This is a genomic window from Caulobacter sp. AP07 (assembly GCF_000281955.1).
Classification (GTDB): domain Bacteria; phylum Pseudomonadota; class Alphaproteobacteria; order Caulobacterales; family Caulobacteraceae; genus Caulobacter.
Window position 1 is genome coordinate 1 of the sequence record NZ_AKKF01000182.1, and the last position, 43089, is coordinate 43089.

Consider the following 43089-nt stretch of genomic DNA (forward strand, 5'->3'; position numbering starts at 1 on the left):
GCCTGGCTGCATCGCCTGGCGCCGCATCCGGTGGCCTGGCCGGCGGCGGTGATCGAGGGGCTGGAGCGGCGCTGGAACCGTCCGGCGTTCAGCGACGGCCGGCGTCGCCTGCTGGGTGTCGCGGTGGTCGTGGTCCTGGTCGGTTCGGCAGGGCTGCTGGGCGCGATCCTGCATGGACTGCTGGGCGGGAGCTGGCCGGGTCTGGCGGTCATCGCCCTGATCGCGACGGTCGGCCTGGCCCAGCGCAGCCTGCACCAGCACGTCGCCGCCGTCCCGGCGCCGCTGCGGGCCGGCGACCTCCCGACCGCCCGCGCGGCGGTCGGCATGATCGTCGGTCGCGACACCGCCGACCTCGACGCCGAGCAGATCGCCGCCGCCGCCCTGGAGAGCCTGGCCGAGAGCTTCAACGACGGCGTGGTCGCGCCCGCCTTCTGGTTGCTGGTCGGCGGCTTGCCGGGCCTCTTCGCCTACAAGTGCGTCAACACCGCCGACAGCCTGATCGGCCACAGGGAGCCGCGCTGGCGGATGTTCGGCTGGGCCGCCGCGCGCACCGACGACCTGATGAACCTGATCCCCGCCCGCCTCGCCGGCGCCCTGATCGTCCTGGCCGGAGGACGCGGCTGGCGGATCATGCGCCGCGACGCAGGCCTGCATGCTTCGCCCAACGCCGGCTGGCCCGAAGCCGCCATGGCCGGAGCCTTGGGGGTCCAACTGGGCGGCGAGGCGCGCTATGACGGCGTCGCGACCGCGCGGCCGGTCTTCGGCGATGGTTCGCCGCCGGTGACCTCGGACCTCGAACGCGGTCTCACCCTCTATCGCCGAGCCTGCATATTGCTGTGGCTGATTCCCCTGATGATCGGCCTCGTCGTCGGGCTCGCCCGATGATCCCTTCTTCGTCTATCCAGGACCTCGTCATGACCGCCCTGCCGAACATCACGCCCGTCAGCGCCGCGCTCGAGCCGCTTCTGCGCGCCCGCCTCGACGGCAAGGCCAAGCCGCCCGGCTCGCTGGGCGTGATCGAGGACCTGGCGGTGCGGATCGGCCTGATCCAGAACCGCCTCGACCCGCGCATCGCCCGGACCGACCTCTATGTCTTCGCCGGCGACCACGGCCTGACCAGCGAAGGCGTCTCGGCCTATCCGTCCAGCGTCACCGCCGCCATGGTCGGCCTGTACCTCTCGGGCCGGTCCAGCGTCAGCGCCTTCGCCAAGGCCACCGGCGTCCAGGTGCACGTGGTCGACGCCGGGGTCGACGCCGACCTGCCGGCCCATCCCGACCTGATCGCCGCCAAGATCCGCCGCGGAACCCGCAACGCCGCCCGCGAGCCGGCCCTGACCCAGGACGAGGTCCTGCGGGCCATCGCCAAGGGCGTCGAGATCGCCATGTCGGCCGCCGCCGACGGGGCCGACGTCATCGCCCTGGGCGAAATGGGCATCGGCAACAGCTCGTCGGCCGCGCTGATCATGCACCGCCTGGCGCCCGCGCCGCTGGACGATTGCGTGGGCCAGGGCACCGGTCACGGAGCCGACGGCATGGCCCGCAAGCGCGCCGGCGTCGCCCGCGCCGCCCAGCGCTCCGACGCCACCGCGCCCCTGGCCGTACTGTGCGAATTCGGCGGCTGCGAGATCGCCATGATGGCCGGCGCCGTGCTGGGCGCGGCGTCGATGCGGCGGGTGGTGCTGATCGACGGCTTCATCAGCACGGCGGCGGCCCTGGCGGCCGTGCGCCTGGCGCCGGACGCCCTCGACTACTGCGTCTTCGCCCACGGTTCGGCCGAGCGCGGCCATCCGCTGATGCTCCAGGCTCTGGGCGTCCGCCCCCTGCTGGACCTCGACCTGCGGCTGGGCGAAGGCACCGGCGCGGCCCTGGCCGCTCCGCTGCTGGTCGCCGCCGCCAATCTGCTGACCGACGTGGCCGACCTGGCCGAGGTCCTGGCCGGGCCCGGTTGATGCCGCGCCAGCTCAAGCTGCTTCTTTGCGCCGTGCAGTTCCTGACCCGTCTGCCGGTCCCGTCCTTCGCCGATTTCGAACCGGCCTGGATCACCCGCGCCGCGCGTTATTTTCCGCTGGTCGGGACCTTGGTCGGCGGCGTCTGCGCCTTAGCGCTGCTGGCGGCGGGCCAGCTGTGGAGCGGCCCGCTGCCGGCCTTGCTGGCCGTCGCCGCGGGCGTGCTGATCACCGGCGGCTTTCACGAGGATGGCCTGGCCGACACGGCCGATGGCCTCGGCGGCGGCCAGACCGTGCAGCGTCGCCTGGAGATCATGAAGGACAGCCGGATCGGGACCTATGGCGTCCTGGCGCTGGGCCTGGTCCTGGCGATCAAGGTCGCCGCCTTGGCCCAACTGCCCCTGGCGACGGCCGCCCTCGCCCTGGTCGCCGCGCACGGCGCCGGGCGGAGCGCCGCGGTCGCGGTGATGATGTGGGGACCGCATGTCAGCGACCCGACCAGCGCCAAATACAAGCCGACGCCGGACGGCGTGCGGCCGCGCGAACTGCTGGTCGCCGCCGTGCTGGGCCTGTGGCCCCTGGCCTTGCTCGGCTGGCCGGGCCTGATCGGCGCCCTGGTCGGCGCCGTGCTGGCCATCCTGCTGGCCGCGGCGGCCCGGCGGTTGATCGGCGGCTATACCGGTGACGTCCTGGGCGGGATCGAACAGGTCTGCGAGCTCGGCGTGCTGCTGGGCGTGGCGGCCATGCTGGCGGCCCGATGACCCTGCTGGTCTGTCCGCTCAGCCAGGTGAAAGCGGCGCGCGCCCTGCACCGGCCTTCGCACCTGATCAGCCTGCTGTCCCCGGCCTCGCCGGTCGAGACCTGGCCGGCCTCCGGACCCGGAGAGGCCTGCCTGCGCCTGGCCTTTCACGACATCGCCGAGCCTCGGCCTGGACTGACCGCGCCCGACGCCGCCCTGGTCGACAGGCTGCTGACCTTCGCCGAGGCCTGGGACGGCGCCCGGCCGATGCTGATCCACTGCTGGGCCGGGGTCAGCCGCTCGACGGCGGCGGCCTTCATCATCGCCTGCCAGCGCGCGCCGGGACGCGCCGAGCAGGAGATCGCCCAGGCCCTGCGCGCCGCCGCGCCCTATGCGACGCCCAACCCGCTGCTGGTCAGCCTGGCCGACACAGCGCTGGGCCGCGATGGCCGGATGTCGACGGCGATCGCCGACATCGGCCGGGGCGCGGATGCGTTCGAGGGCGCGCTGTTCGCGCTGTCGCCGCGCTAGAATTCGGCGGCAAGGCCCCCTCCGGCCCTCCGGGCCACCTCCCCCAGAGGGGGAGGATCTAGGCCGCGCTCGCCCAGATGCTCCCCCTCTGGGGGAGCTGTCGCGGAGCGACTGAGGGGGTCTTCGCCAGCGGCCTATCGCCCATACCGCGCCGCCACCGGCGCATAGCTGTCCCACACCTGGCCGTCGCTGACCGAGCGCAGCAGCTTGACGTACTCGGCGTGCGACCAGGCCAGCGGCGTGGCGGAGTCCGTGCCCTCGCCACGCGCGTAGCCGTGCGGGTTGGGGCCGATGCCGTCCCAGACCTGTTCGGGGATCAGCAGGCCGTCGTTGGCGAACAGTTCCATGGCCTTGACGTAGCGCTCGCGGATCGCCTTGACCGCCGCCGGGTCGGGCTTGCCCTTCACCCCGGCCAGGGCCAGTTCGTAATGGCCGCGCTCGCCGGTGAAGATCGGCCACACGCGGCCGCGCTGGCCGGGGGTCATCTTGCCACCGACGCCATAGTTGGCGCCGGTCTGGGCGTCTTCGCCATAGCCGTCGACGTCATAGCGCCGCCAGCCCGGGAACTCGCCCTCGACGCCCGGGAACTTGAAGTCGTAGCGCACGCGGTAGAGGTCGGGCCGGATGGTGTCGTCCATCTCGGGCAGGCTGGCGACGATGCGCGGATCGTCGGCCCGGCGCACGCCGTAGCGCACCAGCTCCAGGAAGCCGCCATCGACCACCTGGTCCTCCGGCGGCGCGATCTGGCCGTTGGCGGCGTCGATCAGGCCGTGGTCGTTGGGGTCCTCGTTCTTGTTGAGGCGCACGAAGTACTGGCCGTCGCCGAACGCCCCCTTGGTGGTGAACATCCGCGCCTCGACCTTGGCCGAATAGGCGTCGGCGGTCTGGCGATAGCGGGCCGCGCCGGCCGCGTCGCCGGCCAGCTGCGCGATGTCGCCGGCCACGACCAGGCCGGCGATGGTCGCCGCCGTGGTCGACGGCGAATAGCCGCCCTGCTCTTCCCAGCGTTCCTGCTGGGTGTAGGGCGGCCTGATGGTCTCATGGTTCCAGCCCACCCCGACCTTGCCGCCGTCGACCAGGAAGTCGGCCGCCGGCTTGATCATCCTGCCGTAATAGGCCTTCAGGTCGGCCTCGGGCAGCCAGCCCAGCTTCCACAGCTTCCAGCCCAGCATGATCGGCATGGCGGTCTGGTCGAGCTGCACCCCGACCCATTCGGTGGTGCCGTCCACCCAGGTCTTCTGCAGGAACCAGCCGCCGACCCCGGTGTTGCCCGGCGTGGTCGCCTTGACCTGGACCTGCGGCAGGTAGTGGAAGGCGGCCAGCGGGGTGTCCTTGTCGCCCAGGGCCGCCAGGGCCATGGCGCACTGGTAGAAGTCGCGCGGCCAGACGGCCTTGTAGCCAGTCGAGGGCTTGGAGGCGTCGACCGTGTCGCCCCACGGGTTGGACAGCGAAGCGATCAGGGCGCCGGCATAGGTGCGGTCCTCCTGCACCTTCAGCATCAGGGCGCTGGCCTGGACCAGCTTGCCGCCGTCCTCCGACGCTTCGCGCAGGCGGGGCAGCTGCGTCAGCGAGGCCAGATAGTCTTCCCAGCCGACGCGGTCGCCCTCGCCGTTGTAGCGGGCCAGGACCTCGTCATAGCCGGTCTTCAGCGTGGCCGAGGCGACCTGGTCGGCGGCGGTCGCGTCGCCGCCGAAGCCGATGGCCAGGTCGTAGGTCGTCTCGCCGGAGGCCTGCTCGGGCAATTGGGCGGTCAGGACGATGGCGCCGCGCTTGTCGCCGGTGGAGGCCCCGCCGGCCAGCTTGCCGCCCTTCAGCGGGACCAGGGCGTCGTTGTCGACCAGGTCGGACACCGTTGCCGCGACGAACGGCCGGGCGCCCTTCAGGCTGAGGAACGCCTTGCCCTCGTTGGCGGTCAGGGCCGCCGCAGAGGCGCCGCCCGCGTCGCCGCCGCCGGTGTTGGCCATGTGCGGCTCCAGCACCAGGAACGGCGTGATCGGGCCCTTCAGGGCGCGGACGGTGACCCGCACGAACAGGGCGTTGCGATCGGGATCGGTGAAGATCCGCTTCTCGATCTCGAAGCGCCCCAGCTTGTCGGTGGTGGTGACCTTGTAGGCGGGCGACAGCGGACGGCCGGCGGCGTCGACGTGCAGGTATTGGGTCCTGGTGGTGGTGTCGGTCCCCTCGACGGCCAGGCCGGTCGCGGTCTTCACCGCCACGCGCATCTGCTTGATCTGGGCCTCGTGGATCAGGCCGTACATGGTCTCGGTCAGCATGCCGTCGGCGATCGAGAACCACACCTTGGACACCGCGCCCGTCGGGCCGCCATCCTTGTAGGCGCCGTCGACATAGGCCTCGTAGGACGCGCCGACCCCGGTCTTGGCGGCATAGGCCCAGGTGGTCGGGCTCTCGGCGTGGGCGGCGGCTCCCAGGGCGGTCGCGGCCACGGAGGCCAGGGCGAGAATCTTCAGGCAACGCATGGAATTACCTCGTGAAAGGATCGATGTCCTGGCGGACGGATGTCAGGTCTTGGATAGCGCCTTGGGCTCGCCCGGGTCGTCGACGGCGAACACGCAGAGGGCGGCGGCGAACATCGCGGCCGCGCCCACCACCAGGGCCCAGATCGACGCCCCGCCGAAGAAGGTCTTGACCAACAGGCCCAGGATCGTCGCGGCCAGCAGCTGCGGGATGACGATGAAGAAATTGAAGATGCCCATATAGACGCCCATCTTCCGGGCCGGCAGCGCGCCGGACAGGATCGAGTACGGGGCCGACAGGATCGAGGACCAGGCGAAGCCGACGCCGACCATCGGGATCCACAGCAGGACGGGGTCGCGGATGAACGGGAAGCTCAGCAGGCCAAGGCCGCCCAGGCTCAGGCAGATGACGTGGCTCAACCGGCGGCTGGTGGCGCGGGCGATCAGCGGGATCAGCAGGGCGGCGATCGCCGCGACGCCGTTATAGGCGGCGAACAGCACCCCCACCCAGTCGGCGCCGTCGTTATAGGCCCGGGAGGCGGTGTCGGTGGTGTGGTAGTGGTGGGCGGTGACCGCCGAGGTGGTGTAGATCCACATGGCGAACAGGCCAAACCACGAGAAGAACTGCACCACCGCCAGCTGCTTCATGGTGGCGGGCATGCGGAACAGGTCCTCGATGATCTCCGCGAAGCCCCCAGAGAAGCCGCGCCGCGTCGCCCCGTTCCGCTTCAACGCCGCGGCCGCCAGCTGGGCCAGGCCGAAGCCGCCGACCAGGGCGGCCAGAACGTAGAGCTCCTTCTCCAGCTTCAGCGCCGCGATGCCGGCGACCAGGACCAGGCCGATCGCCGTCCACAGCGCGCCGCCCAGGACGTAGGCCCTGGCGGTGCGGCCCGCGCCGGCGTCCGCCGCCGGTTCCGGCTCGCCCTTGCGCGCCCGGTCGGCCGCCTCGAAGGCCGCGAGCTGGTCGGGGCTGTATTCGCGGGTCGTGAACACGGTCCACAGCACCGAAAGCAGCAGGCCCGCGCCGCCGACGTAGAAGGCCATGCGCACCGAAGGCGGCACGCCGCCGGCGGGCGCGACGTTGCTGACCGAGAACCAGTGGGTCAGCATCCACGGCAGGGCCGAGGCCAGGACCGCGCCCAGCCCGATGAAGAAGCTCTGCATGGCGTAGCCGGTGGTGCGCTGCTCGTCAGGCAGGTTGTCGCCGACGAAGGCGCGGAACGGCTCCATGGTGATGTTGATCGAGGCGTCCATGATCCACAGCGCCGAGGCGGCGATCCACAGCGCCGGGGCGTTGGGCATGACCACCAGCGCGGCCGTGGTCGCCAGCGCGCCCCAGAGGAAATAGGGCCGCCGACGGCCGAGCCGCCCCCAGGTGCGGTCGCTGAGATAGCCGATGATCGGCTGGACCAGCAGGCCGGTGGCCGGCGCCGCGATCCACAGGATCGCCAGGTCGTCGACATTGGCGCCGAGGGTCTGGAAGATGCGGCTGGTGTTGGCGTTCTGCAGGCCAAAGCCGATCTGGATCCCGAAGAACCCGAAGCACATGTTCCAGATCTGGAAGAAGTTCAGCCGGGTCCTGGTCATCGCTCCCCCTGGTCGACGCCTCGTTGAACCGAAGCGGTTGCGCAAATTTTTTCAGCGCCTTGTCACGACGCATTTGCGCATGAGGGACGGTGGTTCGCAACGAAGTTTTTCCGTCACAGCAAGGAAATACCGGTCCATTTGGCCCACCTCGCGGACTCCCTAGGTTCCGAAAGATCAAGCCTCATAGGGTTTTGCGCTTCCAGAATTGCCAGTTATTTGCAGTAATTTTCAAGACCTTCACATTCGACCAACGAACGCCAGGGCCCGGTTGACGGCCGCGCGCGCCATTCGACCAACGCCTCCGCCCCGGATGCGAACGCGGTGACTTCCGCAGGCCCCTTCCGAACGGCCAAGCCTGGCACTTGCCAATCACCGCGCGCGATGCGTTAAGAAGCCTCTGAAAAGGTTTGCGACAAAGTTTGCATTCGAGGCGGGGGCAAGGTGAGCAAGGGCGCGACGCGGCTTGAGGATCTGGCCAAACTGGCCGGCGTGTCGATCTCCACGGCGTCGCGGGCGCTCAACGACAGCCCGGCCGTCAACACCCGCACCAAGCAGCTGATCTGGAAGCTGGCGCGGGAGATGGACTATCCGTTCCGCCGCTACATGCCGGCCGGCCCCATCGGCGCCGAGGGCACCATCGCCATCGTCGTGCCGCGCCCGCAGGGCCGCGAGGGACGCCTGTCCGACCCGTTCTTCCTGGAACTGCTGGCCGGCGTCGGCGAGGCGGCGCGCGAGCGCGGCTGCGACCTGGTCATCAGCCACGTGGCCCCCACCAGCTTCGAGGACCTGTCGGTGGCCATGACCACCAGCCGGGCCGACGGGGTGATCTTCCTGGGCCAGAGCTGGCTGCACACCGCCTTCAACCGCCTGGCCGAAACCGAGGGCCGCTTCGTGGTCTGGGGCGCGCAGCTTCCGGACCAGGACTACTGTTCGGTGGGCTCGGACAACCCATTGGGGGCCAAGCGCGCGACGCTGCACCTGGCCCGCCTGGGCCGCAAGCGCATCGTCTTCCTGGGCGACACCGAGGCTCCCGAGGCCATGCAGCGCCACCGCGGCTATCTCGACGCCGTCGAGCAGTTCGGCCTCGGCGTCGATCCCGAACTGATCGTGCCGGCCCATTTCGAGGTGGAGTCCGCCGAGGCCAGCGTCGACTCGCTGATCCAGCGCGGCGTGAAGTTCGACGGCGTGGTCGCCGCCTCCGACCTGATCGCCCTGGGCGCCATCCGCGCCCTGCAGCACGCGGGCCTGTCGGCGCCGCGCGACGTCTCGGTGATCGGCTATGACGACGTGCCGTTCGCGCGCTATTCCAGCCCAGCGCTCAGCACCATCTCGCAGGACACCGCCAAGGCGGGCCGACTGATGGTGTCCAAGCTGCTGGACGCCAGCGGCCAGGGGGCCAGCCGCTCGGAACGGGTGCCGACGGACCTGATCATTCGGGAGTCGTGCGGGGGGTAGGATCGGGGGAGTGGTCGGACGTCGACCACAACCCAGGTCGACTTTCCTAGAACTCCCCCCACCGATCGCTTCGCGATCGCCTCCCCCACTGGGGGAGGCCCTAGCCTTTCACGGCCACCAGCCCCGCCATCGGCGGCAGCGCGCCCTCCCCCGCCAGGTTGACGCTCTCGACGATCCGCCAGCCCGCCGGCAGGGCCCAGGCCGCAGCCTCGAAACCCAGGTTGAAGGCGCACAGCACCTGCTCCGCCCCCTCCCCGCGCTTGAAGACCAGCAACGGCTCGGGCGCCTCGACCAGGGTCATGTCGCCGGTGCGCAGGCCGGGCAAGGCGCGGCGCAGGGCGATGACCCGACGGGCCAGGTTCAGGGTGGAGTCGGGGTCGCGCTCCTGGCGATCGACCGACAGGTCGATGTGCGACGGATCGATCGGCAGCCAGGGCTCGACCTTGGAGAATCCGGTGTGGGCGGCGACGGCCACCCACGGCATCGGCGTGCGGGCCCCGTCGCGACCGAGCGTCTCGGGCCAGTTGGCGATGGCCTCGGGGTCCCGCAGCCGGTCATAGGGCACCTCGGCCTGGGGCAGGCCCAGTTCCTCGCCCTGATAGATGAAGACATTGCCGCGCAGGGCGACCAGCAGCAGCAAGGCCATGTCGGCGAAGGCCCTGGGGTCGCGCCCCTGGGTCCAGCGCGACACGGCGCGGGGCGCGTCGTGGTTGGAGAAGGTCCACGACGGCCAGCCCTGCCCTTCCGCGCCCGGCCACATGGCCGCGCCCTGGCGGAACAGATCCGGGCTCAGCGTGTCGGCGTAGAGATAGAGGAAGCCATAGGCGCTGTGCAGGCGGTCCGGGCCCTGGGTGTAGAGCTTCATCTCGCTCTCGGCCTGCTCGCCCCCGACCTCAGCCACCATGAAGCGGCCACCGTAGGACTCCCCCAGTTGGCGCAGCCGAGTCAGGAAAGCCGGAATGTCGGCGTGCGACTGGTTGTGGAGGTGGTGCTGGAAGTCGAACGGCCGGTTGCGCTTGCCGCCGCCGTCCAGGATCGGCGGATTGTCGGTCAGATTCTGGTCGTGCATCGCGAAATTGATCGCGTCGAAGCGGAAACCGTCGACCCCGCGCTCCAGCCAGAACCGCGAGGTGGCGATCAGCGCGTCCTGGACGTCGCGGTTGTGGACGTTGAGGTCGGGCTGGGCCGACAGGAAGTTGTGCAGGTAGTACTGCCGGCGCCGGGCGTCCCAGGTCCAGGACGGGCCGCCGAACACCGACTGCCAGTTGCTGGGCGGCGAGCCATCCGGCTTGGCGTCGGCCCAGACGTACCAGTCGGCGTGCGGATTGGTGCGATCCTCGCGGCTGGCCTTGAACCAGGGGTGCTCGTCGGAGGTATGCGAGAACACCTGGTCGATGATCACCTTCAGGCCCAGGGCGTGGGCCTTGTCGATCAGGCGATCGAAGTCGGCCAGCGTGCCGAATATGGGATCCACGTCCTCGTAGTTCGAAACGTCGTAGCCGAAATCCTTCATCGGTGAGGTGAAGAAGGGCGACAGCCAGATGGCGTCCACGCCCAGCGACGCGACGTGCTCGAGATGGGCCGTGACGCCCGGCAGGTCGCCCACGCCGTCGCCGTTGGAGTCGGCGAAGCTGCGCGGATAGATCTGGTAGATCACCGCCCCACGCCACCAGTCTCGGTCGAAAGCCGGGTCGATGGCCGGCTTGAAAAGAGTCTCGACCGTCACTGGCCACCCTCCGATACGCAAATGATGTAGTCGAGCGGGCCGATCTCGACCCGATAGCTGCCCGGCGCCGTGGCGGTCGCCGCGCAGGATCCGTGAACCGCGCGCCAGGCCCGCGAGGTCGCGTCGACCTCGACCTGGGCGGCGATCGGCGTCTGGCCGGTGTTGAACACCACCAGGGTCTCGCCCCCGGAACCGGCCGTTCTGGAGATCGCCAACAGGCCCGGCTTGTCGTCGGAAGCCCGGACGACCTGTCGGCCGCCGCGCAGGGCCGGGTCGGCGGCGCGCAGCCGGGCCATGGCCGAGATCGCCTGGTACAGCGCCCCGTCCGTCCTGAAGTGGTCGCCCGCCGCCGACGCCCCGCCGATCAGAATGTCGCCGTCGCCGATCGCCTGGCCGGGGAACATGTCCTGACGGGAGTCCCGGTCCCCGCCCTTGCCGGTGAAACCCTGCTCGTCGCCGTAGTAGATCACCGGCGCGCCGCGCGTGAACATCAGCAGGGCGTGGGCCAGGGTCACGCGCTTGGACAACTCGTCGCTCGAAGCCTCGGGATGGGCGGCGCGCACGAAGTGGCCGATGCGGCCCATGTCGTGATTGCCCAGGAAGGTCGGCAGTTGCAACGCCGCCGCCTCGCCGCCCTGATAGAGCGCGTCCTGGCTGAACAGCTTCGCCAGCCGGTCGGTGCCGACCTTGCCGTTGACCACGTCGGTCGCCGTGGCCTGGAAGGCGAAGTCGAGCACAGCCGGATAGCCGTCCACCCGGGTGAACTTGGCCAGCATGCCCGGTTCGGTCTCGTTGACCTCGCCGAAGACGTGGAAATTGGGGATGCCCCGCGCCTTGGCCCGGGCCAGCATGGCCGGCACGAAGGCCTGCCAGAACTCCGGGTTCACGTGGCGAGCCGTGTCGATCCGATAGCCGTCGATCCCGAAGTCGTCGATCCACTGGCCATAGATGTCGATGAAGCCCCGCACCACGCGCGGGTTTTCGGTGGCCAGGTCGTCCAGGCCGGCGAAATCGCCATAGGTCGAGCTCTCGCCGGCGAAACGGCTGTTGCCGCGGTTGTGGTAGTAGATCGGGTCGTTCAGCCAGGCCGGAGCCTTGACCGTTTCCTCCCCCTTGGGGACGTAGGGTTCGTAGGCAAAGTCGGGCCGCGTCAGGCGCTCGAAGTTCCCGGCCGTCTGCCGGCCCGCCTGGTCGCCCAGGAAGCCGTCGTTGATCGCCGCGCCCCGTGGTCCGCCCTTGCGGACATAGGGATAGTCGGCCTTCGAGCGATAGTCGCAGCCGGCGGCCGGGCAATTGCGATACTGGATCACGTCGGCGGTGTGGTTGGCGACGATGTCCAGATAGACCTTCATCCCGCGCGCATGGGCGGCGTCGACGAAGGTCTTCAACTGGGCCCGCGTGCCGAAGTGCGGATCCACGTCGGTGAAGTCGGTGATCCAGTAGCCGTGATAGCCGGCCGACTCCTGGCCGGACGGCCCCTGCACCGGCTTGTTGCGGAAGATCGGCCCCAGCCAGATCGTGGTCGCGCCCAGGCCCTGGATGTAGTCAAGCCTGGCGGTCAGCCCCTGCAGGTCTCCCCCATGGTAGAACCCCTTGTCGGCCGGGTCGTAGCCGGTCTTCAGCCGATCGCCGGTCAGGCCGCCGCGATCGTTGCGCGGATCGCCGTTGGCGAAGCGGTCGGGCAGGACGAAATAGATCACTTCATCCTGCGGAGCGCGGGCGCGATAGGCGTCGGCGGCGCTCGCCGAAGGCGTCCTGGCCTGCGCCGCGCCGGCGGTGAGCGCCAGGACGAGGATCGCCGCCGCCCCCATCCATCGCTGCCGTCGCGCCTCGCGGATTCGCATGCCCTTGGCCTCCACCCTGGTCGAACACCGATCGATTGCACGTCGGTTCACTTGTTTGCATAGATTTGCAAAATCGACCCCAAACTGTCAATCGCGGTCATCACCCCTAGAACGCCCTGAATTCGACCGATCACACCCCGACGCCGCGACCAGGCAGGCGCACCCAAAAAACCGCGCATGACATTTTGTCCATTTTTGCAGTTGCATTGGTTGCAGCAATTTGCAGTAATTTGCGGAACGAAACCTGGATCATCGCGGCGCAACCGCGAGAGCCTTAGGGAGGGAGGATCTCATGACGTCGAGTTTCACGCCGCGCCGTGCGCGACTGATGGGCGGTGCGGCCACGGGGCTGGTGCTGCTGCTTTCGACCGCCGGCGCGGTCCACGCGCAGGACGCCGCTCAGGCGCCCAGTTCCGACACCGTCGAGGAAATCACCGTCACCGGCATCCGCGCCGGCATCGAGGGCGCGATCTCCCTGAAGAAGTCCTCCAGCTCGATCGTCGAGGCGATCTCGGCCGAAGACATCGGCAAGCTGCCGGACGTCTCGATCGCCGAATCCATCGCCCGCCTGCCCGGGCTGACCGCCCAGCGCCTCGACGGCCGCGGCCAGGTGATCAGCATCCGCGGCCTGGCGCCCGACTTCACCACCGCCCTGCTGAACGGCCGCGAACAGGTCTCGACCGGCGACAACCGCGGCGTCGAGTTCGACCAGTATCCATCGGAACTGCTCAGCGGCGTCGTGGTCTACAAGACCCCGGACGCCGGCCTGATCGGCCAGGGCCTGGCCGGCACGGTCGACATGCGCACCGTGCGCCCGCTGACCTACGGCAAGCGGGCCTTCGCGGTCGGCGCGCGCTACGAATGGAACGACATCGGCGCCCTGAACGCCGGCACCACCGACCACGGCAACCGCGTCAGCATCTCCTATATCGACCAGTTCATGGACGGTAAGCTGGGCCTGGCCATCGGCTACGCCCACATGGAATCGCCCTACCAGGCCGAGCGCTGGAACGCCTGGGGCTATCCGACCACCGGCGCGGGCGCCTTGGTCCTGGGCGGGGCCAAACCCTATGTGATGTCGAGCGAACTGAAGCGCGACGGCGTCATGGGCGTGCTGGAATTCAAGCCCACCGACAACTTCTCCTCGACCCTCGACGTCTTCTACTCGGAGTTCAAGAACCGCCAGATCCTGCGCGGCATCGAACTGCCCCTGGCCTGGGGCGGCGGCGATGGAACGCGCCCCGCGCCGGTTCTGTCGAACACCCAGACCGCGAACGGCTTCGTCACGGCGGGCACGTTCTCCAACGTCAAGGGCGTGGTCCGCAACGACGGCAACGACCGCAAGGCCAAGATCACCTCGCTGGGCTGGAACAACGAGCTGAAGGTCGGCGACGAATGGGTCCTGGACAGCGACCTCAGCTATTCGAAGGTCGAGCGGACCGACCAGATTCTCGAAACCTATTCCGGCACGGGCCGCGGCCCCGCCGGCGCCCTCGACACCCTGGGCTTCACCGTGGACGGCCACGGCGTGGCCCAGTTCAAGTCGCAGCTGAACTACGCCGACCCCAACTTGATCAAGCTGACCAGCCCGCAGGGCTGGGGCGGCGACGTGGTGCCCGGCGGCCAGGACGGCTACCTCAACAAACCGACCATCGAGGACGAGCTGAAGGCCGCCCGCTTCAGCGCCAAGCGCAACCTGGACGACGGCCTCGGCAGCATCGAGTTCGGGGTGAACTACAGCGAGCGCAGCAAGGAACTGGTCAATGACGAGTGGTTCCTGAGCGCCAAGGGCGCGCCGGGTCCGGTGTCGATCCCGGCCTCGGCCATCCTCGGCTCCACCTCGCTCGACTTCATCGGCATCCCGGGCATGGTCAGCTACGACCCGTTCGCCCTGGTGGCCAGCGGCGCCTACAACCTGACCCGCAATCCGCACGCCGACGTGCTGATCAAGAGCTGGCAGGTGGAGGAGAAGGTCCTCGTCGGCTATCTGAAGGCCAATCTCGACACCCAGGTCGGCGACGTGCCGGTGACCGGCAACTTCGGCTTCCAGCTGGTCAACACAGACCAGAGCTCGTCGGCGGTCGGCGCCTCGACCAGCGGCGCGACCACCGTCCAGCGCCCGCTGTCCGGCGGCAAGGAATATATCGACTTCCTGCCCAGCGCGAACGTGCAGTTCCACCTGAGCAACGACCAGACGCTACGCTTCGCTGTCGCCCGCACCCTGGCGCGGCCGCGCATGGACCAGATGCGCGCCAGTTCGAACTATTCGTACAACGAGAGCCTGCGTAACCAGACCACGCTGGACTCCTCGCCGTGGGGCGGCAGCGCCGGCAATCCGGAACTCGAGCCCTGGCGGGCCGACACCTTCGACGTCTCCTACGAGAAGTACTTCGGCCGTCAGGCCTATGTCTCGCTGGCGGCCTTCTACAAGGACCTCAAGACCTACGTTTATGACGAGCGGGTCCTGGTCGACTTCACCGGCTATCCGACCGGCAGCACGCTGGGCGAACCGGTTCTGCGGCAGGGCTACCTGACCGTTCCGCAGAACGGCCAGGGCGGCTCGATCAAGGGCGCGGAGTTCACCGCCTCGATCCCCGGCTCCCTGGTCCACCCGATCCTGGACGGCTTCGGCGCCACCTTCAGCGCCTCCTATACCGACAGCAAGATCCAGCCCAACGCCAGCGATCCGGCCCAGCCGATCCCCGGTCTGTCGAAATATGTCGGCAACCTGACCGTCTATTACGAGAAGAACGGCTTCTCGTTCCGGGTCAGCGACCGCTACCGCTCGAAGTTCCTGGGCGAGGTCTCGGCGTTCGGCAACGGTCGCCAGTACCGGATGGTCAAGGACGAGACCATCATCGACAGCCAGATCGGCTACACCTTCAACAGTGGTCCGCTGGAAGGCCTGTCGGCGCTGTTCCAGGTCAACAACCTGAACAACGAGCCGTTCGTCACCTACCAGAACTACGACGAGCGGCAGGTCATCGACTACCAGACCTACGGCCGGACCTATCTTGTGGGCCTGAACTACAAGTTCTGATCGAACCATCCCCCCAACTGAAAGCCCCTGCCCGGCCTGCTCCGACGGGGGCTTCTTTTGTCTAGGATGATCAGGAGCGAGCTGACCGGAGCGCTGGAGGCGGCATGGGCGACAATCGCATCAGCCAGGTGGTGATCGTCGGCGGCGGAACGGCCGGCTGGATGGCCGCCGCCGCCCTGGCCAAGGCGCTGGGGCCGCTGGTCTCCATCCGCCTGGTCGAGTCCGACGAGATCGGCACGGTCGGGGTCGGCGAGGCCACCATCCCGCAGATCAAGCTGTTCAACGGCCTGCTGGGCCTGGATGAGGACGACTTCATCCGCCAGACCCAGGGCACCTTCAAGCTGGGCATCGAGTTCGTCGGCTGGACCCGCCCGGGCCACGCCTACCTCCACGCCTTCGGCGGCGTCGGCCGCGACCTCGGCATGGTCAACTTCCACCAATACTGGCTGAAGCATCGCCAGGGCGGCGGGACCAGCGACTTCTGGGCCTATTCGCTGAACGGCGCGGCGGCCAAGGCCAACCGCTTCGACCGCCAGCCGGGCCTGGCCTACGCCTTCCAGTTCGACGCCGCGCTCTATGCCCGCTACCTGCGCGCCCATGCCGAGCGGCTCGGCGTAGTTCGCACGGAGGGCAAGATCCTGGGCGCGACGCTGCGCGAGCCCGACGGCTTCGTGGAATCGGTGACCCTGGAGCGCGGCGAGGCCGTGGGCGGCGACCTGTTCATCGACTGCTCGGGTTTCCGCGGCGTGCTGATCGAGCAGGCGCTGAAGACCGGCTACGACGACTGGTCCCACCTGCTGCCCTGCGACCGCGCCGTGGCCGTGCCGACCGCCTCGACCGGCCCCCTGCGGCCCTACACCCAGGCGATCGCCCGGCCCGCCGGCTGGCAGTGGCGCATTCCGCTGCAGCACCGCACCGGCAACGGCCACGTGTTCTGCAGCCGCTATGTCAGCGAGGACGAGGCCACCGCGACCCTGATGGCCAATCTCGAGGGCGAGCCGCTGGCCGAGCCGCGCCTGCTGAAGTTCGTCACCGGCCGCCGCAAGGCGTTCTGGAACCGCAACGTCGTGGCCCTGGGCCTGGCCAGCGGCTTCATGGAGCCGCTGGAATCGACCAGCATCCACCTGATCCAGTCGGGCCTGTCGCGCCTGCTCAACCTCTTCCCCGACCAGGGTTTCGCCCAGGCCGACATCGACGAATACAACCGCCAGGCTGGGCTGGAGTTCGAACGCATCCGCGACTTCCTGGTGCTGCACTACTGGGCCAACCAGCGGTCCGAGCCGTTCTGGACGGCCTGCCGCGACATGGCGATCCCCAGCGAACTGGCCCGCAAGGTCGAGATCTTCCGCGCCCACGGCCGGCTGTTCCGTGAACCCGAGGACCTGTTCTTCGAGACCAGTTGGCTGCAGGTGCTGCTGGGCCAGGGCGTCGAGCCGCGAGGCTGTCATCCGATGACCGACCTAGTGTCCGGCGCCCAGCTTGAGGGGTTCCTGGCCGACCTGCGCAAGATCACCGCCGACGCGGCCGGCGCCCTGCCCGACCATGCTGACTTCATCCGTCAGCAATGCGCGGTCCGCTAGCTTGCCACCACCCCCACGGCCATGCTCACTCCAGCCATGGTCGAGACCCTGTCCCACAAGCAAGCCCGCCGCATCGCCCTGGCCGCGCAGGGCTTCGCCGACAAGCGTCCCGCCCAGCCGTCCCGCCGCCACCTGATCGCGACGATCGAGCGCCTGGCCCTGCTGCAGATCGACTCGGTCAATGTCGTCTCGCGCTCGCACTACCTGCCGCTGTTCTCGCGCCTGGGCGCCTATCCACGGCCGCTGCTCGAGGACCTGGCCTGGGGCAAGAAGCCGGCGCTCCTGGAATATTGGGGCCACGAGGCCTCGCTGATGCCGCTCGACCTGCAACCGCTGCTGCGCTGGCGGATGGACGACGCGCGGGCAGGCGTCGGCGTGTGGAAGGGCGTCGCGGCCTTCCTGGCCGGCCACCGGCCGTTCATCGACAAGGCGCTGGCGGCGATCCACGAACGGGGCCCGCTGTCGGCCGGCGAACTGGACCTGGGCGCGCGCGGCCAGGGCGGCTGGTGGGGCTGGAGCGAGGCCAAGCGGGCGACCGAATGCCTGTTCTGGGCCGGCGAGCTGACCACCGCCACCCGGCGGGGAACCTTCGAGCGGGTCTATGGCCTGCCGGAAAAGGTCCTGCCGCCGGCCATCTGGTCGGCCCCGACGCCGTCGCGCGAAGAGGCGCATCGCATCCTGCTGGGCCGCGCGGCGCGGGCCATGGGGGTGGCCACCGCGCGTGACCTGCGCGACTATTTCCGCATGGGCCTAGCCGACGCCCGGCGCGGCGTCGCGCAACTGGTCGAGGCCGGCGACCTGATCCCGGTCGCGGTGGAGGGCTGGAGCGAACCGGCCTATCTGGCCCCGGACGCCCGCCGCCCGCGCGGCGTCCGGACCAACGCCCTGCTCTCGCCGTTCGACAACCTGATCTGGTTTCGCGAACGGGCCGAGCGCCTGTTCGACGTCCGCATACGGTTGGAGATCTACACCCCGGCCCACAAACGCACCCACGGCTACTATGTGCTGCCGTTCCTGCAGGGCGAGGCGATCACCGCCCGGGTCGATCTGAAGGCCGATCGCAAGGCCGGCGTCCTGCGGGTGATGTCGGCCCATCGCGAGCCGGCCGCCAACGCGCGAACCCCGGCGGCCCTCGCGGTCGAGCTGGCCCTGATGGCCGATTGGCTCGGCCTCGACGGGGTCGCCGTCGCCTCCAGCGGCGATCTGGCGCCCGCCCTGGACGCCGCCATAGCCAGAGATTGACTTTGGCCCGCCAGGGCCTATTTATCCCCAGCTTCTGGAGCAGGCTTGGCGAATCCGCGCCGCCCGTTCGCCCAAACACGGGCGGCTCCGGACTTCAGACCAGCGTGACATGACAGAATTTTCCGAACTCGGGCTTTCGCCCACGACCCTCCAGGCGGTCGCCGACACCGGCTATACGACGGCCACCCCGATCCAGGCCGCCGCCATTCCCGTGGCCCTGGCCGGCCAGGACGTGCTGGGCATCGCCCAGACCGGCACCGGCAAGACCGCCGCCTTCACCCTGCCGATGATCGACAAGCTGGCCTCGGGCCGCGCCAAGGCGCGCATGCCCCGGGCCCTGGTCATCGCCCCGACCCGCGAACTGGCCGACCAGGTCGCTTCCAGCTTCGAGAAGTACGCCAAGGGCACCAAGCTGTCCTGGGCCCTGCTGATCGGCGGCGTGTCGTTCGGCGACCAGGTCAAGAAGCTGGACCGCGGCGTCGACGTGCTGATCGCCACCCCGGGCCGCCTGCTCGACCACTTCGAACGCGGCGGCCTGCTGATGACCGGCGTGCAGATCATGGTCGTCGATGAAGCCGACCGCATGCTGGACATGGGCTTCATCCCCGACATCGAGCGCATCTTCAAGATGACGCCGCCGAAGAAGCAGACCCTGTTCTTCTCGGCGACCATGCCGCCGGAAATCACCCGCCTGACCAAGCAGTTCCTGCGCGATCCGGTGCGGATCGAGGCCTCGCGCCCGGCCACCACCAACGAGAACATCACCCAGCTGATGGTCAAGGTCCCTTCCTCCGATCCCAAGGCCAAGCGCCTGGCGCTGCGCGCGCTGATCGAGAAGGCCCAGATCGAGACCGGCATCGTGTTCTGCAACCGCAAGACCGAAGTCGATGTCGTCGCCAAGTCGCTGAAGAGCCACGGCTTCGACGCCGCCGCCATCCACGGCGACCTGGACCAGAGCCAGCGCATGAAGACCCTGGCGGCCTTCCGCGACGGCTCGCTGAAGATCCTGGTGGCCTCCGACGTCGCCGCGCGCGGCCTGGATATTCCGGCCGTCAGCCACGTCTTCAACTACGACGTCCCGCACCACGCCGACGACTACGTGCACCGCATCGGCCGCACCGGCCGGGCCGGCCGTTCGGGCATCGCCTACATGCTGGTCACCCCGGCCGACGACAAGGGCTTCGACAAGGTGGTCAAGCTGATCGGCTCGGCCCCGCAGGAAGAGAAGCTCGACCTCGACTATTCGGGCGCCGTGACCGTGCGTCGCGAAGGCGACAAGCGTGGTGGCGGTCGTGACCGCGCGCCGCGCGGCGGCGAACGGGGTCGCGATCGTGACCGCAACCGCGCGCCGACCGAGCCCTCGGATGTCGCCGCCGCCAATTTCGAGGCCGCGATCTCCGGCGTTCCCGCCCCGCCGGTCGCGGCGACCGTGACGGGCGACGAGCCCGCCAAGCGTCCGGCCCGCGTGCGCAAGCCGCGTGGCGAGAAGGCCGGCGCCATCGTCGCCGATACGGTTGAGGCCGAAGCGCCCGTCGCCGCCGCCGCGCCGGTCGCCGAGAAGGGCCGTCGCGACCGTGGCGGCTCGTCGCGGGATCGCGGGCGTCAGCCGCGCGTCGAAGACGCCGCCGACGCGCAGCCGCAGGTCGAGGCCGAACGCGCCCCGCGTCCGGAGCGCGCCGAAGGCGAACGTCCGGGCCGTGAACGGGGTCGCGAACGTGGCCGTGACCGCGATCGTCGCCCGGAGCGTGCCGAACAGCCGCGCGCCGAAGCCGAACAGCCGCAGGTCGAGGCCGAACGTGCGCCGCGTCCTGAACGTGACGGTGAGCGGCCCCGCCGCGAGCGCGGCCGTGACCGTGACCGTGATCGGCGCCCCGAGCGTAGCGAACAGCCCCGCGTCGAGGCCGAGCGCGCGCCGGCGCCGCGCGGCGAACCCGAACGCGCCCCTGTGCGCGGCGCGCCGCTCCCGGTGCGCGGCGTCCAGCCGATCCGGGGCCGCGAGGACGACGACGACCGCCGCGTGGTCGGTTTCGGCAACGAAACCCCCGCCTTCCTGATGCGCGCCCCGCCGCGCCTGGCCCCGGCCAGCGACACCGAGGACTAGGTTCCAGCGCTCACGATCACGCCCGCCCTCCAGACTGGAGCGGCGGGCGTTTTCGTATGGCCCTCAGCCCCTCTCCCATGGGGAGAAGTTTGGGATGCGGTTGGGGACGAACGCATGCGTGCGTCCCCGTCAGCAAGCGTCGATGCTCGGCGGATGGCGCACAAAGTGGTGCGATTTCAACGCCCTGAACTTTCTCGACCCGATTTGGTTCTCACCCTTCCGGACCGCCCCATACTGCTCGCACCTGACGGCACGGGAAGGGCGTCCGGCCGGCGACTGAGACGGCTGTCAGGGGTGGTCGAGCGGGAAGCGCTCGCCGAGGTCTTGGGTGACAGCCTTCGCGGCGGTCCAGGTCGGGTTCCCTGCAACACGGGACGAAGCCCTGGCGGCGAAGGATCGGCGGACGCGGCAGGTGGGGGCTGAAATCGCCCGCACGGTCCAGGGAGCGCCAACGCCCTGCCCGCCGGGGGCCTCTATCGGAGCGGGTTAAAAATCCGCGATCCGAAGGCTCCTGGAAGAAGGCCACGCGAAGCGCTCGTCTTCGTCGAAACGGTATTCAAAACGCAAAACCCTCCGGGCGGAGCCCGGGCGCTTCGCACCCTCCCCAGCAGCTCAGCGGAATTCCGCGTGAGATCACACTCCCTTGCCCCCACCTGACCGCTTCGCGGTCTGTCCGCCCCCATTGGGGGCGGAGCCGGAAGCGCGAAACTCTTCCCCCTATGGGGGAAGACGGCCGCGAAGCGGCCCGTAGGGGGCAAGTCATCGCCCCACCCGCCCTACTTCTTGATCTGCCCCGCCAGGTACTTGCGGATCGCCGCGCCATACGGCGGCCGCAGGGCCAGCATCGGCGCGATGTCCTTCTTCAGCTGGTGGAACACCGCCTTCTTGTGACTGAACTCCATGAAACCGTCGCGGCCATGATAGCTGCCCATGCCGGCCGGCCCCACGCCGCCGAACGGCAGGTCTTCCTGGGCGACGTGGAAGACCACGTCATTGACCGTGACGCCGCCGCTGGTGGTGCGGGTCAGCACCATGTCGCGTTCGGCCGTGTCGGTCCCGAACCAGTAGAGCCCCAGCGGCCGGTCATGGGCGTTGATGTAATCCACCGCCTCCTCGACCTCCTGATAGGTCTTCACCGGCAACACCGGACCGAAGATCTCGTCCTGCATCACCGTCATGTCGTCGGTGGGGTTGAGGATCAGGGTCGGGGCGATCTTGCGGTGTTCCTGCTGGCTCAGGCCCTCGCCGGCCGGGTTGATCTCGACGATCGTCGCGCCCTTGGCCCGGGCGTCGTCCACATGGCCCTTGATCCGGTCGTAGTGCCGCTGGGCGACCACGGCGGTGTAGTCGGGATTGTCCTTCAGGGTCGGGAAGGTCCGCCCGACGGCCGCCTTGGCCTCGGCGACGAAGGCGTCGATCTGGTCGGCCGGGGCCAGCACATAGTCCGGCGCCAGGCAGATCTGGCCGGCGTTCAGGGTCTTGCCGTTCATGATCCGCGCCGCCGCCGTGGCCATGTCGACGCCGCGCGACAGGATCACCGGGCTCTTGCCGCCCAGCTCCAGGGTGACGGGCACCAGGTTCTCGGCCGCCGCCCGCATCACGTGGCGGGCCACCGAGGTCGCGCCGGTGAAGATCAGGTGGTCGAACGGCAGGCTGGTGAAGGCCTGGCCCACGTCCGGACCGCCGGTGACGACCGCGATCTCTTCCTCGGTGAAGGCCTTGGCGAACATCGCCTTCATCAGCTCGGACGTCACGGGGGTGAATTCCGAGGGCTTGATCATCGCGCGGTTGCCGGCCGCCAGCACGCCCGCCAGGGGCGCGAAGGTCAGGTTGACCGGGAAGTTCCACGGGCTGATCACCCCGACCACGCCCTTGGGCTGGTACTGAACCTCGGCCTTGGCCCCGAACAGGCCAAGGATGGCCGGCGTGGTCTTGCGCTTCTCCGGGCGCATCCACCTGGCCAGGTTCTCCTTGGCGTATTTCAGCGGGCCGATCGAGCCGGCGATGTCGGTCAGGCCCGTGGCGTCCTTCGACCGCGCGCCGAAATCGGCGTTCAGAGCGTCGGCGATCTCGACCTGGTGGTCGACCAGCAGGCCGATGCAACGGTCCAGCCACTCGATGCGACGTTCCGCCGTCGGGGCGCCATGTCGCAGGTGTGCGGCCTTCTGCCGCTCCAACACCTGCAGGAGCGAGGCCTTATGCGATTCAAGGTCGAGATTGGCGGGCGCATTCACGGTCAAAATTCCTCCCAAACGGCCCGCAGGCTCATCTTATCACTGTTAACAATGCTTGCGCCCGACGAAACACGCAAGCGAACGTCGTTCGTTCTTAACGGCTCGTTTGAACTCTTCGGCTTAGATGCCGGCACCAAGCGCGTGTCCGGGGCGGATGCGACGCTACTGGGGGAATTGAGACATGTCGGACGTCGAAACCACGCTGCGCGGCCCGGAAGCCTACAAGATCGCCGGTCGCGCCCTGGCGCTGATGGAGCGCCACCAGGTGTGGCCGACCGCGCTGAACTTCGAGCTGTGGACCCACTACGTCGCCGACCCCGACGGCGCCCTGGCCCGCGAACTGACCCGCCTGATCTCGCTGGGCGAGCCGCTCACCGAGCTGCTCAGCGAGGAACTGGCCGCCGCCTACCTGCCCAAGGCCAAGCTGAACGAACAGATCCGCGACGCCGGCGACCTGCTGAGCAAGGAACTGGAATCGGTCTCCAAGGCCATCCAGAACGCCCAGAAGTCCAACGCCGCCTACGGCAAGACCCTGTCGGGCGCGACCAAGGAACTCGACGGTTCGGACGACGTCAGCAAGATCAAGGCCGTCGTCAGCGGCCTGACCGAGGCCACGCGCCGGGTCCAGAAGGAAAACAAGTCGCTGGAGACCCGGCTGGCGGAATCGACCGCCGAGGTCGATCGCCTGCGCGAGCACCTGGAACAGGTCCGCCGCGACGCCACGACCGACGGCCTGACCAACCTGGCCAACCGCAAGGCCTTCGACGAAGAGCTCGACCGCGCCTGCAGCGAGGCCGACGAAGCCGGCACGACCATCTGCCTGGCCGTGCTCGACATCGACCACTTCAAGGGTTTCAACGACACCTGGGGCCACCAGACCGGCGACCAGGTCATCCGCTACGTCGCCAGCGTCATCGGCCGGGTCGCCGCCCCGCCGCGCTTCGCCGCCCGCTACGGCGGCGAGGAGTTCGCGATGATCTTCCCGCGGGAATCGGCGGCCATCGTCGCCGGCACCCTGGAAGAGATCCGCGTCGAGGTGTCGTCGCGGATGCTCAAGCGCCGCTCGACCAACGAGGACCTGGGCGCGATCACCATCTCGTCGGGCTTCGCCGAACGTCGCGCGGGCGAGACCGGCCACTCGGTCATGGAACGGGCCGACGCGGCGCTCTACACGTCCAAGCGTGGCGGCCGCAACCGCGTCACCGCCGCCGAGAGCAAGCCGGAATCCGCCAACGCCGCCTGATCCCGCGCGGGCCCGGTCGAAGTTTTTACGCCTCTCCCAGAGAAAGGCTCTGGTGTTCCCCAAGGTTAGTCGCGCCTAGACTCCGGCAAGAGCGACAAGCCTGGGAGGACGCCATGACCTACGAGAAGATCCGGCTGGACGCCGCCGACGGCGTGGCTGTCATTACCCTCGCCGACCCCACCACCCTGAACGCCGCCAGCCTCGAAATGGCGCGCGAACTGGCCCACGCCTTCGCTTCGGTCGCGGCCGGCAAGGTCGCGGCCCGCGCGGTGGTCATGACCGGCGAAGGCCGAGGCTTCTGCTCGGGCGCCAACCTGTCGGGCGGCGGCGCGGCGGGACGCGAGGCCGATGTCGACGGCAAGCCCGACGCCGGTTCGGCGCTGGAGAGCACCTACAACCCGCTGGTCAGCCTGCTGCGCGACTTCCCGCTGCCGATCGTCACCGCCGTCAACGGTCCCGCGGCCGGAATCGGTTGCTCGCTGGCCCTGCTGGGCGACATCGTGGTGGCCGCCGAAAGCGCCTATTTCCTGCAGGCCTTCCGTCGCATCGGCCTGGTGCCCGACGGCGGCTCGACCTACCTGCTGCCTCGCCTGGTGGGCAAGGCGCGGGCCATGGAGATGATGCTGCTGGGCGACAAGATCCCGGCCGCCACGGCGCTGAACTGGGGCCTGGTCAATCGCTGCGTGCCCGACGCCGAGCTGCTGCCGACCGCCACCGCCATCGCCAAAGAACTGGCCGCCGGCCCCGCCGCCCTGTCGGCGATCCGCAAGCTGGTCTGGAACAGCCTCGACGCCGACTGGGTGGGCCAGCTCAACGCCGAGCGCCACGCCCAGAAAGCGGCCGGCAAGACCGACGATTTCATCGAGGGAGTCGGGGCGTTCCTGCAGAAGCGCCCCGCGGCTTTCAAGGGACGGTAGACGTCGCCCCATGGATCGCCGCGGCGCGGGCCTCGAAACAGCCGATCAGCGTATTGGCCGCGCGATCCAGATTGGCGGCCAGCAAGGCGTCGAGCACGCGCGACTTGAAGGCGAAGTTGATGACGAATTCAACAGTGGTTCCAGTCGCATGAGGTGAAAACCTCCACTGATTGGACAGCCGCTTGAAGGGTCCATACAGCAGGCTGACATCGACGGTCAGGGCCGCCGCGTCGCGTCGCACGCGGGTGGCGAACTTTTCGCGCAGGAACGAAAAGCCGACCTGGGCCTCGGCGTCGACCGTGCTGACCGGGCCGTCGACCCGGCCGTTCCAGGTGCGCATGGCCGTGATCCACGGCACGAACGACGGATAGGCCTCGACGTCGCCGACCAGGGTGAACAGTTGCTCGGGCGCATAGGGCAGCACCCGGGTGACGACGTGACGGTGCAAGCTAGAGCGCCTTGAGACCCGAGGATTTGGCGTCCAAGGCCTTGCGGGCCGCCGCCAGCTTGGCGAAATCCTCGCCGGCGTGGTGCGACGAGCGGGTCAGCGGGCTGGCCGAGACCATCAGGAAGCCCTTGGCCCGGGCGATGGCCTCATAGGCCTTGAACTCGTCGGGGGTCACGAAGCGGTCGATGGCGGCGTGCTTGCGGGTCGGCTGCAGGTACTGGCCGATGGTGATGAAATCGACGCCGGCCGAGCGCATGTCGTCCATCACCTGCATGACCTCCTCCTTGGTCTCGCCCAGACCGACCATCAGGCCGGACTTGGTGAACTGGGTGGGGTCGCGCTCCTTGACCCGCTCGAGCAGGCGCAGGGAGTGGTAATAGCGGGCGCCGGGACGGATCTTCAGATAGAGCCGCGGCACGGTCTCGAGGTTGTGGTTGAAGACGTCCGGGCGGGCGTCGATCACCACGTTCTCGGCCCGGTCCTTGCGCAGGAAGTCGGGGGTCAGGATCTCGATGGTCGTGCCCGGCGCGGCGGCGCGGATGGCCAGGACCACTTGCGCGAAGTGATCGGCCCCGCCGTCGGCCAGGTCGTCGCGGTCCACCGAGGTGATGACCACGTGCTTGAGGCCCATCTTGGCGACGGCCTCGGCGACGCGGCGCGGCTCGTCGGCGTCCAGGGCGTTGGGCAGGCCGGTGGAGACGTTGCAGAAGGCGCAGGCCCGCGTGCAGATCTCGCCCATGATCATCATGGTCGCGTGCTTCTGGCTCCAGCACTCGCCGATGTTGGGACAGGCCGCCTCTTCGCAGACCGTGGTCAGCTTGTGGTCGCGGACGATGTTGCGGGTTTCGTTGTAGCCCGGCGACCCCGGGGCGCGGACGCGCAGCCAGTCGGGTTTGCGCAGCACCGGCGTATCGGGGCGGTTCTGCTTTTCGGGGTGACGGGCGGCGCGCTCCTCGGGAACGCGGGCCTTCAGCGTGTCGATCAGGGTGACCATAACGGCCTAGATCGGACTTCTTGGCCTCCGGATCAAGCATGCGTTCTTGCATCGGGGCCAAAGGCGCGAAATGACTGCCTGGAATGCGTCGTCGCCTCCCCGTTCAAACTTGGGCCTGCCTGCTGGCCTTGCCGCTCGTCTCCTGCGGAGACGAGGCCGTCCGCGCGCCCTTCGCCGAGAGCCGGACGCCGCCGTCGCTGGCGGTGCGTTTCCAGCCGCCGCCGGGCTGGGCCTGGGGCTATGTGCGGGTCGGCGACGAGGCGGTGCAGCGCTACGGCGTCTCCGCGCCCCAAGGCGCGCCGCGCGGCCAACTGCTGATCCTGCCGGGCTACGGCGAGTCGGCGGAAGGCTGGTTCGAGACGGCCCGGAACCTTAACGACCGCGGCTACACCGTGTGGATTCTCGAACGCCAGGGCCAGGGCGGCTCGGAGCGGACCGGCCCCTGGCGCGACCTGGGCCACGCGACCAGCCTCTCGCCCGACGTCACGACCGTCAAGGCGATGGTCAAGGCGGTCATCCGGCCCCATTCCAGTCCGGGGGGTGGTCGCGACCCGTTCGTGGTCCTGGGCCACGCCGACGGCGGCCTGGTGGCGCTGCGGGCGCTGGAGGAGGGTTTGCAGGCCGACACCGCCATCCTGTCGTCGCCCAATTTCGACATCGCCGACCTGCCCCGCGCCAAGGGCGAGCTCATCCGCATCGCCCGCTGGGCCAGGAGCCTGAAACTGGGTTTCGTCCGCTATCCGGGACAGGCGGGATGGAAGCGCGAGGGGCCGGACGCCTTCGACGCCAGGCTGACCCACGACAGGGCCCGGGGCGGCGTGCAGCCGGCCTGGGAACTGGCCAACCCCGACCTGCGCATGGGCGCGCCCAGCCTGGCCTGGTACGCGGCCTTCTACGACGCCGTCGACGCCGTGGGGCGCGACCTGAAACGCGTCCAGACGCCCGTCGTGATGCTCGACCCCGGCGAGGACGTCAGAGCCCTGGACGCACCGCGACGGACCGTCTGCGCCGCCCTGCCCCATTGCATCGAGACCCGCTACCCCAAGGCGCGCCATGCCCTGCACCTGGAGACGGATTCGGTGCGCGCCCCGTGGCTCGACGCCGTGGACGACGCCCTGCGCGCCCGCCCTGGCCTCCCCATCGCCCAGGCCTTGAACGACAAGGGTTCGAGCGCATTTTAGAAAGACCGGTGCGGTGACGCGCACGTAACGGGTGTTGCAAAGCCACGCTCGGTCGCTAGGCTCCAGCTTCAATCACAAGAGGGCGCGACGTCGCGCTTCTGGGAGGTTTCGCCGGCATGCCGGTAGTTTTTGACGCTCGGGACGGCCAGAAGGCCCTCTTCGACGCCCTGCTTGACGCCCGTGACAAGTACGGGGCCAAGAAGCTGATCCTGGAAGACCAGGACCGCAATCCGCTCAGCTACACCGACCTGGTCCGCGCCAGCTTCGCCCTGGGCCGCAAGATCGCGGCCATGACCAAGCCCGGCGAGCATGTCGGCGTGCTGCTGCCGTCCGGCGCCGGGGCGGTGGTGACCTTCTTCGCCCTGCACGCCTTCGGCCGGGTGCCGACCATGCTGAACTTCACGGCCGGCCTGCGGAACCTGCGCGCCGCCTGCGAGCTGGCCGGGGTCAAGCGCGTGCTGACCGCCCACAAGTTCATCGAACTGGGCAAGCTGCACGACATCGTCGACGCCCTCGAGGAGAAGGCGACGATCACCTATCTCGAAGACGTTCGGGCCACCATCGGCCTTGGCGACAAGCTGTTCGCCGCCGCCGCCGGCGCCTTCCCCCGCCGCTTTCGCCATCACGCCAAGCCCTCGGACAAGGGCGTTGTCCTCTTCACCTCGGGCAGCTTCGGCGCGCCGCGCGGCGTGGTGCTAAGCCAGGCCAACCTGGTGTCGAACGCCGCGCAGATCGCGACCCATATCGAACTCGATCCCAGCTGGGTGTTCTTCAACCCCCTGCCGGTGTTCCACTGCTTTGGCCTGACCGGCGGGGTGATCCTACCGATCCTGACCGGCATGAAGGCCTTCCAGTACCCCTCGCCGCTGCATATCAAGCAGATCCCGGCGCTGCTGAAGGACACGGGCGCCTCGGTGCTGCTGGCCACCGACACCTTCGTCAACCAGTACGCCCGCGCCTCCGAGAGCGACGAGCTTTCGGGCCTGAGGTTTATCGTCTGTGGCGCTGAAAAGGTTCGGGAAGAGACCCACAACCTCATCGCCGAAAAGTTCGGCCCGGTGCCGGTGCTCGAAGGCTACGGCGCCACCGAGGCGTCGCCGGTCATCGCGGTCAACAAGCCCGAAGACAACCGTCGGGGCACGGTCGGCGGCCTGCTGCCGGGCCAGGAATGGCGCATCGAGCCGGTCGAAGGCATCTCCGGGGGCGGCCGCCTGCTGGTGCGCGGTCCCAACATCATGTCGGGCTACCTGCGCGAGGACGGCGGCGTCGACGCCCCCGAGGGCGGCTGGCACGACACCGGCGACGTCGTCACCATGACCGACGATCTGTGGATCACCATCAAGGGCCGGGTGAAGCGCTTCGCCAAGATCGCCGGCGAGATGGTCTCGCTGACCGCCGCCGAGGACCTAGCCTCGGCGGTCTGGCCCGACGGTCGCCACGCGGTGATCTCGATGCCCGACAAGAAGAAGGGCGAGAAGCTGGTTCTGGTCACCGACTGCCAGAACGCCGCCGTCACCTCGCTGGTCGCCCATGCGCAAAGCATCGGCGCGCCCGAATTGGCGGTGCCGCGCAAGATCCTCAAGGTCACGGAAGTGCCAGTGCTGGGCAGCGGCAAGACCGACTATGTCGCCATCCAGCGGATGGCCGACCAGGACGCCCGGGCCGCATGACGGGGATGGCGTAACGGCGTAAACGGAGGGGACTGATGGAAAGATTGAACGTGTGGGCGCCGCGGGTGCTCAGCCTGTTGCGTATCGTCGCCGCCCTGCTCTTCATGGAGCACGGCCTGATGAAGATCTTCCACTTCCCCGGCCCACAGCCGGGCGCGCCAGATCCCCTGCCGACCATGCTGGTCGTGGCCGCCTGGCTGGAGATCGTCGGCGGCGGCCTGATCGCCCTGGGCCTGTTCACCCGGCCCGTGGCCTTCATCCTGTCGGGCCAGATGGCCGTGGCCTATTTCCTGGCCCACGCGCCGCAAGGCTTCTATCCGGCCATGAACATGGGCGAGCCGGCGGTGCTCTACTGCTTCCTGTTCCTGTACCTGGTGTTCGCCGGGCCAGGCGAGTGGAGCGTCGACGCCCAGCTGCGCAAGCGGCCCTAGCGTTTCGCCGGAGCGGACAACAAAAAGGGCGGCGCTCGAACCGAGCGCCGCCCTTCTCGTATCCTGAGCGCCGAACCTAGATGTGCAGCACGCGCCCGTAGGCGTCGAGCGCGGCCTCGTGCATGGCTTCCGACATGGTCGGGTGGGCGTAGACGATGCCGTGCAGGTCTTCCTCGGTGGCTTCCAGGGTGATCGCCGTGACGAAGCCCTGGATCATCTCGGTGACCTCGTGGCCGATCATGTGGGCGCCGATCAGGGCGCCGGTCTTGCCGTCGAACACCGTCTTGACGAAGCCCTCGGTCTCGCCCGCCGCCACGGCCTTGCCGTTGACCTTGAACGGGAAGCGGCCGGCCTTGACGTCGATGCCGGCGGCCTTGGCGGCGGCCTCGGTCAGGCCGACCGAGGCGACCTGCGGGTTGGCGTAGGTGCAGCCCGGGATCGGCGAGTTGACGGCCGGGGTCTTGTAGCCGGCGATGTGCTCGGCCGCATGGATGCCCTCGTGGCTGGCCTTGTGGGCCAGCCAGGGCGGGCCGGCGGCGTCGCCGATGGCGTAGAGGCCCGGGACGTTGGTCTCGCCGTGCTTGCCGGTGACCACGTGGCCGCGGTCCATGTTCAGGCCGATGGCGTCCAGCCCCTCGGTATTGGGCGCGATACCGACCGCGACGATGCACACCGCGGCGGTCAGGGTCTCGGCCTTGCCGCCGACCTCGACGGCCACCGAGACGCCGTCCTTGGTCTTCTCGACCTTGGTCACCTTGGCCCCGATGCGGAAGGTGATCCCGCGCTTCTCGAAGGCCTTCTGGGCGGCCTTGGAGACCTCGGCGTCCTCGACCGGCATGATGCGATCGACGGCCTCGACGACGGTCACCTCGGCGCCCAGGGCGCGGTAGAAGCTGGCGAACTCGATGCCGATGGCGCCCGAGCCGATGACCACCAGCGACTTGGGCATGGCCTTGGGGGCCAGGGCGTCACGATAGGTCCAGATCTTGTCGCCGTCCGAGACCGCGCCGATCGCCGGAATGTCGCGGGCCCGGGCGCCGCTGGCCAGGATCACGCTCTTGGCCTGGATGGTCCGGCTGCCGCCCGCCTTCAGGGCCACGACGACCTTGGGCGACGGGCTGCCCTTTTCGAGCTTGGCCTCGCCCTCGACGACCTCGATCTTGTGCTTCTTCATCAGGAAGGCGATGCCGTTCGACATGGTCTTGGCCACGCCGCGCGAGCGGTCGATGATCTTGGCGAAGTCGAAGGACGGCTTCTCGACCGACAGGCCGTAGCCGCCCAGGTGCGACAGCTGCTCGAAGATCTCGCCGGACTTCAGCAGCGCCTTGGTGGGGATACAGCCCCAGTTGAGGCAGATGCCGCCCAGCGCTTCGCGCTCGATGATCGCCGTCTTCAGGCCCAGTTGGCTGGCGCGGATCGCGGCCACATAGCCGCCGGGGCCGGCCCCGATGACGACGACGTCGAATTCCGTGGACATGGTCTTCTTACCCTAGCTTGGACGCCGTTCGGGGGGAGCCGTCGGCGTCGATCGACCAGCCTGCAAGCCGGTCCCATGGGACTTCAATGCGTTACAGCAGCGCCTCAACGGCGAGCTTCAGGTCTTCGGGCTTGGTGGTCGGGGCGAAGCGTTCGACCACCTCGCCGTCACGGCCGATCAGGAACTTGGTGAAGTTCCACTTGATGCCCTCGGTGCCCAGGACGCCCTTCTGCTCATGCTTCAGATAGGCGTAGAGCGGATGGGCCGAAGGGCCGTTGACGTCGATCTTGGCCAGGACCGGAAAAGTCACGTCGTAGGTCAGCGAACAGAAGTTCGCGATCTCCTCGGCGTTCCCGGGTTCCTGCGCCCCGAACTGGTTGCAGGGGAAGGCCAGGACCGTGAAGCCCTTGTCCTTGTAGTCCCGGTACAGTGTCTCCAGCCCCTCGTATTGTGGGGTGAAACCGCACTTGCTGGCCGTGTTGACGATCAGCAGCACCTGGCCGCGATAGTCGGCCAGGCTCGTGTCCTGGCCGTCCAGCGTCTTGGCGGAGTAGTCGTAGACGGACATCGAGCCCACCCTTTCGGATTAAACCAGCAGGGTCAGAGGCTCTTCGATCAGCGGCTTGAAGGCGGCCAGGAACTTGGCCCCGATCGCGCCGTCGACCACGCGGTGGTCGCAGGTCAGGGTGATGGTCATCACCGTGGCCACGGCCAGTTCGCCGTTCTTGACGACTGGACGCTGTTCGCCGGCTCCGACGCTCATGATCGCGCCCTGCGGCTCGTTGATGATCGAGGCGAAGGCCTTGATGCCGAACATGCCCAGGTTGGAGACCGAGAAGGTGCCGCCCTGGAATTCCTCGGGCTTCAGCTTCTTGGTCTTGGCGCGGGCCGCCAGGTCCTTCACCTCGGCCGAGATCTGGGCCAGGCCCTTGGTCTCGGCGGCGCGGACGATCGGGGTGATCAGGCCGCCGTCGATGGCCACCGCCACGGCGATGTCGGCGTGGTGGTGCATCGCGATGCCTTCCGGCGTGTAGGAGGCGTTGGCCTCCGGCACGCGCTTGAGGGCCACGGCCACGGCCTTGATGATGATGTCGTTGACCGACACCTTCACGCCCTGGCCTTCCAGCAGGTGGTTGATCTTGGCGCGGGCGGCCAGCAGGGCGTCGATCTCCAGATCGATCGTCAGCGGGAAGTGCGGCACGTCGCGGAAGCTGTCGGTCAGACGGCGGGCGATGGTCTTGCGCATGCCGTCCAGCGGCACGAGGTCGTAGGAGCCGGCGGGGATGCCCATCTGCTCCAGCGACAGCACCTTGCGGGGTTCGGCGGCGGCCGTCGGGGCCGAGGCGGCGGGCGCGGCCTTCGGCGCGGCGACACCGCCCTTGCCGGCGGCTTCGACGTCGGCCTTGACCACCCGGCCGTGCGGACCCGAGCCGGGAATGGCCTTCAGGTCCAGACCGGCGGCCGAGGCCAGGCGGCGGGCCAGGGGCGATGCGAACACTCGGTCGCCGGTCGGAACGGCGGCCACGGAAGCCGGGGCGGCGGCGGGAACCGGAGCCGCAGTGGCCTGGGGCGCTTCCGCGGCCGGGGCGGCCTTGGCCGGCGCATCCTTTGAAGGCGGGGGCGCGGGGCTCTCGCCCTCGCCGGCCAGCTTGGCGATCAGGGCGTTGACCTTGACGTTCTCGGTCCCGGCCTCGACCAGGATGGCTTCGATCACGCCTTCATCGACGGCTTCCACTTCCATGGTCGCCTTGTCGGTCTCGATCTCGGCGATCACGTCGCCGGCCTTGACGGTGTCGCCGACCTTGACGTGCCACTTGGCGAGGGTCCCCTCCTCCATGGTGGGCGACAGGGCGGGCATCAGGATGTCGATCGACATTGAGCTTCTTCCTCAAGCGTTCGGGACGGCTTCGACCAAAGTGGTCGGCGTCCAGCGAGCCTTGCGACGGGCAAGGCGTTGTTCGTTCGTTTCGTCTTCATAGTCCAGCGGCTCGCCTTCGCGACCGTCGAACCCCGGCAAATTCGTCCCCACGACGTTGAGGGTGGCGTAGGCTTGGCCCTCGTCCTCGATCATCGCGGCGACATAGCAGGCGCATTCCTGGCAAATCAGGAAATCCGCCGTCTGTCGACTGAACCGATAGCGCCGCAGCGCGCCCGGCGCGGCGGTGACGTGCAACCACCCCGTCGGATCGCTGGTGTACCGCGCCCCGTGCCGACGGCAGAACCCGCATTGGCAGACCCGCAAGGGCAGTTCGCCCACCGGCCTGCCGGGATCGAGTTGCACGTGCACCGCGCCGCAGTAACAGGAGCCGTTGAGGGTCTGGGTCATGGACGCCTCCCTGCCCGCTCACACAGGCCAGGGCCTAGGCGAGCGGGCCGGGCGATCAACGGTAGCAGACCGTCTTGGCCGCCTTGACGATCTTGGCGACCGACGGCAGCGACAGGGCTTCCAGGTTGGCCGCATAGGGCAGCGGCACGTCTTCCTGGTGGACCCGCAGCGGCGGGGCGTCGAGATAGTCGAAGCCGAACTCGGTGATGCGGGCGACGATCTCAGCGCCGACGCCCATCGGGCCCCAGCCTTCCTCGACGGTCACGAGACGGTTGGTCTTCTTGACGCTTTCCAGGATGGTGGCGTGGTCCATCGGACGGATCGTGCGCAGGTCGACGACCTCAGCCTCGATGCCTTCCTTGGCCAGCTCTTCGGCGGCTTGCAGCGCGAAGCCGACCATCCGCGAATAGGTGGCGATGGTGACGTCCTTGCCCGGGCGACGGACCTTGGCCTTGCCGATCGGCACCACCCAGTCCTCGACGTCCGGGATGTCGAACTCGTGGCCGTACATCATCTCGTGTTCGAGGAAGACGATCGGGTTCGGGTCGCGGATGGCGGCCTTCATCAGGCCCTTGGCGTCGGCCGCGTCGTAGGGCGCGATGACCTTCAGGCCGGGGACGTTGCCATACCAGGCCGCGTAGTCCTGGCTGTGCTGGGCGCCGACCCGCGAGGCGGCACCGTTAGGGCCGCGGAACACGATCGACGACTTGATCTGGCCACCGGACATGTAGAGCGTCTTGGCGGCCGAGTTGATGATCTGGTCGATCGCCTGCATGGCGAAGTTCCAGGTCATGAACTCGACGATCGGCTTCAGGCCGGCCATCGCCGCGCCGACGCCGAGGCCGGCGAAGCCGTGCTCGGTGATCGGGGTGTCGATGACGCGCTTGTCGCCGAACTCCTGCAGCAGGTCGCGGCTGACCTTGTAGGCGCCCTGGTACTGGGCGACTTCCTCGCCCATCAGGAACACCTTGTCGTCGCGGCGCATCTCCTCGGCCATGGCGTCACGCAGGGCGTCGCGCACGGTGATCTTCTTCATCGGCGTGCCGGCCGGGATCTCCGGATCAGCGAAGGTCGAGGCGGCCGAGATCGGGGCCGGAGCAGCCGCGACGACCGGAGCCTGGACCACCGGTTCGGCGGCCGGAGCCGGAGCGGACGGCGCGGCGCTGTCTTCACCGGACAGGCGCGCGATCGGCGTGTTGACCTTGACGTTCTCGGAGCCGGCGGCGATCAGCAGGGCTTCGATGACGCCTTCATCGACGGCTTCGACTTCCATCGTCGCCTTGTCCGTCTCGATCTCGGCGATCACGTCGCCGGCCTTGACGGTATCGCCCTCTTTTACCAGCCATTTGGCCAGGGTGCCCTCTTCCATGGTCGGAGAGAGGGCGGGCATGAGGATGTCCACGCTCACTGGGCGGCCTCCAGGTATACGTCGGTGTAGAGTTCGGAGGGATCCGGCTCGGGGCTGGTGCGGGCGAATTCGGCGGCTTCGGCGACGATGCGCTTCACCTCGGCGTCGATGCCCTTCAGGTCGTCCTCGGTGACGCCGATGGCGGCCAGGCGTTCCTTCAGGTGGTCGATCGGGTCGCGGGTCTGCTTGACGTTATCGACCTCGTCCTTGGTGCGGTACTTGGCCGGGTCGGACATCGAGTGGCCGCGATAGCGATAGGTCTTCATCTCGAGGATGAACGGACCCTGGCCGCTGCGGGCGTGCTCGGCGGCGCGGGCGCCGGCCTCGGCGACGGCCGTCACGTCCATGCCGTCGACTTCCTCGCCCGGAATCCGGAACGAGACGCCGCGCTTGTGGAAGGCGGTTTCCGACGCCGAACGCTCGACGCTGGTGCCCATGGCGTACTGGTTGTTCTCGATCACGTACACGACCGGCAGCTTCCACAGCTGGGCCATGTTGAAGCTCTCGTAGACCTGGCCCTGGTTGGCCGCGCCGTCGCCGAAATAGGCGAAGGCGACGTTGCCGTTGCCGCGATAGTGGTTATTCAGCGCCAGGCCGGTGCCGAGCGACACCTGGGCGCCGACGATGCCGTGACCGCCGTAGAAGCCGGTCTCGATGTCGAACATGTGCATCGAGCCGCCCTTGCCGTGCGAGGAACCACCCGCGCGGCCGGTCAGCTCGGCCATGACTTCCTTCGGATCCATGCCGGCGGCCAGCATATGGCCGTGGTCACGGTAGCCGGTGATGATCTGGTCGCCCTTGACCTTGATCGACTGCATGCCGACGGCGATGGCTTCCTGGCCGATGTAGAGGTGGCAGAAGCCGCCGATCAGGCCCATGCCGTACAGCTGGCCGGCACGCTCCTCGAAGCGGCGGATCAGCAGCATGTCCTGGTAGAATTTCAGAAGCTCGTCCTTGCCGACGAAGGCGTTGACACCGGTGGCGTCAGCCTTCCCCGCGGGGGCTTCACCCTTGCGCGTACGCGCCATTCAACTCTCCCTGGCCAATCTTCATCGCGGCCCTACTCCTGAACGCCCACCGGCCGAATGAACCTCGGTTCCGCGTAGATGGGGGCCCGTTGTCAAACCCGAAACGGAACAGGTTCGCCTGGCCCGCTGGCAGGTCCGCAAGTTCCGGATCCAACCAGCGCCTCAGCGCTGGGTGCGGATCACATAGTCCTTGGGGTCGGCATATCCCAGGAGGGAACGCGCGCGTTCTTCCAGGAGGTCCGCCGACAAACTGCCGCTGCGTAATAGACGAGCGCGGGCCTCCAGGTCCATCCTTTCGGCACGGATCTTCTTCAACTCCAGCGTCTTGGCGGCAAGATCTGCGTTGCGCTGCGACGTCGATAACAGCCCGCGTTCGCCCGTCAGGGCGTGAAACACGAAGTAGGTGATCAGCAGAAGCAGCGCCGCGGTCGGCAGGAAGGGTTGCAGTCGGGCGAACATCAGTGATTCCCAGGAGGGGAAGTTTACTCTGCCCGATCATGCTTAACGCCTTACTAAACGGGCGGTTTGCGTCGGTCGAGGCAAGATGTCGAAAGCAGTTCCCTAACGCTTTCATTTGAGATGGTTTCAGCGGCATCTAGATACCGCGTCGCAGCATCTAAACGGCCGTTTCGCGGCGATTTTCGCGGCGACGCGGCGCCTGGTGTTTTTCGCTTTTAGAAAAATTGTTGTCGAGCCTTGGCGCCGGGCGCCTCCAAAATGGACGATTGGCGCGAAGAACGGCAGAATCGCGGTGACCGGAAACGAAAGAGGCGACCGAAACGCCGCCTTCCCTCTCCTCCCCTGGCCCGCCCTGGAGCTTGGCCAGACAATTGCCATGGTCGCGCGGCACGACTACCGCATAGGTCGAGGAGAAACCCCATGCACGATCGTCGAGGCCTGATCCTGTCACTTGCCGTCCTGGCGGCCGGCGGCGGCGCCTTGGCCAGGTCGCCCGAGCCCGACAGCGGGATCGTCAAGGGACGCAAGGGCGGCCCGAACATGATCAAGGGCGATCCGCCCAAGCTGGACTTCGGCGGCGGCCTGATCATTCCCATGAACGCCTCGATCTTCCGCACGCTGTGGGAAGGCGAGGATCGCTGGATCACCTACGGCCGCGCTCTGTCGCAACAGAAGGTTCGCGCCATGGGCCAGGCCGAAACCGCCGCGATCGGCTCGATGAAGCTGATGCTGCTGACCCAGGCCTTCGCGCCCGAGCGGCTGGAGCGGTTCGAGACCTGCGGCTGGCGGCTGAAGTCCGGCGACACCAAGGATCTGGTCCTGGGCGACATCGATCTGCCGGGTCGACCGGTGATGCCGACCACGGACGAGGTGTCGGGCCAGGGCGCCGCCGCCGACGGCGCCTCGGTGGGCGATCCGACCTATCGCGCGCTCACCGGCTACATGGTGATGAAGAAGGACGCGCCGCTGGACTATGTCCGCAAGCACGCCCAGCTGACACAAGGCTAGTCCGTACACGGCGGACAGCGCGATGACCGCGCCGCCCGCCGCGGAAGGTCATCGGCCCTTGAGGACCGCGCGGCCGGCATAGACCGCCTGGTCGTCGAGGGCTTCCTCGATGCGCAGCAGCTGGTTGTACTTGGCCAGCCGGTCCGAACGGGCCAGCGAACCGGTCTTGATCTGACCGCAGTTCAGGGCCACCGCCAGGTCGGCGATGGTCGAGTCCTCGGTCTCGCCCGAGCGGTGGCTCATGACGCTGGTATAGGCGGCGCGGTGGGCCAGATCGACGGCGTCGATGGTCTCCGACAAGGTGCCGATCTGGTTGACCTTGATCAGGATCGAGTTGGCCAGGCCCTTGTCCAGGCCGATCTGCAGGCGCTTGGGGTTGGTGACGAACAGGTCGTCGCCGACCAGTTGCACCTTCTTGCCGAGCCTGTCGGTCAGCAGCTTCCAGCCCTCGAAGTCGTCTTCCGACATGCCGTCTTCGATCGACAGGATCGGGAACTTGTCGGCCAAGCCGGCCAGGTAGTCGACCATCTGCGACGGGTCCAGGCTCTTGCCCTCGCCTTCCAGCTCGTACTTGCCGTTCTTGAAGAACTCGGTGGCGGCGACGTCCAGGCCCAGGACGAAGTCGTCCCCCGCCTTGTAGCCCGCCGCTTCACCGGCCTTGACGATGAAGGCCAGGGCGTCTTCGGCCGACCCGATATTGGGAGCGAAGCCGCCCTCGTCGCCGACGTTGGTGTTGTGGCCGGCGTCCTTCAAGGCCTTCTTCAGGCCGTGGAAGATCTCGGCGCCCATGCGCAGGGCCTCGGCGAAGGTCGGGGCGCCGGTCGGCAGGATCATGAATTCCTGGATGTCGATCGGATTGTCGGCGTGGGCGCCGCCGTTGATGATGTTCATCATCGGCACCGGCAGGACGCGGGCGCTGACGCCGCCGACATATTTGTAGAGCGGCAGGCCGGCCGACTCGGCGGCGGCCTTCGCCGTGGCCAGCGACACGCCGAGGATGGCGTTGGCGCCCAGGCGGCTCTTGTTGGGCGTGCCGTCGAGGGCGATCATCAGGTTGTCGATGCGGCGCTGGTCCTCGGCGTCAACGCCCGACAGGGCGTCGAACAGTTCGCCGTTGACCGCGTCCACCGCCGCCCGGACGCCCTTGCCGCCGTAGCGGCCCTTGTCGCCATCGCGCTTTTCGACCGCCTCGTGGGCGCCGGTCGAGGCGCCCGACGGCACCGCGGCGCGGCCGAAGGCCCCGTCCTCGAGGACGACATCGACCTCGACCGTCGGATTGCCGCGGCTATCGAGGATTTCGCGGGCGATGATGTCGACGATCTCGGTCATGGGAGCTCCCTTTCAAAAGGCGCTTCCCCTTAGCGGCGCGGGCCAGCCACCGCAACCGGCGCGGGCCGTCATCGCGCGAACGAACGTGCGTTCTATCCGGGATCAGGCCTGGAGGACGGGCGGCTCCCAACCCTTGCCCAGACGGAACTTCACCCGCTCGGCTCCGAAATCCAGCTCGACCCGGGCGAACATCTTCAGCACGTCGACGCCCAGCAGCACGGCCGGCCGGCTGGTGAGGTCCCAGACGTCGAAGATGTGCAGGTCGGCCAGGATCAGCGGCAGGTTGGTCATCCGCACGTCGCCCAGTTCCACCGAACGGACGATCCTGATTTCACCGAGCGTCGCCTCGCCCGCCGCGCCGATCATCCGGATGGCCATGCTCGGCTCGGGTTTGCGGCGCACCCTCAGCTTGATGGCCTCGGCCAGCGCCATGTTGCCGATGCTGGCGCCTGAGCCGGAGTCGATGAACGCCACGCAGCGCACGCCGCTGACCCGGGCGTTGACGATCGCCAACCGGCCGAACCGCGCGTCGGCCAGCACCGAGACCTCCCGTGCGCCGCGAAAGGCCTCGCCGAACTCGTTGCTGCGGCGAACCTCCAGCCGGCGACGACGGAAGTCCATGACCACGCTGCGGCCGTCCAGGATATCGACGCCCAACAGACCGTCCGCTCCCAGCCGGTCGGCCGCCAGGACGGGCAGTTCCGCGTTCCTCAACTTGGATTCGCCGGCCGCCAGCAGGGCGACCTTGACCGTGGGCGTGATGGCCGAGCCGCCGACGCCGTGCAGCAGGACGTCGGGCCCAGGCTCCAGGCCGAGGCGCGCGGCCAGCGGCGCCGACAGCGCGCTGCGGTCGGCTCCCGAATCGACGACGAAGTTGAAGGGCCCCTGCCCGTTGATCAGCACCTCGACCGTCATGCGGTCGGCCGCGTCCAGGGCGGTGTCGAGGAAGAGGGTCGGCGGTACATCCGGCGTGGGAAGGCGCGCGCCAGGCGAATCGGCCACGGGCGGCGGCGTCTGGAGCGGCGGTGTCCCCAAGGGGATCGGGGGCGTCGTGGATCGAGCCCAGGCCTGCTCGGCCATCAGCGACAATCCCAGTCCCGCCGTGATGTTTCGGCGTGTGAGCATGGGCGGTTCTCCCTGCTGTCAAGATAACATGGTTTTTCGAACGCGATGTCGAAATCCATGTCGCTGGTCGCACAGGAGAAGCGGTTCGTCGCGGGGATCGGAAAAGCGAAAAGGCGGCGGTCCGGAGACCGCCGCCTTTCAGACTTCATCACATCGTCCCGCCTGGGCGGGAGGATGCGTGAGGACTAGTCTTCCTTCGGCGTCAGGATCTGCTTGCCGTTGTACAGACCGGTCTTCAGGTCGACGTGGTGCGGGCGACGCAGTTCGCCCGAGTCCTTGTCTTCCACGAAGGAGTTGGCGCCCAGGGCGTGGTGCGACCGGCGCATGTTCCGGCGAGAAGGCGAAGTTTTTCTTTTGGGAACGGCCATCGAAGTGACTCTGCTCGCTGAGCTTGAAAACTGGAGACGGCGACTCGGGGAACACCCAGGCCGCCGTGTGAGGGCGCGCTTATGCCTGAAACTCCCCGAGGATGCAACCGGGCTTGTTAGACGAGCCTGCCCTGCTCTTTCGCCGCCGCGATGAAGCTGGCGAACAGCGGGTGCGGGGCGAACGGGCGGCTCTTCAGTTCCGGGTGGAACTGCACGCCGATGAACCACGGATGGTCCTCGCGCTCGACGATTTCGGGCAGCACGCCGTCGGGCGAGCGACCGGTCAGCTTCAGGCCGGACTCCTCCATCCGGTGGGCGTAGCCGATATTGACCTCGTAGCGGTGCCTGTGGCGCTCGCTGATGGCCGTGTCGCCATAGATCGAGGCCACCTTGCTGCCCGGCGTCAGGACGGCGTCGAAGGCCCCCAGGCGCATGGTGCCGCCCAGGTCGTCGCCGACGCGCCGCTGGACGGTCTCGTTGCCCTTGATCCACTCGGTCATGATGCCGACCACGGGACGCTCGGTGGGGCCGAACTCGCTGGACGAGGCGTCCTTGATGCCCGCCACGTTCCGCAGCGTCTCGATCACCGCCATCTGCATGCCGAAACAGATGCCGAAATAGGGCACCTTGCGTTCGCGGGCGAACTGGGCGGCGCGGATCTTGCCCTCCGCCCCCCGCTCGCCGAAGCCGCCGGGCACCATGATGGCGTGGGCGTTCTCCAGGCGGGCCGCGGCCGCGCCGGGATCGCCCTCGAAGGTCTCGCTCTCGACCCAGTCCAGGTTGACCTTGACCTTGTTGGCCAGGCCGCCGTGGTGCAGGGCCTCGATCAGCGACTTATAGGCGTCCTTCAGGACGGTGTACTTGCCGACCACGGCGATGGTCACTTCGCCGTCGGGGTGGTTGACGGTCTGGTCGATGGCTTCCCAGCGCGACAGGTCGGGCTTGGGCGCGTCGCTCATGCCGAACACGTCCAGCACCTCGGCGTCGAGGCCTTCGTGGTGGTAGTCGATCGGCACCGCGTAGATCGAAGACGAGTCCATCGCCTGGATCACCGCGCTGGGCCGCACGTTGCAGAACTGGGCGATCTTGCGCTTTTCCTCGACCGGAATCTCCTGCTCGCAGCGGCACAGCAGGATGTCCGGCTGGATGCCGATCGAGCGCAGTTCCTTGACCGAGTGCTGGGTCGGCTTGGTCTTCATCTCGCCGGCCGTCTTGATGAACGGCAGCAGGGTCAGGTGCACGTAGCAGCTCTGGCCGCGCGGCAGGTCCTGACGCAGTTGGCGGATCGCCTCGAAGAACGGCAGGCCCTCGATGTCGCCGACCGTGCCGCCGATCTCGACCAGCACGAAGTCGACCGGCTTCTCGCCGGTCTCGTCCAGCGCCGGCGACAGGACGAAGTCCTTGATCTCGTTGGTGACGTGCGGGATCACCTGGACGGTCGCGCCCAGATAGTCGCCGCGGCGTTCCTTCTCGATGATCGTCTTGTAGATCTGGCCGGTGGTGATGTTGTCGGCCTTGGTGGCCGACACCCCGGTGAACCGCTCGTAGTGCCCGAGGTCCAGATCGGTCTCGGCCCCGTCGTCGGTGACGAACACCTCGCCGTGCTGATACGGGCTCATCGTGCCTGGATCGACGTTGAGATAGGGGTCGAGCTTACGAAGGCGGACCTTGTAGCCACGAGCCTGAAGGAGCGCTCCGAGCGCTGCGGAGGCGAGGCCTTTTCCCAATGAGGAAACCACGCCGCCGGTGATGAAAATGTACCGGGTCATGGGCGATCAGATTAGCCGCGATTCGGGGTCAGCGGCGAAAAGACCGCCGTTCATCAACAGTAAAATACGGCCGACCCTTATTGGGCCGGCTTTTCCGAGGTCACCGGCGGGGTGTTGATCACTGGAACCGGAGCAGCCGCGGGGGCCTTGGCGACCGGCTGGGCCGGAACCTTGATGACCTGAGCGGCCGGCTTGGGGGCCGAGACGGTCGGGGTCGGGGCGCTGATGCGCGGCGTCGGGGCCTCGATCGTGGCCGGAGCGGCCGTCGACGGGGCTTGCGACGGCGTGGTCGCGGCCGGAGTCTGGACCGCGCCCGGCGCGGTCGGCAGCGGCAGGGCCGGCGCGTTCAGGGTCTTGGTGTCCAGGCCGTCGAGCTTCAGGCGATCGACGACCGAACCGCCGCCGCCCATCCGGCCGGTGAGGATCGTCAGGGTCAGGCTGATCAGCAGGAAGACCGAGAACAGGATCCAGGTCGTGCGGGTCAGCAGGTCACCGGCGCCGCGCGCGGTCATGAAACCGCCACCACCGCCGCCGCCCATGCCCAGGGCGCCGCCCTCGGAGCGTTGCAGCAGCACCACGATGATCAAGGCGACGCAAACGATGATGTTGATGGCCAGCAGAACGCCGATGAGCATGTGTAATTCGATCTCGATCCGGGCGACGGAGGATTCCACCGCGAAAAACGAAGCGGCCCCTCTATCACTTGCGACGGGGCCGCGCCATAGCTGGGGATCAACCCGCCCCACTCAAGTCCGTCCGCAGGTCCTTTCGCGCGCATGATCCTCGAGACCGAACGCCTTACCCTGACGCCGATGACGGTTGACGACGCCCCCCTGGTCTATCCTTTCATGAGCGACCCGGAGGTGATGGCCCACTGGGACCGCGACGCCATCGAGGATCCCGACGAGGTCGCCGCCACGGTCGCCGCCCAGGTGGCCGAGATGGCGCGACGCGAAGCGCTGTACTGGTCCATCCGCGAGACCGCCACCAACCGCTTCCTGGGCTATTGCGAACTGGTCGACCTGGACTGGCGCCATCATCGCGGTGAGCTGGGCTTCATCATCGCCCGCGAAGGCTGGGGCCAGGGCTACGCCACCGAGTCCGCCGCCGCCCTGCTGGCCCACTGCGCCTCGCCCCTGGGCCTCAAGCGGATGATCGCCCGCACCCATGTCGGCGACATCCGCTCGGAGAAGGTGCTGATGAAGCTGGGCTTCGAGCAGGAAGGCTATCTGAAGGGCCATGTCGACCGGGACGGCGAGCGGCGCGATTGCCGACTGTTCGGGTTGCTCTTTTAGGCCCTTCCCCCTTTGGGGGAGGCGGCCGAAGGCCGGTGGGGGGAGGTTTGGGGTCCTTGATCCGGGTGGTCATCGGCCGATCACTCCCCCCTCCGATCGCTGCGCGATCGCCTC

34 protein-coding genes and 1 pseudogene are annotated in these 43089 nt (G+C 68.4%); 16 read left to right on the plus strand and 19 right to left on the minus strand.

The window, feature by feature from the left end; translation table 11 throughout:
* From cbiB to PMI01_RS16040, 4 genes are all read left to right on the plus strand, one after another.
* Positions 1-885 (plus strand): adenosylcobinamide-phosphate synthase CbiB (gene cbiB, locus PMI01_RS16025; protein WP_007671017.1); only part of this gene is annotated, 885 nt, incomplete at its 5' end.
* Positions 886-914: 29 nt separating this feature from the next.
* Complete coding sequence (cobT, locus tag PMI01_RS16030; RefSeq protein ID WP_007671019.1) at positions 915-1949, plus strand: nicotinate-nucleotide--dimethylbenzimidazole phosphoribosyltransferase; 1035 nt, start codon at positions 915-917, stop codon at positions 1947-1949.
* A complete protein-coding gene (cobS, locus tag PMI01_RS16035) occupies positions 1949-2707 on the plus strand; it encodes an adenosylcobinamide-GDP ribazoletransferase (RefSeq protein WP_007671022.1) in 759 nt (252 codons plus the stop codon). The genes cobT and cobS overlap by 1 nt, the downstream gene beginning before the upstream one ends.
* Positions 2704-3216, plus strand: a complete 513-nt coding sequence (locus PMI01_RS16040) for a tyrosine phosphatase family protein (RefSeq protein WP_007671025.1) — start codon at positions 2704-2706, stop codon at positions 3214-3216. Before cobS ends, PMI01_RS16040 begins: the two co-directional genes overlap by 4 nt.
* A 134-nt stretch (positions 3217-3350) precedes the next feature.
* On the opposite strand, the gene PMI01_RS16045 is transcribed toward PMI01_RS16040, so the two are convergent.
* Both PMI01_RS16045 and PMI01_RS16050 read right to left on the minus strand, forming a co-directional pair.
* Positions 3351-5693, minus strand: a complete 2343-nt coding sequence (locus PMI01_RS16045; protein ID WP_007671028.1) for a glucan 1,4-alpha-glucosidase — start codon at positions 5691-5693, stop codon at positions 3351-3353.
* A 42-nt stretch (positions 5694-5735) separates the two neighbouring features.
* Positions 5736-7277 carry an MFS transporter gene (locus PMI01_RS16050; RefSeq protein ID WP_007671031.1) on the minus strand — a complete coding sequence of 514 codons (1542 nt, stop codon included), beginning with the start codon at positions 7275-7277 and terminating at the stop codon, positions 5736-5738.
* Positions 7278-7700: 423 nt separating this feature from the next.
* On the opposite strand from PMI01_RS16050, the gene PMI01_RS16055 reads away from it, so the two are divergent.
* A complete protein-coding gene (locus tag PMI01_RS16055) occupies positions 7701-8732 on the plus strand; it encodes a LacI family DNA-binding transcriptional regulator (protein WP_085954878.1) in 1032 nt (343 codons plus the stop codon).
* 100 nt (positions 8733-8832) lie between these two features.
* Here the strand turns inward: PMI01_RS16055 and PMI01_RS16060 are convergent, their stop codons facing one another.
* Both PMI01_RS16060 and PMI01_RS16065 read right to left on the minus strand, forming a co-directional pair.
* Positions 8833-10458 (minus strand): alpha-glucosidase, encoded by a 1626-nt coding sequence (locus tag PMI01_RS16060; protein ID WP_007671042.1) that lies wholly within the window; start codon positions 10456-10458, stop codon positions 8833-8835.
* Positions 10455-12302 carry an alpha-amylase family glycosyl hydrolase gene (locus tag PMI01_RS16065; RefSeq protein WP_007671045.1) on the minus strand — a complete coding sequence of 616 codons (1848 nt, stop codon included), beginning with the start codon at positions 12300-12302 and terminating at the stop codon, positions 10455-10457. Before PMI01_RS16065 ends, PMI01_RS16060 begins: the two co-directional genes overlap by 4 nt.
* Before the next feature lie 292 nt (positions 12303-12594).
* Between PMI01_RS16065 and PMI01_RS16070 the strand changes: the two genes are divergently transcribed.
* The 4 genes from PMI01_RS16070 (at position 12595) to PMI01_RS28210 (ending at position 20265) form a co-directional block, all read left to right on the plus strand.
* On the plus strand, positions 12595-15342 hold the full coding sequence (locus tag PMI01_RS16070; protein ID WP_007671048.1) for a TonB-dependent receptor: 2748 nt from the start codon (positions 12595-12597) through the stop codon (positions 15340-15342).
* Positions 15343-15446: 104 nt separating this feature from the next.
* The gene (locus PMI01_RS16075; RefSeq protein WP_007671057.1) at positions 15447-16922 is read left to right on the plus strand and encodes a tryptophan halogenase family protein; all 1476 of its coding nucleotides are present in this window, start codon (positions 15447-15449) and stop codon (positions 16920-16922) included.
* Between the two features lie 36 nt (positions 16923-16958).
* Positions 16959-18164 (plus strand): winged helix-turn-helix domain-containing protein, encoded by a 1206-nt coding sequence (locus PMI01_RS16080; RefSeq protein ID WP_007671058.1) that lies wholly within the window; start codon positions 16959-16961, stop codon positions 18162-18164.
* A 109-nt stretch (positions 18165-18273) separates the two neighbouring features.
* Complete coding sequence (locus tag PMI01_RS28210; RefSeq protein ID WP_007671062.1) at positions 18274-20265, plus strand: DEAD/DEAH box helicase; 1992 nt, start codon at positions 18274-18276, stop codon at positions 20263-20265.
* Between the two features lie 776 nt (positions 20266-21041).
* On the opposite strand, the gene PMI01_RS16090 is transcribed toward PMI01_RS28210, so the two are convergent.
* Complete coding sequence (locus tag PMI01_RS16090; protein WP_035036631.1) at positions 21042-22499, minus strand: coniferyl aldehyde dehydrogenase; 1458 nt, start codon at positions 22497-22499, stop codon at positions 21042-21044.
* A 181-nt stretch (positions 22500-22680) separates the two neighbouring features.
* On the opposite strand from PMI01_RS16090, the gene PMI01_RS16095 reads away from it, so the two are divergent.
* Positions 22681-23742 carry a GGDEF domain-containing protein gene (locus tag PMI01_RS16095; protein ID WP_007671068.1) on the plus strand — a complete coding sequence of 354 codons (1062 nt, stop codon included), beginning with the start codon at positions 22681-22683 and terminating at the stop codon, positions 23740-23742.
* Positions 23743-23855: 113 nt separating this feature from the next.
* Complete coding sequence (locus PMI01_RS16100; RefSeq protein ID WP_007671071.1) at positions 23856-24659, plus strand: enoyl-CoA hydratase/isomerase; 804 nt, start codon at positions 23856-23858, stop codon at positions 24657-24659.
* Here the strand turns inward: PMI01_RS16100 and PMI01_RS16105 are convergent.
* Positions 24646-25107: a type II toxin-antitoxin system RatA family toxin gene (locus tag PMI01_RS16105; protein ID WP_007671073.1), complete on the minus strand. Its 462-nt coding sequence runs from the start codon at positions 25105-25107 to the stop codon at positions 24646-24648. The genes PMI01_RS16100 and PMI01_RS16105 overlap by 14 nt on opposite strands.
* Before the next feature lies 1 nt (position 25108).
* The gene (gene lipA / locus PMI01_RS16110) at positions 25109-26101 is read right to left on the minus strand and encodes a lipoyl synthase (RefSeq protein WP_007671081.1); all 993 of its coding nucleotides are present in this window, start codon (positions 26099-26101) and stop codon (positions 25109-25111) included.
* 83 nt (positions 26102-26184) lie between these two features.
* Here lipA and PMI01_RS16115 point away from each other — a divergent pair, with 83 nt between their 5' ends.
* From PMI01_RS16115 to PMI01_RS16125, 3 genes are all read left to right on the plus strand, one after another.
* Positions 26185-27282: an alpha/beta fold hydrolase gene (locus tag PMI01_RS16115; RefSeq protein ID WP_007671083.1), complete on the plus strand. Its 1098-nt coding sequence runs from the start codon at positions 26185-26187 to the stop codon at positions 27280-27282.
* A 116-nt stretch (positions 27283-27398) separates the two neighbouring features.
* The gene (locus tag PMI01_RS16120) at positions 27399-28952 is read left to right on the plus strand and encodes an AMP-binding protein (RefSeq protein ID WP_007671086.1); all 1554 of its coding nucleotides are present in this window, start codon (positions 27399-27401) and stop codon (positions 28950-28952) included.
* Between the two features lie 35 nt (positions 28953-28987).
* A complete protein-coding gene (locus PMI01_RS16125; protein WP_007671089.1) occupies positions 28988-29383 on the plus strand; it encodes a DoxX family protein in 396 nt (131 codons plus the stop codon).
* Between the two features lie 76 nt (positions 29384-29459).
* Here PMI01_RS16125 and lpdA read toward each other — a convergent pair whose 3' ends face one another.
* From lpdA to PMI01_RS16160, 7 genes and pseudogenes are all read right to left on the minus strand, one after another.
* Positions 29460-30860 (minus strand): dihydrolipoyl dehydrogenase, encoded by a 1401-nt coding sequence (gene lpdA / locus PMI01_RS16130; RefSeq protein ID WP_007671092.1) that lies wholly within the window; start codon positions 30858-30860, stop codon positions 29460-29462.
* Positions 30861-30951: 91 nt separating this feature from the next.
* Positions 30952-31428, minus strand: a complete 477-nt coding sequence (locus PMI01_RS16135; protein WP_007671095.1) for a glutathione peroxidase — start codon at positions 31426-31428, stop codon at positions 30952-30954.
* A gap of 18 nt (positions 31429-31446) precedes the next feature.
* Entirely contained in the window at positions 31447-32736 is a 1290-nt protein-coding gene (locus PMI01_RS16140; protein ID WP_007671098.1) for a pyruvate dehydrogenase complex dihydrolipoamide acetyltransferase, read from the minus strand.
* Positions 32737-32748: 12 nt separating this feature from the next.
* Positions 32749-32832: pseudogene (locus PMI01_RS27400) on the minus strand (aldehyde-activating protein); the annotation flags it as partial.
* 409 nt (positions 32833-33241) lie between these two features.
* Positions 33242-34576, minus strand: a complete 1335-nt coding sequence (locus PMI01_RS16150; protein ID WP_035036637.1) for a pyruvate dehydrogenase complex E1 component subunit beta — start codon at positions 34574-34576, stop codon at positions 33242-33244.
* 14 nt (positions 34577-34590) lie between these two features.
* Positions 34591-35622 (minus strand): pyruvate dehydrogenase (acetyl-transferring) E1 component subunit alpha, encoded by a 1032-nt coding sequence (gene pdhA, locus PMI01_RS16155; protein WP_007671107.1) that lies wholly within the window; start codon positions 35620-35622, stop codon positions 34591-34593.
* 162 nt (positions 35623-35784) lie between these two features.
* On the minus strand, positions 35785-36081 hold the full coding sequence (locus tag PMI01_RS16160; protein ID WP_007671115.1) for an FtsB family cell division protein: 297 nt from the start codon (positions 36079-36081) through the stop codon (positions 35785-35787).
* Positions 36082-36501: 420 nt separating this feature from the next.
* On the opposite strand from PMI01_RS16160, the gene PMI01_RS16165 reads away from it, so the two are divergent.
* The gene (locus PMI01_RS16165) at positions 36502-37089 is read left to right on the plus strand and encodes a hypothetical protein (protein ID WP_007671118.1); all 588 of its coding nucleotides are present in this window, start codon (positions 36502-36504) and stop codon (positions 37087-37089) included.
* Positions 37090-37137: 48 nt separating this feature from the next.
* On the opposite strand, the gene eno is transcribed toward PMI01_RS16165, so the two are convergent.
* The 5 genes from eno to secG all read right to left on the minus strand — a co-directional run bounded on the left by eno (position 37138) and on the right by secG (position 42315).
* Positions 37138-38418 carry a phosphopyruvate hydratase gene (gene eno / locus PMI01_RS16170; RefSeq protein WP_007671121.1) on the minus strand — a complete coding sequence of 427 codons (1281 nt, stop codon included), beginning with the start codon at positions 38416-38418 and terminating at the stop codon, positions 37138-37140.
* Positions 38419-38520: 102 nt separating this feature from the next.
* On the minus strand, positions 38521-39543 hold the full coding sequence (locus PMI01_RS16175) for a retroviral-like aspartic protease family protein (protein WP_007671124.1): 1023 nt from the start codon (positions 39541-39543) through the stop codon (positions 38521-38523).
* 185 nt (positions 39544-39728) lie between these two features.
* On the minus strand, positions 39729-39911 hold the full coding sequence (gene rpmF, locus PMI01_RS16180; RefSeq protein WP_007671126.1) for a 50S ribosomal protein L32: 183 nt from the start codon (positions 39909-39911) through the stop codon (positions 39729-39731).
* 116 nt (positions 39912-40027) lie between these two features.
* Positions 40028-41680: a CTP synthase gene (locus PMI01_RS16185; protein WP_007671129.1), complete on the minus strand. Its 1653-nt coding sequence runs from the start codon at positions 41678-41680 to the stop codon at positions 40028-40030.
* Between the two features lie 77 nt (positions 41681-41757).
* Positions 41758-42315, minus strand: coding sequence for a preprotein translocase subunit SecG (gene secG, locus PMI01_RS16190; RefSeq protein ID WP_007671132.1), 558 nt, complete (start codon positions 42313-42315; stop codon positions 41758-41760).
* Positions 42316-42456: 141 nt separating this feature from the next.
* Between secG and PMI01_RS16195 the strand changes: the two genes are divergently transcribed.
* Positions 42457-42975 (plus strand): GNAT family N-acetyltransferase, encoded by a 519-nt coding sequence (locus PMI01_RS16195; protein ID WP_007671134.1) that lies wholly within the window; start codon positions 42457-42459, stop codon positions 42973-42975.
* Positions 42976-43089 lie beyond the last annotated feature (114 nt).

Coding starts and splice junctions, on each gene's coding strand:
- cobT (WP_007671019.1), top strand. CDS start 915: ATGACCGCCCTGCCGAACATCACGCCCGTCAGCGCCGCGCTCGAGCCG.
- cobS (WP_007671022.1), top strand. CDS start 1,949: ATGCCGCGCCAGCTCAAGCTGCTTCTTTGCGCCGTGCAGTTCCTGACC.
- PMI01_RS16040 (WP_007671025.1), top strand. CDS start 2,704: ATGACCCTGCTGGTCTGTCCGCTCAGCCAGGTGAAAGCGGCGCGCGCC.
- PMI01_RS16045 (WP_007671028.1), bottom strand. CDS start 5,693: ATGCGTTGCCTGAAGATTCTCGCCCTGGCCTCCGTGGCCGCGACCGCC.
- PMI01_RS16050 (WP_007671031.1), bottom strand. CDS start 7,277: ATGACCAGGACCCGGCTGAACTTCTTCCAGATCTGGAACATGTGCTTC.
- PMI01_RS16065 (WP_007671045.1), bottom strand. CDS start 12,302: ATGCGAATCCGCGAGGCGCGACGGCAGCGATGGATGGGGGCGGCGGCG.
- PMI01_RS16070 (WP_007671048.1), top strand. CDS start 12,595: ATGACGTCGAGTTTCACGCCGCGCCGTGCGCGACTGATGGGCGGTGCG.
- PMI01_RS16075 (WP_007671057.1), top strand. CDS start 15,447: ATGGGCGACAATCGCATCAGCCAGGTGGTGATCGTCGGCGGCGGAACG.
- PMI01_RS16080 (WP_007671058.1), top strand. CDS start 16,959: ATGGTCGAGACCCTGTCCCACAAGCAAGCCCGCCGCATCGCCCTGGCC.
- PMI01_RS28210 (WP_007671062.1), top strand. CDS start 18,274: ATGACAGAATTTTCCGAACTCGGGCTTTCGCCCACGACCCTCCAGGCG.
- PMI01_RS16095 (WP_007671068.1), top strand. CDS start 22,681: ATGTCGGACGTCGAAACCACGCTGCGCGGCCCGGAAGCCTACAAGATC.
- PMI01_RS16100 (WP_007671071.1), top strand. CDS start 23,856: ATGACCTACGAGAAGATCCGGCTGGACGCCGCCGACGGCGTGGCTGTC.
- lipA (WP_007671081.1), bottom strand. CDS start 26,101: ATGGTCACCCTGATCGACACGCTGAAGGCCCGCGTTCCCGAGGAGCGC.
- PMI01_RS16115 (WP_007671083.1), top strand. CDS start 26,185: ATGCGTCGTCGCCTCCCCGTTCAAACTTGGGCCTGCCTGCTGGCCTTG.
- PMI01_RS16120 (WP_007671086.1), top strand. CDS start 27,399: ATGCCGGTAGTTTTTGACGCTCGGGACGGCCAGAAGGCCCTCTTCGAC.
- PMI01_RS16125 (WP_007671089.1), top strand. CDS start 28,988: ATGGAAAGATTGAACGTGTGGGCGCCGCGGGTGCTCAGCCTGTTGCGT.
- lpdA (WP_007671092.1), bottom strand. CDS start 30,860: ATGTCCACGGAATTCGACGTCGTCGTCATCGGGGCCGGCCCCGGCGGC.
- PMI01_RS16135 (WP_007671095.1), bottom strand. CDS start 31,428: ATGTCCGTCTACGACTACTCCGCCAAGACGCTGGACGGCCAGGACACG.
- PMI01_RS16140 (WP_007671098.1), bottom strand. CDS start 32,736: ATGTCGATCGACATCCTGATGCCCGCCCTGTCGCCCACCATGGAGGAG.
- PMI01_RS16150 (WP_035036637.1), bottom strand. CDS start 34,576: ATGCCCGCCCTCTCTCCGACCATGGAAGAGGGCACCCTGGCCAAATGG.
- pdhA (WP_007671107.1), bottom strand. CDS start 35,622: ATGGCGCGTACGCGCAAGGGTGAAGCCCCCGCGGGGAAGGCTGACGCC.
- PMI01_RS16160 (WP_007671115.1), bottom strand. CDS start 36,081: ATGTTCGCCCGACTGCAACCCTTCCTGCCGACCGCGGCGCTGCTTCTG.
- PMI01_RS16165 (WP_007671118.1), top strand. CDS start 36,502: ATGCACGATCGTCGAGGCCTGATCCTGTCACTTGCCGTCCTGGCGGCC.
- eno (WP_007671121.1), bottom strand. CDS start 38,418: ATGACCGAGATCGTCGACATCATCGCCCGCGAAATCCTCGATAGCCGC.
- PMI01_RS16175 (WP_007671124.1), bottom strand. CDS start 39,543: ATGCTCACACGCCGAAACATCACGGCGGGACTGGGATTGTCGCTGATG.
- rpmF (WP_007671126.1), bottom strand. CDS start 39,911: ATGGCCGTTCCCAAAAGAAAAACTTCGCCTTCTCGCCGGAACATGCGC.
- PMI01_RS16185 (WP_007671129.1), bottom strand. CDS start 41,680: ATGACCCGGTACATTTTCATCACCGGCGGCGTGGTTTCCTCATTGGGA.
- secG (WP_007671132.1), bottom strand. CDS start 42,315: ATGCTCATCGGCGTTCTGCTGGCCATCAACATCATCGTTTGCGTCGCC.
- PMI01_RS16195 (WP_007671134.1), top strand. CDS start 42,457: ATGATCCTCGAGACCGAACGCCTTACCCTGACGCCGATGACGGTTGAC.